Genomic DNA, 57,056 nt, shown 5'->3' on the forward strand with positions numbered 1-57,056 from the left:
TCAAAATCGGTGTAGATCAGCTTGTTCTCCAGGCTGAGGCTTTCCGAGGCTTCCCAGGCCAGATCCCAGATACCGCTGGTCGAGGTGGTCTCAAACACCGGACGCCGTGGGTCGAAACGAGCGCTGACATGATTTTTCGGACTCAGCGTCTCATTCTGCGGCGCCCGACTGTCAAAGTGGTTAACGGTCAGTTTAGTGGTGAGTTCGCGAAGCCCGGCCGGGTTGAATAATAACTTGCCGCGCAGATTGGTGGCTTCAATTTCCCGCGGATCGCCCACCGGATCGTAGGAGATTAAATTGACGAAGCTGTCGCGCCGCTGCCTATCGGCGCTGAGACGAAACGCCAGTTGATCTTCAATAATCGGCCCGGATAACATCGCGGAAGCCACGGTAGAGCTTTGATTCCCGCCGCCCGCCTTCACTGAGGATTCCCAGTCGAAGGTCGGATCTTTACTGGTCATCACCACGGCGCCTGCAATCGCGTTGCGCCCCTGGATATAGCTTTGCGGTCCGCGCCAGACCTCAACCCGCTCCATATCCCACAAGGATTGCGGCCCAAACGCCAGCTCGTTGTAGGTCAGGGAACGCCCGTCCAGCGAAAGATTCAACCGCGGCCGGGTGCCATTCAGGAAAGCATTCGCCCCGTTTGCCGGGCCTGAGCCGTCGATACCGCGAATCGTCGGCAGATCGTTGCCGATACCGGTATCGACAACGTTGGCGGTCATTTTTAAGAGATCCGAGACCTGTGACGCGCCCGGCATCGCATTAATACGCGCGTCATCAAATACCTCGACGCTGCCGCTGGTATCGTAGAGCGTCCGGGCCACTTTCTCTCCGGTGACCACAATCGTATCCGATTGAGAATTATCGTCACGCCGAGATATTTCTTCTGCGGCCATGACGTCTCCGGCGGCAAATACATATAAGCCAAATATTGCGTAAGGAACAGGGTATTTCAGCGCCGTACTACGGCGCTGGTATTTTAAAAATATCTGTTGTGCTTTATCACTCTTTAGTTCGCTCATTGTTTTCTCCTTTCCCAAAATGCGTACTAAATTTGTTTATTGTTAGATTGAGCGACAAAGAACACATTGCTTTATATTGGCAGCCTGACGGCCTTATTATGGGTGACTTGCTTTCTCATCAGACGCACTCAGCCCGCCTGAAAAAATCCCACCTAAACGGAAGGCATTCGCAACAGCAGAATAAGTAAATAAACGCCGCCGATAATCCCGGTCATTAGGCCAACGGGAAGGGTTAATGCCAGCGGCTGAATTTGCGTAAGCATATCGGCGCCCAGTAGCAGGCAACTTCCAGCCAGCCCGGCGCTGAAAACCGGCAATCCCGGCGCTCTGGTTAAGCGTAACGCCAGCTGCGGCGCAATCAGGGCAATAAACGCGATTGGCCCTGTCGCGCTGGTGGCCACCGCGGCCAGCGTGACGGCGCAGAACGTTACCGTTCTTCGCGTCCGCTCAACGCGCACCCCAAGCTGGCTGGCAATATCATCGCCCATCGCCATGATATTTATCGCTCTGGCGTGCAGAACAATGGCCGGAAGCAGCACCAGAAGGCTTAACGCCACCGGCGCCACGTGATACCAGTTGCGTCCCTGCGTGGTACCGGCCAGCCAGAGCGTGGCGGTCACGGCATTGTCGATATCGCCTTTCACCAGCAGCAGCGCATTAAGCGCGCTGAGTACCGCTCCGACGCCGATCCCCATCAGCACCAGTCGCTGGCCCTTCACCACGCCATAATGGCGCGCCAGATAATAGACCAGCAGCGCGGTGGCGAACCCGCCGGCCATGGCAGAAAGCACAATGGCGACCGGGTTTCCGTCAAACAAAATGATCTGAATAATCGCCCCGGTCGCTGCGCCGGTGGTAAAACCGATCACGTCCGGGGAACCCAGCACATTTTTCGATACCGACTGAAAGAGCGCGCCGGAAACGCCTAACGCAAAGCCAACCAGAATGGCGGTCAGGACGCGGGGCAAACGGATCATCCTGACAATATGCTGCGCCGTCGGATCGCCTTCTCCCCACAGCGCCTGGAAGGCCGACTCCACGGGAAGCATAAAACGCCCGACCAGCAAGGCATACAGGCCCGTCACCCCAAGCAACAGCGCCAGGGCGGCGCACACCCATCCGGCCCTCTGACTCATACGCGCGCCCCCTGCCAGCGTTTAACCAGCAGCACGAAGAACGGTCCGCCGATTAACGCTGCCATAATGCCAACGCCAATCTCGCCGGGATAACCAATCATCCGCCCGAGAATATCCGCGCTGAGTACCAGTATTGCAGAGAACATCATCGCCCACGGCAGCAGCAGACGGTGTCCCGAGCCGACAAAAGCCCGTGCAAAATGGGGCGCGGTGAGGCCGACAAAGCCGATCGGTCCGGCCGCTGCCGTGGCCGCCCCCGCCAGAATGACGATGATCGCAGCAGAGCTCCCAGCGAGCACATGCGGATTAATGCCAAGCGCGCGTCCAGTGTCCAGTCCCAGCGCCGCCACGTCCAGCATTCGCCCTCCCGCCAGCGCCAGAATAATGCCGACACATGCAAGTACCGAGACCGGCAGCAGCACGTCATACCCCCGTCCCTGCAACGCGCCCGTCACCCAGTGACGAAACCTGTCGAAAGCGTCGGCGTCGCTGTTCAGAATAACCAGTTGCGTCAGACTCAGCAGAACGATAGTCAGCGCCGCGCCGGCCAGCACGATACGAATCGGATTGGCGTGGTTCAGGCCGCCCATCATAAATACCAGAATACTGATAACCCCGGCGCCGGCCACACCGAATACCATATAACTGCTGACGCTGGTGACATTTAAAAAGGCAATCGACAGCACAATCGCCAGCGTGGCGCCCGCGTTAACGCCTAACAGACCGGGGTCCGCCAGTGGATTGCGGGTCAGCGTCTGCATTATCACCCCGGCTCCGCCAAGCGCCGCGCCAACCACCATCGCCAGCAGCGTGCGCGGCAGGCGTAAATGCCAGACCAGCAGATGCGCGCCGTTTTGCGGATCGAACTGCGTCAACGCCTGCCAGATCACCGCAGTCGGGATCGTCCGCGAACCAAACCAGAGGCTGGAAAAACCCAGCATTAGCAGAATAAGAAAACCACCGCCCAGCCCTGCACTTCGCATCCCACGTCCCGGACGCTGCGCAAACATCTCAGCGCGCCTCCGGCGTGGCCGCAGCGGGCGGCGTTTCAACGGCAAAACGCTCGGCGATCGCCTTAACCATTTCGCTGGCGCTGTAGAAATCGACGCGAAAAGCGTGAGGCCCCAGGCTGTAGACCTGACGGGCACGGGAAGAAGGCAAACGCTGTAACAGAGGATCGTTGATAAATTCGTCTATGCGCACATCGCTGGCGCTCAGCAAAAAGGTTGTTTCGGCTTTCAGTTGGGTCAGGTTTTCATATTCAACCCAGATAAAATCGCCCGAGCGGGTGAGATGACTTTGCCATGCGGGATCGGGCGCTTCAAGGGTGAATCCCAGCGATTGCAACAGCCGCGCGTGAACGCTTTCCGGTGTCGCCACGGGATTGACAGTGCCCGGCCCATTGAAATTGATAATATTGGTTTGCCCTTCCGGCAGGCGGATCCGCGTTCTGGTGCTGGCGATCAGCGCATCAAAACCGGCTATACGCACGGCGGCCTGTTGCTCCAGCCCCAGCGCGTCGCCCAACTGGCGCGACAGATCCTGCCAGGTCTGATTGCCGTAGTTGACCACGATAACCGGCGCAATGGCCTGTAAATCCGCCAGTTGGGCCCGCGCGGAATCCGCGCCATTGATTGATACCACAATTAAATCCGGCGCTGCGGCCCACGCCTGTTCCAGATCGACGCTGCCCGCCGGCCACACCTTCACGACCTTTTTGGCTTTTGCGACGTCCTGCCACTGGCCGAAGAACTGACCGTTCACCGCTGTGGCGCTGGCGACAACCGGCGCATCAATCGCCAGCAGGGTTCCGGTGACGCTGACGGCGGTCGATAATATGCGTTTGGGCTGCTGAGGAATCGACGTGACCGTGTCATCGGCATTATGAAACGTTCTCGGCCATCCCTGCGCAGCGCATTGCCCCGCAAACATGACCAGCCCGAGCGCCCACATGACGCTCTTAAACCAATGACGTTGTTTTTCCCTACAAACGTTCATTTTTTGCCTGCTCCCTCTGCCACTCTTCCGATCGGCGCGTTCAGCCCTTTGGTCAGCAATTAACCCATCGTAAACCATCACATCATAGCCTTTCTTTTGAATAAACATCAATATTAAGAATAATAATTATCATTTTCATTCGTATTTCTGTGCGATATATTCAGGGCGCTTCCGTTGGCTTAATCAGGAAAGATATCCAATGAAATCATTGACTCCAATGCAGGCGGCTTCCTGGGTCGGCAGGCAATCGCCCCAGGCGCTGGGCGGCGTTGCCGCTCACTTATACGCCGAATTTGACGGATTTATTCATGACAGCGCGCGCTTCCGGCAGGCCATAAACGCGCTGTATGCCCGCCACCCCATGCTGCGATTGCGCATCAGCGATGAGGGGCAGCAGTACGTAGTGGCGGAGCATCCTCCGACGGGTCTTGATGATTACCGCCACTGCACCGGCGAAGACATCCAGACCCGGCTGGCGGAGAAACGTCAGCGCATGGAGAACCAGCAACTGCTGCGCGACCGGGGCGTGCCGTGTGAAATCAGCCTCTCATTGCTGCCGGAAGGGAAAAGCCGGCTGCATATCGATCTGGACATGATCGCCGCTGATGCCGGGTCATTTCGCATCGTTATGGAGGATCTGGCGCGTTTTTATGCCTCGCCGCCCGACGATATTATTCCGCGACATGAGGTGGCATGGTTTCACTATCTGGACCAGCGTCTTCACGATCCGCAGTTGCAGACGCTCAGAACGCGCGACCGTCTCTGGTGGCAGGCGCAATTACCGACGCTTCCCCCTGCTCCGCGTCTTTTTTCAACGGAACATCGCTGCCAAAGCCGCCGATTAGCCCTGTCACTTGACCGCGAAACCAGCCTCGCCCTTAACGCCTGCGCACGTCAGCATCATCTGACGCTCAGCGCGCTGGGATATCACTCACCACGGGAATATATATGCAGAAAGTTATCGCAGCCATAAGAGAGAAAACACGTCTGGATATATAGGGGAAAATCCAGCTACCGGGCGGGTAAACCCAGCGCCCTACGGGACCTGTGTCATGGAAGACCGCATCTACGGTTTGAAATGAAGATAGAGATTTGTGAATGACGAAAACGGGTAAACAGGTAAAAGGCCCCGACCCAAAACGCAATATTTAAAATAGCTTTGAGAGAAATGAAAGTCTGAGGTTGCCTTTATAGGATAATATTAATAATGGCTATTTTGATGTTGAAAAGTCATGGACAGCGATATTACAACCATAGTTTGAAAATGGAATCGACATGAGTCAATTCAACTACTTTATCTCTTTTGATTACCGGGACGATAATTGGTAACTGGTAATTGGTAATTGGTAATTGGTAATTGAGTTTTATCAAGGATGAATTAAAATATAAACACCCGACATTCAGCAATGAAGAGCCTGTACATCAATTTGTATAATTGCCTGATTTTGATATGTTCAATCCAACATCAAAAGCAGGTTGCTTTATGAACGAAAAACAGTTGCAGGCTTGGGCTAACGAACCGGCCAAAAATCTCAAAATCCCTGGCGATCTCAGCCAGTTCGATCGTCTGCTGAAGAAAATCAGCGTTGAGGCAGCTCTCACCGTCCGGGCTACGATAAAAATTAGCCCAAATCGGGAGCCAACTCCCGCAACGGCTATTCTACAAAGACCGTTTTTCGGCGGGAATGGTGAGGATTTTATCTGCAAAACGATGGTTAAATAGAGATAAAAGCGCGATAAATCGCGCTCTTAAGTGCTCTGGCTATGGTTATCAAAGGTTATATTGAGCTAGTCAATCGTCAGTGCCGCACAATATACATCGTGCGGCTATAAGCCACATCTTCCGGGTTGGTTATCGGATACCCTTTCAGCCACGGTTTAATCAGGCGCCCGTTGGTGTACTGATAAATTGGCGCGATAGGTGCTTTCGCCATAATGATTTTTTCCGCCGCATTGTACGCATCATTACGCGCTTTTTCCGAGGTTTCCTGCGCCGCCTGGGCAAGGATTTTGTCATAGGCCGGATCGTTGAAACGAGAAATATTGCCGCTGTGCGTCGAGGTCAGCAGCGACAGGAAAGTGGACGGCTCGTTATAGTCCCCTACCCACGATGCACGAATCACATCGAAGTTGCCGGTGTTACGGCTATCGATATAGGTTTTCCACTCCTGATTTTGCAACGCCACTTCGACGCCCAGATTTTTCTTCCACATTGACGCCACCGCGATAGCGATTTTCTGGTGGTTTTCCGAAGTGTTATACAACAGCGTCAGCTTCAGCGGACGGTTCGGACCATATCCCGCCGCCTGCAGCAGCGCTTTCGCCTGAGCGTTCAGCTCCGCCTGACTCATGCTCTCAAATTGCATCGGCTGTGGCGTGAATCCGGCGGTAACATCCGGCGTAAAGCGCCATGCCGGTTTCTCACCGGTACCCAGAATTTTCTCCGCCATCAAACGACGGTCAATGGTCATACTCAGCGCCAGCCGCACACGTTCATCGGCGGTTGGCCCCTTCCGGGTATTAAACGCGTAATAATAGGTGCCCAGTTGCGGCGGGGTATAGACCTGGCCCGGGATATCCTTCAGCAATTTGTGATACAGGTTTTTCGGGAACGATTCGGTAATATCAATATCGCCAGCCAGATAGCGTTTGGTAGCCGCCGACTCCTGATTGATCGGCACAAAAGTGACCTGCTGAATCACCGTCTTGCCGTTATCCCAGTAGTGCCTATTGGGAACCACCACCAGCTTTTCATTGACTACGCGATCTTTTAATACATACGCGCCGTTACCAATCAGATTTCCCGGACGCGTCCAGTTGTCGCCGCTCTCCACGTTGGCTTTCTGCACCGGGTAAAAAGCAAAACTGGCCGTCAGCTTGCTGAACCATGGCAACGGTTTGTCCAGCTGAACGCGCAAAGTCCGCGCATCCACGGCCGTGACGCCGAGACTCTCTGGCGCGGCCTTACCGTCAATAATATTTTGCGCATTGATAATACCGGCCAGCGCAGCAAACCACGCAAACGGTGAGGTCGTTTTAGGGTCCACCAGACGTCGCCAGCTATAGACAAAATCTTCCGCCGTCACCGGCGTCCCGTCGGACCAGCGGGCGTTATCGCGCAGGGTAAAAGTCCAGACACGGTTATCATTGCTCTGCCAGCGCGTCGCCACGCCAGGGATAAGGTTGCCGCGCGCATCCTGATTGACTAATCCTTCAAAAAGATCGCGGATCACCTGAATTTCTGGCAGACCGACGGCTTTGGCGGGATCTAAGGTGGCGGGCTCGTCTTTAATGTGCCGCACCAGCACCTGTTTTTCCGCTAATACGGTGCCGGGAGGGACATCTGCCGCCCAGGCGAGAGAAGAGACGCTGGCTAACCACAACGCACCACATGTCAAGGTGACAGGATACTTCATAAGATCCCCTTTAAAATAAAAAAGCTGAGCTGGCAGTGGGATAATTATTTGTTTTATCACCTGAAATTGCAAACGGCTTGTGAAAGAAAATTGACATATATATGCATTTCGTTATCACCGGAAACCATTTGATTCCAGAACGGTTTTACACAACACTACTGAAAAATAACCGGATAACAGGATGCCCTATGCCCACTTCTCGCCCGCGTCCCCAGCGCGGTGATTTTCCGCCCGGCACGCAACGCTATGGTCAGTCTCACCTCGGCGCGCCGCTGCTATGGTTCCCTGCGCCGCAGGCCGATAGCCGCAGCGGTTTGATTCTTGCCGGTACCCACGGCGACGAAAATTCATCGATCGTCACCCTCTCCTGCGCGTTACGCACATTAAAACCGGAACTGCGCCGTCATCACGTTGTGCTGGCGGTAAACCCTGACGGTTGCCAGTTGGGGCTGCGCGCCAACGCGCGCGGTATCGACCTGAACCGAAATTTTCCCGCGGCGAACTGGAAGGAAGGCGAAACGGTCTATCGCTGGAACAGCGCGGCGGAGCAACGCGATGTGGTACTGTCCACCGGCGAAAAACCCGCTTCAGAACCAGAAGTCCATGCGCTGTGCCAGCTGATCCATCAGATCCATCCCGCCTGGGTGGTTTCATTTCATGACCCGCTGACCTGCATTGAAGATCCCGGCTATAGCATACTGGGGCGCTGGCTGGCCGACGCATTTAGTCTCCCGCTGGTGGGCAGCGTCGGCTATGAAACCCCCGGCTCCTTTGGCAGTTGGTGCGCGGATATCGGCCTGCCCTGCATTACCGCCGAGTTCCCCCCGATATCTTCTGACGAGGCAACGGATAAATACCTTCAGGCAATGACGGAACTGCTACGCTGGCACGATCAAAGATGAAGCACCCCGGGGCTGAAACGCAGCGCCGGTTCAACGTCCACCGCCAGCCAGGTCGGGCCATCCAGATCGGCAAAACGGGCCAGCGGCGCCAGCGGTAGCGCCGCGTTAATGGCCCGTGACGTGCACAACATGCAGCCCAGCATCCGCGCAAACCCCTGACGTTCCGCCTCCTCCGCCAGCAGCAGCGCTTCCGTTAGCCCCCCGGTCTTATCGAGTTTGATATTCACCATCTCGTAGCGGCCGCGCAATCCTGCCAGGCTCTCGCGGGTATGACAACTCTCATCGGCGCAAATGGGCAACGGATGGATAAAATTCTCCAGCGCTGCATCCGCCTCCGCCGGAAGCGGCTGTTCCAGCATTGCGACGCCAATATCCGCCAGCAGTTGACAGCGCTCAGCCAGACCATCGCTATGCCAGGCCTCGTTGGCATCGACAATCAGCGTCGCTTCCGGCACCGCTTCGCGAATGGCGATCATCCGCTCACTGATCAAATGGTCATCAAGCTTCACTTTCAGCAAGGTGGCCCCTTTTTGCCACAGCGCGGCGGCACTGGCCGCCATCTGTTCTGGCGTGCCGATCACCACCGTTTGCGCTGTGACCACCCGGTCGGGCAGCGTCACATCCAACAGTTGCGCAATACTTTTACCCGCGCTACGCGCCTGCCAGTCCCACAGCGCACAATCCACGGCATTGCGGGCCGCGCCTGGCGGCAGTAAATGCTGAATCTGCTCACGGGAAGCACCACGTTCAAGCTGTTCTCCAATTGCGACAATCTGCGCCATCACCGACGCGATACTCTCGCCGTAACGCGGGTAAGGCGTGCATTCTCCAACCCCCTTCACGCCGTTTTCTTCGATTTCCACCACCACCACTTTTGCCTCGCTGCGGCTGCCGCGGGAAATCACAAAAGGGGTATGTAACGGCCAGGATTCTTCGTACACTCGCAAATTTCGCATTCCCTGAACCTCGCAGCTAAAATTAAAAGGATTTGCCGTGCTGATGAATGATGTCATACACTAGCCGCGACGTTAACTATATGTAAACAGGAAGATAACCATGTCACAAACCGTGCATTTCCAGGGTAACCCCGTTTCTGTTCAGGGCACCATTCCGCAGGCGGGCGCGAAAGCGCAGCCGTTTACGCTGGTCGCCAAAGATCTCTCCGACGTCGCGCTCAGCCAGTTCGCCGGCAAACGTAAAGTGCTGAATATTTTCCCAAGTATCGATACTGGCGTTTGCGCGACATCGGTACGTAAATTTAACCAACTGGCGTCTGAACTGAACAACACCGTGGTGCTGTGCATTTCCGCCGACCTGCCGTTCGCCCAGTCCCGCTTCTGCGGCGCGGAAAACCTCAACAACGTTGTGACGCTGTCCACGCTACGTGGCGCCCAGTTCCTGACCGACTACGGCGTCGCCATCTCCGCCGGCCCGCTGTCCGGCCTGGCCGCGCGTGCCGTCGTGGTGATCGATGAAAATGACCAGGTTGTTTATAGCCAGCTGGTAAACGAAATCACCGAAGAGCCAGACTACGACGCAGCCCTGGCCGCGCTGAAAGCGTGATATTGCTGGCAGGCCACGTAAGCCCTCGTTGAGCGGGGGCTTTTTTATTTCCGCGCCGCATGGCGGGAGATAAAACGCGCGATCGCCGGGCCGGTCAGCAAAATCGTAAACAGCCGTAAAGTCTGCATTGCCATAATAAACGATATATCCGCCCGTGTGCCGGCGGCAATAATCGCCACCGTGTCCAGCCCGCCGGGACTGGTCGCCAGCCAGGCGGTCATGAAATCCAGCGGCATAACCTGCGTTAGCCCAAAAGCCATCAGCCCGCACAGCAAGATCAGGCCGATAATCGATGCCAGGATCTGCGGCAGCGTTTTGAGCGCCAGCAGGAAAATCTGTTTATTAAACTTTAGACCAACGCTCCAGCCTATGGCGCAATAAGCCAGCGCCAGCAGCCATTCCGGCAGTTCGAGCTGCAGCCAGCCTTCTCCCTGCACCAGCGCGCCGATCAGCATCGGGAACAGCATCGCGCCGGACGGAAACCGCAGCCGCAAACCCAGCCACCCTGCCGCCGCAGTCAGCAACAGCGTGAGCGGCAGTTGCCAGCTTATCGGTGGAAACCAGATAATCTCCTGCGTCATCATCTGCGCGTCACCACCGAGGGCGACACGCACCACCAGCGCCGCGGCACCGGCGACAAACAGTACCCGCAGATACTGCATCAACGCCACCAGCCTCACATCGGCGCCATACTCCTGGGCCATGATTACCATCGCCGAGGCGCCGCCCGGTGAACTGCCCCAGGCGCCGGTTGCGCCAGGTAACGCGCTGTAACGCACCAGCAGCCATCCCGCCAGCGCGCTGATAGCGAGTGTAGAAAAGAGGATCAGCAGCACCAGCGCCCAGTTTGCCAGCAGGACGCCGAAAATGGAGGCCGTCAGGCTGCGGGCGATCATGCAACCAATAATCGCCTGAGCGGCAATAAAAAAAGGACGAGGAACAAGAATCTTTGCGCCGCGAAGACTCAGGCTAATCCCGGCAATCATCGGCCCCAGCAGCAGCGCGGCGGGAAGATGAAACCAGAACAGCACAAACGAGATCGCGCCAGATAACGCCAGGAGTTCCATCCATTGAAAAAAACGACTACGCGGAATCCACATGCGTACTCCCTGAGAAAAAAGGTGAAGATCCGAGTATATACCCAATAAATTGCAAAACGAATAACGAAATACTAATTAACATACTGATTTAAATATCATTTCATCATTGCGATTTCACTATTTCAGGCTAATTGAGTCTATACATCAGATTGCTGACAAAGACCGTTCTTTTAGAATTGCTCAGCGGCGCTTCGCTTACATAAGCCTACGCGGAATGCATAACATATTGATATTGTTTTTTATTGTCGGGTAAGGCGTGTTCCGCCACCCGACAATAAAACCGGCTGAACAGGCCACCGGTTGCAGTAATGCCGTTCACTTAAGCAAATCATCGGTGTTGTCTTTTGTTTTATTTGCCTGTGGCAATCGCATTATCGGTAGTTCTGGCAAGCATGACGCCGTTTTCACCCATTCAGATTCCGTGGTCCGTTCCGTTCACGATAAATTCGCGGATATTCGTTATATCCACAGCGTGTGAACGGGCAGGGGGACGTTTCGCCCGTCCCCCTGCACCCCCGGCATGGCGCTGAAAACCTGCCGCTGCGCGGTCCGCTCCACTCCGGCTTCATCTGGCGGACCGGCTGAGACGCGGCATCCTTGCCGCGACTCAGCCTCTGGCCGCCGTCCTGGATGTACGCCTGCGTTCCCGCCAGATTTCCTTGATGCGCCCCCCACCCCCATGCGGTGAGTCCGTTATTCGTCAGGGGCTTTTCAGAGGCTGAAAGTCATAAAAAAGTTATATCCTTTATATTTCAGCCCGTAGTATCAGCTCAGTTAGTGAATCAACCGAATCAGATTTTCGTTTAAACCACCGATTGACAGAACCACTCAGCCAGCCATAAACGCAACTGAGAGCCCTTAACTGACAAGCATTACACCGGTTGCAGGCGTTATTCGTCGCCTTTCTTCTGGCTCAGGCCATATTCGCGCAGTTTATTGGCGATTGCGGTATGTGAGACGCCAAGGCGCCTGGCCAGTTTCCGCGTACTGGGATAGCTGCGATAAAGCTGCGTGAGCACCGAACGCTCAAAACGGCGGGTAATATCGTCCAGCGAGCCTTCCATCGCCTCTTCACCGACAGCCAATGAAGACACTTCGTGATCCGGCAGCAGGATATCCTGAGGACGCAGTTCAAAACCATCCAGCTGCGTCAGCGCACGATAGACCGCATTCTTCAACTGGCGCACGTTTCCCGGCCAACTGTAACGGGTCAGCATACTATTCAAATCAGCAGAAAGCTTCGGCCGCGGGATCCCCTGCTCATCGGCAAAGCGCGCCACGAAAAGTTCGGTCAGCGGCATAATATCCTGCGGACAATCGCGCAGCGGCGGCAGATACAGTGTCAAAACATTCAGGCGATAATAGAGATCCTCGCGAAACGCGCCCTTTTGCACCAGTTCCACCAGGTTCTTTTGAGTGGCGCAAATTACCCGCACATCGACATGAACTTCATGATCTTCCCCCACCCGACGGAAAGTCCCATCGTTGAGGAAACGCAGCAATTTGGTTTGCATTCGCGGCGACATTTCGCCAATTTCATCCAACAGCACCGAGCCGCCGTTAGCCTGCTCAAAAAAGCCCTTTTTCCCCTGAATCGCGTCGCCAAACAGTTCGCTTTCCACCACATCTTCCGGGATAGAGCCGCAGTTCAGCGCCAGATAGGGTTTATCCGCTCGCGGGCTGGCCAGATGGCAGGCGTGGGCCAGCAAATCTTTACCGGTGCCGGTATCGCCCACGATCAGCAGCGGCGCGCTCAGCATCGCCAGCTTGCGGGCCTGTTCGACAACGTGGCGCATTTTCGGGCTAACGGCGAGGATCTGACTAAAAGCGCTGGTATCCTGTATGGTCATCGTTTGCAGTTGACGCCCCATACGAACCGTCGAACGCAACATCACAACCGCGCCAGTCAGTACCCGTTCGCCCTGTTCGCCATCCAGATAGACCGGCGTGATTTCCAGCAGGAAGTTCTGGCCGTTGACCACCACATGTTCGGCGTGGGATTCCTGGGGCGTGTTTTCCAGCCAGCGATGCAGATTAAACTCGGTAATGAGTTGCGCGACAGGGTAGTTATGCAGTTTCTCCTGGCTCAGGCCAAATAGCTGGCAACTGGCCGGGTTAGCCAGCTCGACTTTCCCTTTGGTGTTCAGGGATAACACCGGTTCCGGCATCGCTACCAGCAGCGCGCTGAGCGCCAGGTGTTCACGCTCAGACGGCATCCACGGAACGGTACGTACGTCTGTTACACCCGCAATATGGCGGATCTCCGCCATCAGGCGGCTGAAGTGAGTAAACTCCAGCTCGGCGAAATTGAGATAAATCCGGCCTACGGGGTCAATATCAATGCCGCGCAGATCAATGCCGCGCAGCACCAGCAAATCGAGTAATTCACGGGTCAGACCAAGACGGTCTTCACAAAAGACTTCAAGACGCATAAGCGTTTTCACCCTACAAAGGCCAATGACGGATGAATAATAGGACAGTTATCTGCTGACGGGAAGATGGCTGTCAACAATTATTGACAGCATGGTGGAAAAATAACGTTTATGCCGTAAAGTTATACGCTCAGAAGTGACGTAACGTCAGGATCGCTCCCCGGTGACGCGTCGCTGGTCGGGGACGTGCGGAAAACCGTTATTTCTCCGGACTGTTTTTGTTCTTCTGTAATGTCTCTTTCAGTTGACTGATCAGCTCGCGACGAAAATCCCCCAGACGCGGTTTATCGTCAGCGATCCACGGCAGCGGACGACAGAGTTCCATCGCTTTAATCCCCAGCCGCGCGGTCAGTAGCCCGGCGCCAATGCCTTGCGCCGCACGCGCTGACAGCCTTGCCGCCAGATCCTGCGACATCCAGTCCATCCCCACTTCCCGCACCAGTTCGCTGGCCCCGGCAAACGCGATATTCAGCAGCACCAGACGGAACAGGCGCAGACGGCTGTAATAGCCCAGCTCAATACCGTACAGAGTGGCGATACGGTTGATCAGGCGTAAATTACGCCAGGCGATAAACGCCATATCCACCAGCGCCAGTGGGCTGACGGCAATCATCAGCGTTGATTCCGCCGCCGAGCGGCTGATTTCACGCCGTGCCTGAGCATCGAGTACCGGCTGCACGATCTGCGCATACAGGCTGACCACCTCACGATCGTTTTGCGTTTCGTGGATCGCCGCATACCAGCGCTGCAGCGCCGGATGCGATTGATCCAGGCCTGCCTGCTGCGCCAGCTTCTCGCAAAATCCCCGCCCTTTACCAACCGCGTGGCTGTGCATCAAATCCCGCGCCTCGTCGCGCTCGTAAGCCCGCTGACGTAACCGCCACAGACGCCGCCATTCGGTCGCCACTGAACCCACGCCAGCGCCGATAATCAACGCCCCGGCGGCACAGCCGCCGAGCGCAATCCAGTCCTCGGTTTGCCAGGCGTTCATCGTCCACTGTATGCCCTGCGCCACTACGCTGACGCCGAAGATCGCCAGCCCGGCGCTGACCATTTTTCGCCACAGGCTGCGCTTAGGCCGCAGTACCGACTCCACCACCGCTTCCGCCGCGCCCTCTTCTTCTTCCAGCGAATCAACCCGCGCAGGGGCGAACTTCTCAGCCTCATCCCCGGCAAAGGCGCGAGCGGACTTCAGGATTTGCGCCTTTTCCTCCTCCAGCGGGCCATCGAAATCGATACGCGGTTTTAACGGTTCGGTCATCGCAGTTTATCTCCAAGTAAAAATTCCAGCGCCGCGTCGAGTCGAATATGCGGCAGCGGTTTATCAACGTCCATGACCTGCGGGCGAAAGTTCTCAAACTGAAAACCCTGCTGTTCCCAGAATGCCTGCCCCGGCAGGCGCGCAGGCACTTCGCCTGGATAGACGGTTAACGGCTGACCGTCGCTCAGCCTGTGGCCCCGCAGCGCGGGGATCTTTTCGCCATTCACCTCAATAAGCCCGCTCTGCGTCGCCTGGATCGACGCCAGCCCCAGGCAATCCATGCTGATCCCTTCAAACGCCGCGTTTTGCCAGGCGTCCTGAATCAGCTGTTGCAGCAGCGATACCAGATTACTGTGCTGATCGACGGTAACGTGATCCGCTTTGGTGGCGGCAAACAGCAGCTTGTCGATCACCGGCGAGAACAGGCGGCGAAACAGCGTGCGTTGCCCATAGTGAAAACTTTGCATCAGTTGCGTCAGCGCCAGACGCATATCGTTAAACGCCTGTGGCCCGCTGTTAAGCGGTTGCAGGCAGTCCACCAGCACAATTTGCCGGTCAAAGCGCAGGAAATGCTCTTTGTAGAAACCCTTGACCACTTTCTCGCAGTAGTATTTAAACCGCTCGCGCAGCATTCCGGCATTGGTATGTTTGTCCGCCTGGGCAAGCTTAGCTTCACCGCCGGCATCAACATCCGGCCAGGGGAAGAACTGCAGCGCCGGCGCGCCGGCCATTTCACCAGGCAGCACAAAACGCCCCGGCTGAATAAAATGCAGCCCTTCACGCTTGCAGGCGTGCAAATAGTCGGTCCATGCTGCGGCGATCTTTGCCAGCCGGGTTTCATCCGCGGGCGCCAGCGGGTCCAGCCCTTCACAAAGCTGCCGCCAGCGCGCCGACCATTCCGCTCTCTGCCCCTGCAACAGTCCGGTCATCTGCCGTGACCAGGTAAGATAGTCCTGAGCCAGCATCGGCAGATCCAGCAGCCATTCGCCGGGATAATCAACAATCTCCAGATACAGGGTTGACGTATCCTTAAAGTGACGTAATAACGAGTCGTTAGAGCGGTAGCGTAGCGCCAGGCGAATTTCGCTAACGCCGCGGGTAGGCGTCGGCCAGGTCGGTGGTTGACCATATAGCTGCGCCAACCCTTCATCATATGTGAAGCGCGGAATGCCGAAATCCCGCTGCGGCACGCGCTTGACGCCCAGCAACCGCTCTTCTCTGGCGGCGCTAAGCAGCGGTAAACGCGCACCGCCGTGAATATTCAGCAACTGATTGACCAGCGCGGTAATAAAGGCGGTCTTACCGCTGCGGCTAAGGCCGGTGACGGCCAGACGAAGATGCCGATCAACCCCACGATTAACCAGCGCATTGAGTTCATTTTTGAGTCGCTTCATCGCCATCCTGTTGTGCCTGAAGACCGGGGGGAAATAATATGAGGGTATATTGTTAATCAATGAATGACATCCCCCCATAACGGAGGGCTGAGGATGCATGCTGATGCTTTTCGACATCTCTCTTTGACTGAGGCCCCGCGTTAACGGCTTAAGTGTAGCAACTTGCGTAGCATTTTATCATCCTGCTATTCAGGCTGTGACGTATTCATAACGTATGCCATCCGCGACGTTTGGAAAACCGCTGAGCCGCCCGGCTAAGCAACGGTTCCAGAACCAGCATCAGCAGCATTTTCAACGGTCGACGGGCAACGGATTTTACCGCCCAGCCAGCGACACCTGCCGGGCCATAGCGCAGCGCGGTCAGCAAAATCAGCTTACCCGCGATTTTCAGGCCGGGTTGCACTTTTTGCCCCGCCTGCTGCCATTTCACATTCATTGTTAATCTCCGTTACGGTTACAACTGGCGAAAACGGCTGCGCAGTGAAAAGGTGTCGGAAGTGATATAGCGCTCCATTTCACGCAAACGCCGTTCGCCGTCCGCCAGATCTTTATCCACCGCCGCTAACAGTTCGCCGCTACTCGGTGTTTTGTCACCATTCAGTTCGCTTTCCGGCATCGGATCCAGCGCAAACGAGAGAATGATGTAGGCCACCACCACAAACAGGAACAGACCAAAAATCATTGCCAGTACGGTAATCAGACGCACCAGTTTTACCGGCACGTCAAGGTACTGCGCGATACCGGCGCAAACCCCTTTCACCATGCCATGCTGCTGAACGCGCCACAGTTTTTTACTCAAATCCAGTCCGCCCATTATTTTTCTCTCCAGTTCGGGTGCTCAGCATCAAGAATCGCCTCCAGCGCCTGAATACGCTCGCGCATACGCTTCGCGTCATCGGTGAGTTGCAGCAGGCGCTGCTGTTCGTTCTGCGATAAGCTACCGCTGGCGGTACGGTTGTTGTAATGCAACCAGAGCCAGACCGGCAAAACAAACAGCACAAACAACGTCAAAGGGATGGCGAGAAAAAGCATGCTCATGTGAACTCCTTGCAGATGGCGACGGCACATCTCGGTGCCGCCCGAATACGATTACTGGTTATTTTGCTTCATTTTGGCTTTCAGCGCCGCCAGCTGCTCGCTGATTTCATCGTCCGCTTTCAGGTCGGCGAACTGCTGATCCAGGGATTTCTGCTTACCAAATCGCTGGCTCTCCGCTTCGGCTTCCATATGATCGATACGACGCTCAAATGACTCAAAACGCGCCATCGCTTCGTCAATCTTGCCGCTGTCCAGTTGACGGCGAACATCGCGGGACGAGCTTGCGGCCTGATGACGCAGCATCAGCGCCTGCTGACGGGCACGGGTTTCGCTGAGTTTGTTTTCCAGCTCGCCAATCTCTTTTTTCATCCGCGCCAGGGTTTCATCAACCAACTGCGCTTCATTTTCCAGGCTGGCGATAATCTCGGTCAGCTTCTGCTTTTCGATCAGCGCCGCCCGGGCCAGATCCTCTTTCTCTTTACGCAGCGCCAGCTCGGCTTTCTCCTGCCACTCCGCCTGCTGGGAGACGGCCTGTTCAATACGACGGCTCAGCTGTTTCTTTTCCGCCAGCGCCCGCGCAGAAGTCGAACGGACTTCAACCAGCGTGTCTTCCATCTCCTGAATCATCAGGCGAACCAGCTTCTGCGGATCTTCTGCCTTCTCCAGCAGGGAGTTGATGTTGGCGTTCACGATGTCGGCAAAACGAGAAAAAATACCCATAATTTCAATCCTCATAGTTCTGGTGTCAGGCATCGGCCTGTGTGATCATTAATACAAATACCGTGCCATTTTTTATCTTGTTGATTTTAAAAGATGTGGTTGTTATCCATCCAATGCATTGCTAAAGTAACCTGGTGAATCACACTACAAAATGGCGAAATTCATCATGGCGGATTACAAGGATAACCTGCTCGGCGAGGCCAACAGCTTTCTTGAAGTGCTGGAACAGGTTTCAAGGCTGGCCCCGCTGGATAAACCGGTGCTGGTGATCGGCGAGCGCGGCACCGGCAAAGAGCTGATCGCCAGCCGCCTGCATTTCCTCTCCTCCCGCTGGCAGGGGCCGTTTATCTCGCTGAACTGCGCGGCGCTCAATGAAAACCTGCTGGATTCCGAACTGTTCGGCCACGAGGCCGGGGCGTTTACCGGGGCCAGTAAACGCCACCCCGGCCGTTTCGAGCGCGCCGATGGCGGCACGCTGTTTCTTGATGAGCTGGCGACTGCGCCAATGCTGGTGCAGGAAAAACTCCTGCGGGTGATCGAGTATGGCGAACTGGAGCGCGTCGGCGGCAGCCAGCCGCTGCAGGTGAACGTCCGCCTGATTTGCGCGACCAACGCCGACCTGCCGCACATGGTGGAAGAAGGTCTGTTTCGCGCCGACCTCCTCGACAGACTGGCATTTGATGTGGTGCAACTGCCGCCGCTGCGCGAGCGTCAAAGCGATATCATGCTGCTCGCCACTCAGTTTGCCATCCAGATGTGCCGCGAACTCGGGTTGCCGCTGTTTCCCGGCTTCAGCGAACGCGCCGTCGAGACGCTGCAAAACTACCGCTGGCCGGGGAATATCCGGGAACTGAAAAACGTCGTTGAGCGTTCGGTTTACCGCCACGGTAGCAGCGACAGCGAGCTGGATAATATTATTATTAACCCTTTCCGCCAGCAGCATTCTGCGCCGGACTCTGCGGCAGACAAGACGCCCGGACCAACGCTGCCGCTCAATTTGCGCGCTTTTCAGCAGGAGCAAGAAAAAAGCCTGCTTGAGATGAGCCTGGCGCAGGCGAAATACAATCAAAAGCAGGCGGCAGAGTTACTCGGCCTGACCTACCATCAGCTGCGGGCATTGCTGAAAAAGCATCAGATTTGAGCCGTACGCGGGCGGGATTGCATTCGCTTTAATTCCTCATTCCGCCTTTCCCCCAGTTCAACCAACACGCCTAACTGGAGAAAGCGCCAGGAAAAAGTTACCATGTGGCAAATATCGGAGCGCTTATCCGTGAGATAAGCGCCATGCTTAATACGAATAGCACCCGCAGACCGTGCTGCATATACATCAATAAACATCCTCTTTAATGAAGCCCTCGCATGTCTGATGACAACGTTGCGCATTTCTCCGCATGGTGGGATGCCAAACGCACGGCGATTTAAGAGGTATACTCGAAGTCAGAATCAGTATGAATTTGAATCAGTCTGCCACATCACCCATGCAGCCATCGCTTATTTTCTCTTCATAAGCCATTAAGGTGGTGGTAAATGTTATTTAATATTAATAAGATAGAGTCTTGCTCTATAATCAAAACGAAACTATGCGCCTGACATTGTCTTCTCTCCTGGCAGCAGCATCTCTGCTGTGTGGGCATGCTTTTGCCGCGCCCACACAGCCTGCTCACGCCGATATTCGCGATAGCGGCTTTGTGTATTGCGTGAGCGGCCAGGTCAACACCTTCAACCCGCAAAAGGTCAGCAGCGGGCTGATTGTCGACACCCTGGCCGCCCAGCTCTACGACCGACTGCTTGATGTCGACCCCTATACCTACCGGCTGGTCCCTGAGCTGGCAGAAAGCTGGGAAGTCCTGGATAACGGCGCAACCTACCGCTTCCACCTGCGCCCCAACGTACCATTCCAGACCACCGCGTGGTTCAAACCGACCCGTAGTTTTAATGCCGATGACGTCATTTTTACCTTTGGCCGCATTTTTAACCGCGACCATCCATGGCATAACGTCAACGGCAGCAGTTTCCCCTATTTTGATAGCTTACAGTTCTCCGACAGCGTGGAAAGCGTGCGCAAGCTGGATAATCTGACCGTTGAGTTCCGCCTCAAGCACCCGGACGCGTCGTTCTTATGGCATCTGGCGACCCACTATGCCTCGGTGATGTCCGCAGAATATGCCGCAAAGCTGGCGAAGGACGATCGCCAGGAACTGATTGATCGTCAACCGGTCGGCACCGGTCCGTTCCAGCTAGAAGAGTATCGTAGCGGTCAGTATATCCGCCTGCAGCGACATCCGGGCTACTGGCGTGGTAAACCGCTGATGCCGCAGGTGGTCGTCGATCTCGGCTCCGGCGGCACCGGGCGTTTATCCAAACTGCTCACCGGCGAATGCGACGTACTGGCCTGGCCCGCCGCCAGCCAGCTCTCTATATTGCGTGACGATCCGCGTCTGCGCCTGACGCTGCGCCCGGGGATGAATATCGCCTGGCTGGCATTTAATACTGCTAAGCCGCCGCTGGATAACCCGGAAGTTCGTCACGCGCTGGCGCTGGCCATCAATAATCAGCGGCTGATGCAGTCGATCTACTACGGAACGGCGGAAACGGCAGCGTCAATATTGCCCCGCGCCTCCTGGGCTTACGATAATGAAGCGAAGATCACCGAATATAATCCAGCGGAGGCCCGCGCCCGCCTCAACGCGTTGGGACTGGAAAATTTGACGCTTAAACTGTGGGTGCCGACCAGTTCACAGGCCTGGAACCCCAGTCCGCTGAAAACCGCGGAGCTGATCCAGGCGGATATGGCGCAAATTGGCGTGAAGGTGATCATTGTGCCGGTTGAAGGCCGTTTCCAGGAGGCCAGATTGATGGATATGAACCACGATTTAACGCTTTCCGGCTGGGCGACTGACAGTAACGATCCGGATAGTTTTTTCCGTCCGTTGCTGAGCTGCGCGGCGATTGCCTCGCAAACCAACTACGCTCACTGGTGTAATCGTGAATTTGACGAGGTGCTGCAAAAAGCGCTGACGTCGCAGCAACTGGCCTCGCGCATTGAGGCTTATAAAGAGGCGCAGCACATCCTGGCGAAGGAGCTGCCGGTGCTGCCTTTAGCCTCTTCTCTGCGTTTGCAGGCCTATCGTTATGATATGAAAGGCCTTGTGCTGAGTCCGTTCGGCAACGCCTCTTTTGCCGGTGTCTCGCGGGAAAAAGAGAATGAGGTGAAAAAACCATGATTATTTTTACCCTGCGCCGCCTGCTTCTGCTGCTGATTACCCTCTTTCTGCTGACCTTTGTTGGTTTCAGCCTGAGCTACTTTACCCCTCACGCGCCGCTGCAGGGCGCCTCGCTATGGAACGCCTGGCTGTTCTGGTTTGAAGGCATACTGCGATGGGATTTCGGCGTCTCCAGCATCAATGGGGAACCCATCGCCAGGCAGCTTAAGGAAGTGTTCCCGGCGACCATGGAGCTCTGTATCCTTGCTTTCGGCTTTGCCCTGATCATCGGTATTCCCGTCGGCATGCTGGCGGGCATTATGCGCAATAAATGGCCGGATACCCTGATCAGCGCCCTGGCGCTGCTGGGCTTCTCCATTCCGGTATTCTGGCTGGCGCTGCTGCTGACCCTGTTCTTCTCCCTCACGCTAGGCTGGTTTCCTGTCTCAGGGCGCTTCGACCTGCTGTATGAAGTTAAATCAGTCACCGGTTTTGCACTGATCGACGCCTGGCTTTCCCATTCGCCCTGGCGCCATGAAATGATCGTCAGCGCCGTGCGCCATATGGTGCTGCCGGTGCTCACCCTCGCGGTCGCGCCGACGACGGAAGTGATCCGTCTGATGCGTATCAGCACCAGTGAGGTGTACGACACCAACTACGTGAAGGCCGCCGCCACCCGCGGCATATCACGGCGAGCGATTTTGCACCGCCACGTGCTGCATAACGCCCTGCCACCGGTGATCCCCCGGCTGGGGCTGCAGTTTTCAACCATGCTGACGCTGGCGATGATTACCGAAATGGTCTTTAGCTGGCCGGGGCTGGGACGCTGGCTCATTAACGCCATTCGTCAACAGGACTACGCCGCGATTTCGGCGGGTGTGATGGTCATCGGCTCGCTGGTGATTATTGTGAATGTGATATCAGATATTCTGGGAGCTATGGCTAACCCACTGAAACATAAGGAGTGGTATGCCCTTCGATAGCGTTTATCTGGAGAAGCGCCCGCCGAGTGCGCTGCGCACCGTATGGCGAAAATTTTACGGCGATACGACCGCCATGATCGGCCTGTACGGCTGCGCGGCGCTGGTGTTGCTGTGCGTTTTCGGCGGATGGTTCGCCCCCTATGGCATCGACCAGCAGTTTCTTGGCTATCAACTGCTGCCGCCATCCTGGTCGCGGTACGGCGAAGTGTCGTTCTTCCTCGGCACTGACGATCTTGGCCGCGATGTCCTCAGCCGCCTGCTGAGCGGCGCGGCGCCAACGGTCGGCGGCGCATTTGTGGTGACGCTCGGCGCAACCTTGCTGGGGTTGGCGCTTGGTGTGTTTGCCGGTTCCACGCACGGGCTACGTTCGGCCGTGATGAACCATATTCTTGATACCCTGCTGTCGCTACCGTCCCTGCTGCTGGCGATTATCGTCGTCGCCTTCGCCGGGCCACACCTGAGCCACGCGATGTTCGCCGTCTGGCTGGCACTGTTGCCGCGCATGGTGCGCTCGGTTTACAGCATGGTACACGACGAGCTGGAAAAAGAGTACGTGATCGCTGCCCGCCTCGACGGGGCGTCAACGCTGAATATCTTATGGTTTGCAGTGCTGCCGAATATCGCCTCCGGCCTGGTCACGGAGATCACCCGCGCCCTGTCAATGGCGATACTGGATATCGCCGCGCTGGGGTTCCTCGACCTCGGCGCCCAGCTCCCCTCCCCGGAGTGGGGAGCGATGCTCGGTGACGCGCTGGAGCTGATTTACGTCGCGCCGTGGACGGTGATGCTGCCGGGTTCGGCAATCATGATAAGCGTCCTGCTGGTTAATCTGCTGGGCGACGGGATCCGCCGCGCAATCATCGCCGGGGTGGAATAATGCCATTACTCGACATCCGTAATTTAACCATTGAATTCAAGACCAACGAAGGCTGGGTTAAAGCCGTCGATCGCGTCAGTCTGACCCTTGCGGAGGGGGAAATTCGCGGCCTGGTTGGCGAATCCGGCTCCGGTAAGAGCTTAATCGCCAAAGCCATTTGCGGCGTGACCAAAGATAACTGGCGGGTCACCGCCGACCGTATGCGCTTCGACGACATCGACCTGCTGCGCCTCTCCGGTCGCGAGCGGCGTAAGCTGGTCGGCCACAACGTGTCGATGATTTTTCAGGAGCCGCAGTCCTGCCTCGATCCTTCTGAACGTATCGGCCAGCAACTGATGCAGAACATCCCTGGCTGGACGTTTAAAGGACGCTGGTGGCAACGTCTGGGCTGGCGCAAACGGCGCGCTATCGAGCTCTTACACCGCGTAGGGATCAAAGATCATAAAGACGTGATGCGCAGCTTTCCTTATGAACTGACGGACGGAGAGTGCCAGAAGGTGATGATCGCCATCGCGCTGGCCAACCAGCCGCGACTGCTGATCGCCGATGAACCCACCAACGCCATGGAAGCCACAACCCAGGCGCAAATCATTCGCCTGCTGACCCGGCTCAACCAAAATAACAACACCACTATTTTGCTGATCAGTCACGATATGCAGATGCTCAGTAAATGGGCGGATAAAATTAACGTCATGTACTGCGGGCAGACGGTGGAGAGCGCGCCGAGCGAAGAGCTGGTGACCATCCCCCATCACCCGTATACCCAGGCGCTGATTCGGGCGATCCCCGATTTCGGCAGCGCCATGCCGCATAAAAGCCGCCTCAACACACTGCCCGGGGCTATACCGCTGCTCGAACAGTTGCCTATCGGCTGCCGTCTCGGCCCGCGATGCCCCTATGCCCAGCGTGAATGCATCGAGACGCCCCGGCTGGTTGGCGCCCGCAACCACCTCTACGCCTGTCATTTCCCGCTGAACATGGAGAAAGAGTGAAATGGTCGAAACATTGCTTGAAGTCCGCAATCTGAGTAAGACCTTTCGCTATCGTACCGGCTGGTTTCACCGGCAAACGGTGGAAGCGGTCAAGCCGTTGAGCTTTACGCTGCGCGAGCGCCAGACGCTGGCGATTATTGGTGAAAACGGTTCCGGGAAATCAACCCTGGCGAAAATGCTCGCCGGAATGGTTGAACCCAGCACTGGCGAACTGTTGATTGATGATCATCTGCTGGAATTCGGCGATTACTCTTTCCGCAGTCAGAAAATCCGCATGATCTTCCAGGATCCGTCGACCTCGTTTAATCCCCGGCAGCGGATTTCACAGATCCTTGATTTCCCGTTACGCCTGAATACGTCCCTTGAACCCGAGGCGCGACAGAAGCAGATTATCGATACGCTACGTATGGTCGGCCTGCTGCCGGACCATGTCAGCTACTATCCGCATATGCTGGCTCCGGGACAAAAACAGCGTCTCGGCCTGGCGAGAGCGCTGATCCTGCGCCCGAAAGTGATTGTCTGCGACGAGGCGCTGGCGTCGCTGGATATGTCGATGCGTTCGCAGTTGATTAACCTGATGCTGGAATTGCAGGAGAAACAAGGGATCGCCTACATTTACGTTACCCAGCATCTGGGCATGATGAAACACATCAGCGATCAGGTGCTGGTGATGCACCAGGGGGAAGTCGTCGAGCGCGGCAGCACTGCCGATGTGCTGGCTTCCCCACTACACGATCTGACGAAACGCCTTATCGCCGGACATTTCGGCGAGGCGCTGACTGCCGATGCCTGGCGCAAAGACGGCAAGTAAAGCGGAGATTTTTACCGCCATCGACATCCGCGCCGCCAGAAACCTGCGACATCAGACACTGGTGACGGGGAGACGGCATAGCCGTTGCCCGCGATGCCGTGAGGATTGACAGAAAAATATCGTGACACAAGGGGTCGTCAGTGGGATATAATTCCCGGCTAAATTTGAGCTATTCTGAAATAACAACGCCAACCAAAGAGTTGTTAAAGTAACAATAAGCAATAACGATAAGGATTAAAAGCTATGGGTTTTCTTTCCGGTAAGCGCATTCTGATCACTGGCGTTGCCAGTAAACTGTCCATCGCCTACGGTATCGCGCAAGCCATGCACCGTGAAGGGGCTGAACTGGCGTTCACCTATCAGAACGAAAAACTGAAAGGCCGGGTGGAAGAATTCGCTACCGCGCTGGGCTCAAATATCGTACTGCCGTGCGATGTGGCTGAAGATGCCAGCATTGAGTCTCTGTTCACTGAACTGAGCAAAGTATGGCCGAAATTTGATGGTTTCGTACACTCCATCGGTTTTGCTCCGGCTGATCAACTGGACGGCGACTACGTCAACGCCGTCACTCGTGACGGTTTTAAAATTGCCCATGACATCAGCGCCTACAGCTTTGTCGCGATGGCCAAAGCCTGCCGCGGTATGCTGAACCCCGGTTCCGCCCTGCTGACGCTCTCCTATCTGGGCGCAGAGCGCGCAATTCCTAACTACAACGTGATGGGTCTGGCGAAAGCCTCTCTCGAAGCGAACGTCCGTTATATGGCTAACGCAATGGGTCCGGAAGGCGTGCGCGTTAACGCCATCTCCGCCGGTCCTATCCGTACTCTGGCGGCGTCCGGTATTAAAGATTTCCGCAAAATGCTGGCGCACTGCGAAGCGGTCACCCCGATCCGCCGCACCGTCACCACCGAAGACGTGGGTAACAGCGCGGCATTCCTCTGCTCCGATCTGTCTGCCGGTATCTCCGGTGAAGTCGTCCACGTTGACGGTGGTTTCAGCATCGCCGCGATGAACGAACTGGAACTGAAATAAGTTCCTTGCCCTCCTCACGATCGTGAGGAGGGTTCCTGCCCCCCTTCTCAATCACGCTTTCTCCTTCCGTTATTCCAATCTGCTATTTGTTAGCACGTATCAATATTTTCTCCCGTATCGGGGTTACGCCAGGATAGTTCAGCATAGCATGACCGCGAAACGGCGGTTTGCCACATACCGAACAAGGAACGCCCATGGAGCAACGCCGCATTTACGGCAAAAACCACTGGTATCATGAGACTCAGGCTACGATCTGCCCGGTGGATGTATTGCCGCTCGTCCCTGAAGCCGCTGATGTCGAAGATCGTTTTCTGCTCGACCTGGTGCTGCCCGACGATCTGCGACAGGCGCATGCACGCTGGCTCACGCCTGCCCGTCAACTGGCCGATGCCCTCTTCCCGGCATCAGTTAACGACGATCGTCTGCCTACATTTAATGCCTACGACCGGCTGAGTACCGCGCTGACCGCCGCCCAGGTTTATGGTGTGCAGCGTCTGTGTAATCATTACGCCGCCCGCCTGGCGCCGCTTCCCGGCCCGGACTCTTCCCGTGAGAGCAACCGCCGCCTGGCGCAGATGACGCAATATGCCCGCCAGCTCGCCAGTTCTCCCTGGGTGATTAACGCGCAGGCTCGTCGTCAGTTAGATGAAGTCGGGCTGAGCCGTGACGACATCATTCTTATCAATCAGATTATCGGCTTTGTCGGCTTTCAGGCCCGCGCTATCGCCGCATTGCAGGCGGCTCAGGGTTATCCGGTACGCTGGCTCCCCGGCATGTCGCAGCAGGAATATGCGCCGGAAGAAAGCTTTATCTCTGGCGACGTAGACTGGGAACCAGGGATCGACGATTATGGTTTAGGCTACGAAAATGATGAGTATCTGTCGTTATTAGCAAAATGGCAGAATCATCCGGGCCTGTCCGACCTGGCGCCGCTACTGGCAATCCAGGGCCCGCCACTTGATGTACTGGAACAGCTTCTGGCTCATCTTAGCGAAGCGCAACCGTTCGCCGCGCAGGCGGCGCTGGTATCCGCGCGCATTAATGGCAGCATTAGCTGTTTTAACGCCTGGGCCGCACGATGTCCGGATTTAGCCCCTCTGACGGCGGCTTTACGTGGTAATGAGCCTGACATTCATCGGTGGGGGAAAAACCACCCCATTGAGTATCAAATTTTACACTCCGCCCGGCTTTTAACCCGTGCACCCGACCGCTTCAGTACCGATCGGTTAACGCTCCTGATCGAACAGGGGCTTTCCCGCACCGCCGCTATCGATCTTCTCGTCTGGTGTGGACTGTGCGGCTGGATGAATCGTCTGAAAATCGCCCTCGGCAACGTCCCTCCTCAGACGTAAAATGCTGAAACATCGCTTGCTGCGGCAGGCATATTCGCGTAAAAATGTCAGCCGCTCTTTTAGCCACGAAAATACGACATTATGTTTCAGGACAACCCGCTGCTAGCGCAGCTTAAACAGCAACTGCATTCCCAGACGCCGCGTGTTGAAGGCGTCGTTAAGGGGACGGAAAAAGGGTTCGGCTTTCTCGAAGTCGACGCCCAAAAAAGCTATTTCATTCCGCCGCCGCAAATGAAAAAAGTGATGCATGGCGATCGTATTATCGCCGTGGTCAATACGGAAAAAGAACGCGAAAGCGCTGAGCCGGAAGAGCTGGTTGAGCCGTTTCTGACGCGTTTTGTCGGCAAAGTTCATAAGAAAGATGATCGTCTTTCCATCGTTCCTGATCATCCGCTGCTGAAAGACGCCATTCCCTGCCGGGCCGTTCGCGGCATAGAGCATGATTTTAAAGAGGGTGACTGGGCCGTAGCCGAAATGCGCCGTCATCCGCTGAAAGGCGACCGCGGTTTCTATGCCGAACTCACCCAGTACATCACCTATGGGGATGACCATTTCGTGCCATGGTGGGTCACTCTGGCGCGTCATCATCTGGAAAAAGAGGCGCCGGGCGGCGTCGCAACTGAAATGCTTGATGAAGGTCTGGAACGCCGCGATTTAACCGCGCTGGCTTTCGTGACCATCGACAGCGCAAGCACTGAAGATATGGATGATGCCCTGTACGCAGAGCAGACCGCTGACGGTAAACTGCACCTGACCGTCGCTATCGCCGATCCGACCGCCTGGATCGCGGCAGGCAGCAAGCTGGACAATACGGCGAAAACCCGCGCCTTTACCAACTACCTGCCGGGCTTCAATATTCCGATGCTGCCACGCGAGCTGTCTGACGATCTCTGCTCCCTGCTCGCCAACGAAGTCCGTCCGGTTCTGGCCTGTCGCATGATTCTGGCTGATGATGGCGCTATCGAAGACGATATTGAGTTCTTCGCCGCCACCATCGAGTCCAAAGCGAAACTGGCCTACGATGAGGTTTCCGACTGGCTGGAAAACCACGGTAGCTGGCAGCCGGAGAGTGAAACCATCGCGCAGCAAATTAAACTGCTGCAGGATGTCTGCCTGCGGCGTAGCGAATGGCGCCAGAACCACGCGCTGGTGTTCAAAGATCGCCCGGATTATCGCTTTGTACTGGGAGAAAAAGGCGAAGTGCTGGACATCGTCGCCGAACCGCGCCGTATCGCTAATCGTATTGTGGAAGAATCGATGATTGCCGCCAACATTTGTGCGGCCCGCGTCCTGCGCGATAAACTCGGCTTCGGCATTTATAACGTTCACACCGGGTTCGATCCAGCAAACACCGAGCAATTAGCGGCATTGCTGAAGACGCACGATGTGCACGTTGATCCAGAGGAAGTATTAACGCTGCAGGGCTTCTGCAAACTGCGTCGCGAGCTCGACGCTCAGCCGTCCGGTTTCCTCGACAGCCGTATTCGCCGCTTCCAGTCATTCGCGGAAATTAGCACCGAGCCGGGTCCGCACTTTGGCCTGGGCCTTGATGCTTACGCAACCTGGACCTCCCCGATCCGTAAGTATGGCGATATGATCAATCACCGTTTGCTGAAAGCGATTATCAAAGGGGAAGCCATCGCCCGTCCGCAGGATGACGTTACGGTACAAATGGCGGAACGCCGTCGCCTCAACCGCATGGCGGAGCGCGATGTCGGTGACTGGCTGTACGCCCGCTATCTGAGCCCTAAAGCCGGAACCGATACCCGTTTTGCCGCTGAAATTGTTGATATCAGCCGCGGCGGCATGCGCGTGCGTCTGGTTGATAATGGCGCGGTCGCCTTTATTCCGGCGCCATTCCTGCACGCCGTACGCGATGAACTGGTTTGCAGCCCGGAAAACGGCACCGTGCAAATTAAAGGCGAAATCGTCTATAAGGTAACCGACGTTATCGACGTTACGATTGCTGAAGTTCGCATGGAAACCCGTAGCGTGATTGCACGCCCCGCGGCCTGATAAACGGCCCTCTACGGCTCCCGCATGTGGAGCCGTATTTCTACCTTTTCCCTGTTTTTTCTGGGTATTGCCTGCAACGCTGCGCAGATAAGTGAGTTGTACGTTTTTTTCACTTCTCTTTTTCTTCTATTTTTAGCATCATTGATTTTATTCACATTTATTATCAGGATAACGCCATGTCAGAACTGAATACCCGCCTGCTCGCCCAACGTATCGATACCGTGCTGGATATTCTGGTTGCCGGGGATTATCACTCCGCTATCCATAACCTGGAAATTCTGAAAGCTGAGCTGCAGGCGCTTTCCAGCGACGAACAGGAAGAGAAATCCGGTCAGCCTAAAGCGCCGTGGGAAATTTAATAATTTCCTCGTTACCACCGGCCGCATAAGACCACTCGTTAGCCCAAATAGCCCTTAACCGTGATGTTGCTATGAACGCCAGACAACAAAGTATTTTGCAAATGGTCATCGATAAAGGCCGCATCAGCGTGGCCGATCTCGCGAAGATGACCGGTGTCTCTGAAGTCACCATCCGCCAGGATCTGAATTTATTAGAACAGCAGAGCTATCTGCGTCGTACCCACGGCTTCGCTGTTCCACTGGATAGCGAAGATGTGGAAACCCGGATGATGACCCATTTCGCCATCAAACGTGAACTGGCCGCATGGGCTGCTACGCTTGTCTCCTCTGGTGAGACGGTATTTATCGAGAACGGTAGCGGTAACGCTCTGCTTGCGCGTACGCTTGCCGATCGCGGTGATGTTACTATCATTACCGTCAGTAGCTATATCGCGCATCTGCTGAAAGCGTCTCCCGGGGAAGTCATTCTGCTTGGCGGAATTTATCAAAAACGCAGTGAAAGTATGGTTGGCCCGTTGACACGGCACTGTATCCAGCAGGTCCATTTTAGTAAGGCTTTTATCGGTATTGACGGCTGGCAGGCTGAAACCGGATTTACCGGACGGGATATGATGCGAGCCGATGTGGTCAATGCGGTGCTGGAAAAGGGCTGTGAAGCCATTGTGCTTAGCGACAGTTCGAAGTTCAATGTTGTTCACCCCTATCCACTCGGCCCTGTCGGGCGATTTAATCGCCTTATTACCGATAATAATCTTAGCGATGCCGTTCGCAATCAATTAATCGAATGCGGATTAGCCGTCGATATCGTCGACCATCCCTGATTCCCCTTTTTTGCTATTACGCACGACGCTTTGCCGGACAATGTCCGGCCTGAGTTTCGTCTGAGACTTTTCCGACGCCTCAATTCAGAGTTTTTACCTGCCTGAAAAATTTATAGAAAGTAGAATTAATATTAGCGATATAACAGGAAGTGACTATCACCTGCGTGATTAAAGTAACACCTGCGCAACGAAAGTGACATGGAATACCCCCTGGGCTGGAGTAACACGCTATGCTTAAAGGAAGTTGTATCCATGAATAGATTATTCAGGAGAAAAAAATGATGACTTCAATGAACAAAAAAATGACCGCTGTAGTGCTGGCCGTCACGGTTGCAATGTCTCTGAGCGCTTGTTCTCACTGGTCTAAACGCGACCGCAACACCGCAATCGGTGCGGGTGCCGGCGCTATCGGCGGCGCGGTATTAACGGACGGCAGCACCCTGGGTACGCTGGGCGGCGCGGCAGTCGGCGGGATTATCGGCCACCAGGTGGGTAAATAATATTTACCACGCACTATAAAATTAATTTACAGCCGCTGGCTGATACCCCCGGCAAAAAATTAAGGCCACGATAAATATCGCGGCCTTAATAATTAATTAACCGCCAGCCAGCTTAACTTTCATACCTTTAGCTTCCAGCAACGATTTCAGCAAATCGCGCTTATCGCCCTGAATCTCTATTACGCCATCCTTCACCGACCCACCGCAGCCGCATTTCTTTTTCAGTTCGGCGGCTAGTTTAGCCAGCGCATCATCATTTTCATCAATTCCGCTAATCAGGCATACGCCTTTACCCTTGCGGCCGCTGGTCTGGCGCTGGATGCGCACAATACCGTCTCCTTTCGGACGCGTCTGTACCTGTTTGGGCTCATCAATACGGCCACCATCCGTTGAATACACCAGACGGCTACTGGAATCGCTCATCATGCCCCCTTGTTTAGCGATGCGTTGATGCTGCGCAGCGTGGCAGCCGGATCGGCAGACTGGGTTACCGGACGGCCAATCACCATATAATCGACGCCAGCCGCCTGCGCCTGTTCCGGCGTCATAATTCGCCGCTGGTCGCCGGCATCGCTGCCCAGAGGACGAATGCCGGGCGTCACCAGCTTAAACGCCTGGCCACGTTCTTGTTTGAAACGCACCGCCTCCTGCGCCGAGCAGACGACACCATCCAGACCGCAGCGTTGGGTCAGCGCCGCCAGCTTCGCAGCGTAATCTGCCGGAGAAAGGGAGATTCCCAGCGCCTGTAGATCGCTGGCTTCCATGCTGGTTAACACGGTTACCGCAATCAGCAGCGGCGCGTCACTGCCAAAGGGCAGTAGTGCTTCTCGTGCAGCGGTCATCATGCGCGCGCCGCCAGAGGCGTGAACGTTAACCATCCAGACGCCCAGATCCGCTGCCGCAGCGACCGCACGCGCCGTGGTATTCGGGATATCATGAAACTTGAGATCGAGGAAAACGTCAAACCCACGCTGGTGCAGGTCGCGGACAAACTGCGGCCCGAGCAGAGTAAACATCTCTTTGCCAACCTTCAGACGACAGTCGCGCGGGTCGATACGGTCGACAAACGCCAGCGCTTTATCACGGTTATCATAATCGAGAGCAACGACGACGGGCGAAGATGTGACAACGCGGGAAAAAGATGTAGCAGTAGACGTCATGACCGGACCTTAATTGTTGATAAGCGCCACTGCGGCGCAAGAAAGGTAAACGGCCAGCATTTTACCTGCGATAAAGCGAAAATAACAGGCTGCATTTCCCTCCCTGCCTGGCGATTTGATTACCGGGAGCGGAGGTAACGACGGTCATAACTAATAAGTATGTTGTAACTAAAACGCAGATTTTTTTTAACCTACTGCCCGTCAAGGCCACGAATCGGTTTAATAGTTGACCATGAGCGGCACGACGGGCAGTGCCAGTACAGGGTATGGGAGGTAAAACCGCATTTCTGGCAGCGGTAGCGCGGCTTGCTGCGCACCTGTTCCCCAACCATATGACGCAGAACGCCGAGGCTCTCCTTCGCCCGCCCCTCTTCGGCCTCATTAATATGGTAGTCAATTAGCTTGTGGAAAACGCGCATCGTCGGATGGCGCTCCAGTTGACGGGTAACATAGTTTTGCGCGGGCTCGATTCCTTCCCGTTGTTCGAGAATTTGCGCCAGCATAAGGTCGGCGCTCGCCCCGACATTTTCTTCAGCGCAGCGACGCAAAAACGCCTCCCATTCGCTGGCTTTCCCCAACTGCTGATAACAGGTTTGCAGCATTTCCAGCGTTTCAACGACCAGCTCTTTATCCTGTTCGATAACACGCTCCAGGCTCTCTACCGCTTTCGCGTAGTCGCCCTTTTCCATCCATACCCGGCCCATCATGATAGAAACCCGCGCGGCGGAACGGTCCGCCGCCGCACCTTTTTTCAGCAACGCCATCGCCTTATCCAGATCGTTGCTCGCCATTTGCTGAAGCGCCAGTTCGCACCAAAAATTCGCGATTTCGCCGCGATGTTTCTCTTTCCCCAGCTTTACCAGACGCTCGGCTACCTCAATAGCGGATTGCCAGTCGCTGGTCGCCTGATAGATTTGCAGCAGTTGCTGCAAGGCACCGAGACGAAAATCCGTTTCATCCACCAGTTGCTTGAACATGCCCTCCGCCCGGTCGTAGAGCCCGGCGGCCATATAATCACGCCCGAGCTGTTGTACGGCGAGCAGACGCTGGTCATACGTCAGCGCGGCGCTTTCCATCAGGCTTTGGTGAATGCGAATAGCCCGGTCAACCTCGCCGCGCGAGCGGAACAGATTACCGAGCGTGAGATGTGCTTCGACGGTGCCCGTATCCTCTTTCAGCATATCAAGGAAGAGATCGACAGCTTTATCCTGCTGATTGCTCAGCAGGAAGTTTACCCCTGTCACGTAGTCACGCGACAGACGGCTCGCATCGTCCTGTTTGGACTGTTGTGCACTTCTGCGCCCCATATACCAGCCATAAGCAGCGGCAACAGGCAAAAGCAGAAACAACAACTCCAGCATAAAGGGTTATTCCTTTACCACAGGAACACCCGCTTCAGCAGGCGCAACGCTGGCAGGCGCGATCTGGTGCTCCAGACGCTTAATCTTACGCTCTGCGCGCGCCAGCGAGACGCGAACGCGCAGCCAAAAAAGGCCGCAAATCAGCCAGCCGATAGCAAAACCGGCGGCAAAAAGCACGGCCAGCAGCGTCGAAATACGGAATTCACCCTGCGCGAGCAAATAGTTGAACGTGACCAGTTGATCATTCTGGGCCCCCAGCGTCACTGAAATGACGAAGATGGCTAATACCAGTAAGAAAATAAGTAAATATTTCACATGACTTCCCGTTATGTGGGTTGCGCGAAAAAAACCGCGTTCAGCCCTATAAAGTATCATTTTCGCCGCAGCGGTGAAATGGAAAAGCATGATACCAGTACAGGATATGCCGCCTTGTACTGGTAATAGCAACATTATTCCTGTGCTGCGACCCTTTTTTTAATATCCCGTGCTTCTTCACCCGGCGGCAAAAGCGAGCCGCAAAACCGCTGGGCGAGCCAGGTCGCCAGCGTCACCAACAGCCAGGAAATCAGCGTCGCAACGATCAGATCCTGTGGCCAGTGCATCCCCAGCGCCAGTCGGCTCCCCATCACCAGCGTGGCCCACACCAGCAGCAGTCCCATGGTTGCCCAACGACGACGCGGCCACAGCAATCCGACGCCGAGCAGCGCCCAACTGGCGGCAAACATCGTGTGACCAGAAGGGAAAGCAAAACCGGTCTCTTTTTGCCAGTGTTTACGCAGGAATGCCGGTATTCTCTGCTCTTGCGCCAGTTGCGCATGCACCAGTTTAGCGCGTTCTTTGCGTTTCAACGCGTAGAATTGATCCACCGGCACCTGCCGCGTCTGTTCCAGCCAGATGACAAAAGGCCGGGGTTCCTGCACCTGGTCTTTGATCCACGACTTCATTCCTTGCCCAATTAAAATCGCCGCAGCAAGGATCAGAAACAGCATAATCGCCGCCCGCAGGCGAAAACGCAGGCACCACAGGAACCAGAGACATAAAATAACATGCGTAATAACGCCCCAGGGTTGCGTCACTGTTTCAGTCACCCAATACAGGGGCTTCATCACCCCTTCCGGTAATCCGGGATGCCATGTCCAGCCGGAAACCCAGACCACCGCGGGCATAACTAATAACACCACCGCCGCAGCGGCGGTTCGTCGGGCAATTAACAGCATCTCGTCTCCTTATCATTGACCTCAATATCATAACGGAAAGTCGCGCGTTTGTGCGCTTTGCGCCCAACTGAGCGCACGCAATTAGGCGAACGTCACGCCATTGTGGCAAAATGATGGCAAACAGAAGCACAGTCAGGTGCTGATAAAATCTGGAGAATCACATGCAGCTTAAACGTGTGGCAGAAGCCAAACTGCCAACGCCATGGGGAGATTTCCTCATGGTGGGTTTTGAAGAACTGGCAACCGGACAGGATCACGTCGCGCTGGTATTCGGCGATATTTCGGGGCAATCCCCGGTTCTGGCTCGCGTACATTCTGAATGTTTAACCGGCGATGCTCTTTTTAGTCTGCGCTGTGATTGCGGGTTTCAACTGGAAGCCGCGTTGTCGCATATTGCCGAAGAAGGGCGCGGTATTCTGCTGTATCACCGTCAGGAAGGGCGCAATATTGGTCTGCTGAATAAAATCCGCGCTTATGCTCTGCAGGATCAAGGCTATGACACGGTTGAAGCCAACCATCAGTTGGGTTTTGCCGCCGATGAGCGTGACTTCACGCTGTGTGCGGATATGTTTAAGTTGCTCAATGTCGATCAGGTTCGTCTGTTAACCAACAACCCGAAGAAGGTCGAGATCCTGAGCGAAGCGGGAATCAATATTGTGGAACGCGTACCGCTGATTGTGGGCCGCAATCCGAAAAATGCCCACTATCTGGATACCAAAGCCGCCAAAATGGGGCACCTTCTGGGCAAATAAAGCCGTTAAGAATACGGGCCAGCATTTGCTGGCCCTTTTGTTTAAAACATCTGGTTTACAGCATATTGCGAATCACATAATGCAATATGCCATCGTTCTGGTAGTACGTCAGCTCAGTGGCGGTATCAATGCGGCAGCGACAGTCAATGATTTCTTGCTTACCGTCCGTCCGCGTCAGCGTTACCGGCACTGTTGTCCCCGGCTGTAAAGCCTGCAGGTTACCGATATCAATCCTTTCCTCTCCGCTTAAGCCCAGCGTCTTACGCGTAACGCCTTGCGGGAATTCCAGCGGCAATATTCCCATTCCAATCAGGTTAGAGCGATGGATACGTTCGAAAGACTCAGCGATGACAACCCTGACGCCAAGCAAGCGCGGCCCTTTTGCCGCCCAGTCGCGGCTGGAACCGGAACCGTACTCTTTCCCGGCGATCACCGCCAGCGGCGTCCCCTCTTCCTTGTACAACATTGCGGCATCGTAAATAGCAATCGGCTCACTATCCGGAAGATGGCGCGTCATCCCGCCCTCCACACCTGGTACCATTTCGTTACGAATACGAATATTGGCGAACGTACCGCGCATCATCACCTCGTGATTCCCGCGACGGGAACCGTAGGAGTTAAAATCAGTACGTTCAACACCATGGTTTAGCAAATAACGCCCGGCGGGACTCTCGGCTTTGATACTGCCTGCCGGAGAGATATGGTCAGTGGTAACCGAGTCCCCCAGCATCGCCAGAATACGCGCGCCATGAATATCTTCCACCGGTTTGGGTTCAGCCGCCATCTCATCAAAGAAGGGTGACAGGCGAATATAGGTTGAATCGTCTTGCCAGTCGTAAGTGTCCGACCGTTCTACTTTTATCGCCTTCCACTCGGCGGTGCCTTCAAACACCTCCGCATACTCTTTACGGAACATCTGCGTCGACACTTGCTCCACCGCGCGGGCGACCTCCTCGCCACTCGGCCAGATATCTTTCAGATACACCGGTTGCCCGTCTTTACCCCGTCCCAACGGCTCACGAGTCAGATCAAGGTTCATGTTCCCCGCCAGAGCATAGGCCACCACCAACGGCGGCGAAGCCAGCCAGTTGGTTTTCACCAGCGGGTGAATTCGCCCTTCGAAGTTACGGTTACCCGAAAGGACCGCGCCGACAGTCAGATCCCCCTGCCTGATGGCGCGCTCAATCGGATCCGGTAGCGGTCCGGAGTTACCAATACAGGTAGTACAACCATAGCCCACCAGATTAAAACCCAGTTCATCAAGATAAGGCGTCAGTTTCGCGTGGGCCAGATAGTCGGAAACCACTTTCGACCCCGGCGCCAGCGACGCTTTTACCCACGGCTGCGGTTTCAGGCCCAGTTCGACGGCATTTTTGGCCAGCAAACCGGCGGCCATCAGTACGCTGGGGTTTGACGTATTGGTACAGGAGGTAATCGCGGCAATAACCACCGCCCCATCCGGCAATGAATATTGCTGTCCGTTCAGCGTATAGTCGATCGGTCGTTTATCTTTTTGCGCATGGTTAACCTCCAGTTCTGTACTGGCAGCAAACGCCTTTGGCACGTCCCCGAGGGCGACCCGATCTTGTGGCCGTTTCGGACCAGCCAGACTGGCTTCTACGGTTGCCATATCCAGCGCCAGTGTGCTGGTAAAGACGGGTTCATCCCCGGGCAGACGCCACATTCCCTGCGCTTTCGCATAGGCTTCGACCAGCGCCACCTGCTCTTCGCTGCGCCCGGTCAGGCGCATGTAGTCAAGCGTTACAGCATCAACGGGAAAGAAACCGCAGGTCGCACCGTATTCCGGTGACATATTGGCAATTGTCGCGCGATCCGCGAGGGGAAGTGAGTCGAGGCCATCACCATAGAATTCAACAAATTTACCCACTACGCCGTGTTTGCGCAGCATCTGAGTCACGGTAAGCACCAGGTCCGTCGCGGTAATCCCCTCTCGCAGCTTACCGCTCAGCTTGAAGCCAACGACATCCGGGATCAGCATCGAAACCGGCTGCCCCAGCATCGCGGCTTCCGCTTCAATACCGCCGACGCCCCAGCCCAGCACACCAAGGCCGTTAATCATGGTAGTGTGCGAATCGGTGCCGACCAGCGTGTCCGGAAAGGCTACCCATTCCCCCTCTTGCTGTTCGCTCCATACGGCGCGACCAAGATACTCAAGGTTAACCTGGTGGCAAATCCCGGTCCCCGGCGGCACGACGCTAAAGCGACTGAATGCCTGCTGTCCCCAGCGTAAAAAGACATAACGCTCATGGTTCCGCGCCATCTCAAGGCGGACGTTTTCTGCAAAGGCATCATCATCGCCAAAGCGATCTACGGTGACCGAATGGTCAATGACCAGATCGACGGGGGAAAGCGGGTTCACTTTGGCGGTGTCGCCTCCCAGGCGTTTTACCGCTTCACGCATTGCCGCCAGATCCACGACGGCGGGGACGCCCGTAAAATCCTGCATCAGTACTCGCGCCGGACGGTAGGCGATTTCTCGGTCGGCATGGGCCTGTTTCAACCATCCGGCAAGGGCGTGAATATCTTCGGCGGTCACTGAATCACCATCCTGCCAGCGCAGAAGGTTTTCCAGAAGTACTTTAAGCGATTTGGGCAAACGCGACAGATCGCCCAGTTCTTTGGCAGCCAGCGGTAAGCTGTAGTAGTGCCAGGTTTTACCTTTAACCTGTAACGAATCCTTGCTGGCTGCGCGTAGGGTTGACGACATAGCTCCTCCTTTACCTTAGGGATAGTATCTCCTGCTGCTCCTCAGGGTTATTATTAAAGATAACACATCTTTTGCGTAACATTTTGATAACACCCCAAATTGCTAAAAGAGGAAAAAAGTATGATGCCAGGAAAGTTGAATAATATGCGTGAAAATAATGAGAGAATTTGAAAGAGGCTAATTGTGCTAACAAAGGTATTGTATTAGTACGCGAGTACGATAAAAAACTGATCGCCGTTATTCTGGCGATCAGTTCAGGAGAGTAGATTGACGGAAAAACTCTTCAAAAGAAAAATCATATACGCCTTATTACCGCCGTATTATCAGATGGGAATAATTCGCAAATCTTTTTTGTCATAAAAATGACACAGATCTTTTAACAGGTAATGTGCTCTAGTTTAGAAACCAAATGTTGCAGACAACCAGAGCAATGATGCTCCAGAACATCGCAAGCCCAAGGATAACGGCGCTCCAGGCCTTACTTCTTAAAACCGGATCTATCTCGATCTTGTCACGCTCCTGTGACATCGCTAACTTCATATAATCGATATCACTAATCATTCTTCCACCACCAATTGCTAAAAATAACTTAGTACAGATAAATCTTAATTATAGATTTTGTATTAATCCAGTGAATTTACTTTTCGACAGATATCTTTCATCATTATTTTGATCGAAACAGGTATATTCGCAAATATGTTATGGGGAGTTAGCGAAACTGTGATTCAAACGAGGTTAAATTATTCGCTTCCAGGCCATTATTAAATTTGGCATCCCCTGGAGGATGCCATTATTTTTTACAGGGTTATTTTTCCGGTAACTTAATATCTTTGAACATGGCTTCAATATCTTCATTTGAGCGCAGGGCAACGGCCGTATCGACCACATCTCTGGTTAAATGCGGCGCAAATCGTTGAATAAAATCATACATATAGCTTCTTAAGAAGGTACTGCGACGAAACCCTATCTTTGTGGTGCTGTGGCTAAAAATGCCGTGGGCGTCAAGCTTAACCAAATCGGGATCAGACACAGGATCCACCGCCATGCTGGCTATCACCCCTACCCCGAGCCCTAGTCGGACGTAGGTTTTAATCACGTCGGCGTCCGTCGCGGTGAAAACAATGCGCGGCGTGAGTCCGGCACGGTTAAACGCCGTATCCAGTTCGGAGCGCCCGGTAAACCCAAAAGTGTAGGTCACCAGCGGATACTGGGCCAGCTCTTCTATTGAAACCGACCCCTGAGAGGCCAGCGGATGCTCTGGTGTGACAACGATCGATCGGTTCCAGTGATAGCACGGCAACATAACCAAATCATCATAGAGATGGAGCGCTTCAGTCGCGATGGCAAAGTCAGCATTGCCCTTTGAAACAGCTTCGGCGATTTGTGTCGGTGAGCCCTGATGCATGTGCAACGAGACGCGAGGATAGCGTTCAATAAAGCCTTTGATGACGCCCGGTAGCGCATAACGGGCTTGCGTATGCGTGGTTGCAACATACAGTGAACCTTTGTCAGGCCAGGTATGCTCGCCCGCCACCGACTTTATCGCCTCCACCTTCGACAAGACTTCACGCGCGATGCGTATGATCTCCTGCCCTGCTGGCGTGACCTGAGTCAAGTGTTTACCACTGCGAGCAAAAATCTGAACGCCCAGTTCATCTTCCAGCATGCGGACCTGTTTGCTGATGCCGGGCTGTGAGGTATACAAACCTTCAGCAGTAGAGGAAACATTCAGATTATGGTTAACAACCTCAACGATGTAGCGGAGTTGCTGTAGTTTCATGGCTGATATCCAAATAGCGCGTAAAATGAACCCGCTTAATACATTTTACGTTCAGGTCACTTCCTGGCCGGCGCACTTGTCTGGCCATCCCTGCGATTCGCCATATGGCGTCACAACGCATCCTGAAGACGGTGATGTATAAGACGATTTGATAATAAAGAAACGGTTAACTATAACCACTATATCATTTATATCTACAGTGTATAGATACCAACGAAAAATAATAAGCTGGTTATAAGAGGAGATAAAGCGCAACAAAATGCGCAAGCGCCATACCGCACGATTAAAAAGGGCCGCAATGCGGCCCTCACTACCAGTGATAAAGGTTATTTCTTCGCTTCAGTCCATTGCCCGTCAATATAGAAAGCGGACCAGCCGGTCGCTTTGCCGTCTTTCTCCGAAGCGACATATTGCTGCTTCGTCTTACGGCTAAAGCGCACCATCGTTTTATTACCCTGCGGATCTTTCTGCGGCGCATCGGCCAGATAACGCAGTTTCTCCGCCAGACGATCGCGGAAACGATACAGTTCTTCCACCAGCGGCGCACGGGTTTCGCGTGATTTAGGGAAAGTGCTGGCAGCCAGGAAGACGCCCGCCGCACCATCACGCAGAACGAAGTAGGCGTCTGATTTCTCGCAGGGAAGTTCCGGCAGTGGAACCGGATCTTCTTTCGGCGGGGCCACCTCGCCATTACGCAGGATTTTACGCGTGTTTTTACATTCATCGTTAGTACAGGCCATGTACTTACCAAAACGCCCCATCTTCAGGTGCATTTCGGAACCACATTTTTCACACTCAACGATCGGACCATCATAGCCCTTGATGCGGAATTCGCCCTCTTCAATCTCGTAACCATCACAGGTCGGGTTATTGCCGCAGACATGCAGCTTACGCTTCGGATCGATAAGGTAACTGTCCATCGCAGTGCCGCACTTTTTACAGCGACGTTTGGCGCGTAACGCATTGGTTTCCGCGTCATCGCCTTCCAGCACGTTAAGGACTTCGTTTTCCGGTACCAGATTAATGGTGGTTTTACAGCGCTCTTTCGGCGACAACGCATACCCTGAACAGCCGAGGAACACCCCGGTGCTGGCGGTGCGAATCCCCATCTTGCGCCCGCAGGTTGGACAATCGATGCTGGTCAGTACCATCGGGTTTGGCTGCATGCCCCCCACTTCCGGATCTTTCTCCGCGGTTTCCAGTTGCGCAGTGAAGTCGCCAAAGAAGTGGTCGAGCACCTGTTTCCATTCAGCCTGATGATTGGCCACCTGGTCGAGTCGGTCTTCCATTTGTGCGGTAAAATCGTAGTTCATCAAATCGCGGAAGTTTTCTTCCAGACGATCGGTGACAATTTCTCCCATTTTTTCCGCATAGAAACGACGGTTTTCCACTCGTACATAACCGCGGTCCTGGATAGTCGAAATAATCGAGGCATAGGTGGACGGACGACCAATCCCACGTTTTTCCAGCTCTTTCACCAGCGACGCTTCACTAAAACGCGCGGGCGGCTTAGTAAAGTGCTGCGCGGGCGTCAGCTCAACCAGACTGAGGCGGTCACCTTTGTTTACCACAGGTAAGGTACGATCTTCATCGCCTTTACGCAGAGCTGGCATTACTTTCGTCCAGCCGTCAAAGCGCAGCGTACGACCGCGCGCTTTCAGTTTGAAATCCCCGGCTTTTACCGTCAGCGTGGTGGAGTCATACTGCGCAGGCGTCATCTGACAAGCGACGAACTGACGCCAGATCAACTGATACAGTTTCTGCGCGTCAGATTCCATATCTTTCAGCGTTTCGGCCAGCACATTGACATCGGAAGGACGGATCGCCTCGTGCGCCTCCTGCGAGTTTTCTTTGCTGGCGTACTGGTTAGCGCTCGCCGGAAGATATTTTTTACCGAATTTATCATCGATATAGTCGCGCACCATATTCAGCGCGTCCTGGCTGAGGTTCGTCGAATCGGTACGCATATAGGTAATATAGCCCGCTTCGTAGAGACGCTGCGCCATCATCATGGTTTTCTTCACGCCGAATCCCAGACGCGTGCTGGCGGCCTGCTGCAGCGTCGAGGTGATAAAGGGCGCGCCAGGCTTGCTGCTGGTCGGCTTATCTTCACGCTCCAGCACGCTGTAGCTGGCGTTTTCAAGCAGCGCGACCGCCGCCATAGTTTCATCACGGCTAACCGGGCGGAACGGTTTATCACCGTTATGCGTCACCTGCAGTTGTAATGCCTCGCCGCCCGGCGTCGTGGTACTGGCGTCAACCTCCCAGAACTCTTCCGGAACGAATGCTTTAATTTCGCGCTCGCGTTCCACCACCAGACGTACGGCAACGGACTGGACGCGGCCGGCAGACAAACCACGGGCAATTTTTTTCCACAGCAGTGGAGAAACCATATAGCCCACCACGCGATCCATAAAACGACGCGCCTGCTGAGCATTAACCCGGTCGATATTCAGTTCACCAGGCTTTTCGAAGGCCTGACGAATGGCATTTTTGGTGATCTCGTTGAACACCACGCGGCTATAGCGCTGTTCATCACCACCGATAACTTCCCGCAGGTGCCATGCAATCGCTTCCCCTTCGCGGTCAAGGTCGGTTGCGAGGTAGATGTGGTCAGCTTTTTCCGCCAACTGTTTGAGTTCTGAAACGACCTTTTCTTTACCCGGAAGTATTTCATAGTGCGCATTCCAGTCATGCCACGGGTCCACGCCCATACGATTAACCAGAGCGCCACGTTCATCCTTCTTAGGCTTTTTAGCCCCTTTGGTGGAGGTAGAGTCGGCGCTCTTTTTGGAAGCTGAGCCACTGGTCGGCAAATCGCGGATATGACCGACGCTGGATTTAACCACGTAGTCACTACCCAGATACTTATTGATCGTTTTGGCTTTTGCCGGGGACTCAACGATAACGAGAGCTTTACCCATATTCACCTTTACCTAATTTGATTCATCCAGAATACATCGCACATTGATTCACCATCCACGGGAAACACGTCACAACAAATGTTGCGTCGTTATCGATGGATATCAACCCTTTGCACCGGTTTCACATCCATAAAACCAGTTAGCTGAGTTAGCTGGCTTTTTCTGGCCTGGCGACATAGCACGAATAATTTTTGGCCGAATGTCAAGCAAATCTGTTACCAGATCGCTGAAAGCGTCACACTGTACCTGATAAAATTCGTTACGCAACTTTATTAGCATGCAAAAGCAAATCCCGCCACTAAACTGATGTTTATTAAGCGCCTGCGAATACCCTTGTAAGCACAGTGGAATATTTGCCCCGCGCCGCCGCGCGGCGTAGACTAACCGGTAAGAATCACAGGAGGTATTTATGCAAGGTACAACCCAACCAATCGATCGCCAGACGCTGCTGGAAAAAGCCAACACGCTTATTCGCGAACATGAAGATACGTTAGCCGGGATCGAGGCCACCGATGTCGTTCAGCGTAACGGCGTACTGGTATTCAGCGGCGAGTTCTATCTTGATGAACAGGGGCTGCCCACGGCGAAAAGTACGGCGGTATTTAATATGTTCAAATACCTTGCGCACCAGTTGTCCGATAAGTATCACCTGGCGGATTAAAAATGGCTTACCGGCCAGATATGGCAACGCGAGGTTTTAGCCTCGCGTCTTCTTTGTTTTTGTTTACATGAGCGGGGTTACATCAGCGGCTTTTGCCCACGCTGCCACCAGCGCAGCAGTAGCTTGTCGGCGCTTTCCGCCGCGCTGCCGGTAAAACGATCGAGCATTTTCTTACGCTGTTGGTAGCGCACGCTGATAACCTCATGTTTTTCCATCAGCCCCAGCAGCAGTTCATCACTGGTTTCCACCGCGTCCACAAGGCCCTTTTCAAGCGCCTGAACGCCGTACCAGTGTTCGCCAGTGGCCACCTGTTCAATATCCAGCGTTGGCCGCATTTGATGAACAAAGTCTTTAAATAACCGATGGGTATCATTCAGATCTTCACGGAATTTCTGCCGCCCTTCTTCCGTATTTTCACCCAGCATCGTCAGGGTGCGCTTGTATTGACCGGCGGTATGCAGCTCAATATCAATATCTTTGTTCTTCAGGAAGCGATTAATGTTCGGGATCTGCGCCACAACACCAATCGAGCCAAGAATCGCAAACGGCGCGGCGACAATTCGGTTCGCCACGCAGGCCATCATATAACCTCCGCTGGCCGCCACCTTATCTACCGCTACCGTCAACGGGATCTGTTTGTCACGCAAGCGTTGCAGTTGCGAAGCGGCAAGGCCATAACCGTGGACCACGCCGCCGGGACTTTCGAGGCGAATCACGACCTGGTCACGCGCTTTTACCGCCGCCAGAACAGCGGTGATCTCTTCCCGCAGGCTGCTGACTTCATGGGCATCCATGCTGCCTTTAAAATCCAGCACCCAAACCCGCGATTTCGCGTCTGGCTCCGCGGTACCCAGCTTTGCCCGGGCCTTTGCGGCCTTTGCTTCCTGCTTGTGCTTTTTCTTTTGCACTTTATGCCACCGCTTCTGCTGCGGGCCATCAAGCAACGAAACCGCCAGATCTTCCTTCATATCCTTATACTGCTCGCTAAGATTGGTCACCCGGAGCTCCCCGCGCTGCTTCTTGCGCTGAGTCAGGTTAACAATAATGGCGACGATAACCGCAATTGCGACGACAATCGTCGCGATTTTTGCCAAAAACAGGCCGTATTGAGCAAGTAACTCCACGTTTTCACCTTGTGTAAACCACTGACGTTGACGCACAGTGTACATCAGCCGTCCGCGATAAGTCTTTGTGCTTTGTGTTACGCGTGAGGCGCAATCCTGTTTTTTCAGCGACGATAAAATCGTTGCAAGATATTAATTCTCTGACGTGTTTCCGTTTCGCCGATTGCAATAGCGAGCGCTTTAGGGCATAAAGCGCAAAAGTGAGAGACCTAATAGCAAGCGCGATCGTCAGCCGATCGCTTGAGAGGAGTCGCCGTGCATTATCAACCGCAACGTCACCTGTTACAGGACCGCATCATCCTTGTTACCGGCGCCAGCGACGGCATTGGCCGTGAAGCCGCGCTGACCTATTCCCGCTATAGCGCCAGCGTCATCCTGGTCGGTCGTAATGAAGAGAAGTTGCGCGGCGTCGCCCACGAGATTCAGCAGGCGGGCGGGATCCCTGCCCAGTGGTTTGTTCTGGACCTGTTAACCTGCACGCCACAGGCGTGCCAGCAACTGGCGCAGAAGATAGCCATCCACTACCCGCGCCTTGACGGCGTGCTGCACAACGCCGGTATGCTCGGCGATGTTTGCCCCATGGACCAACAAAAACCCGAAGTATGGCAAGAAGTTATGCAGGTGAACGTTAACGCCACCTTTATGCTCACTCAGGCGCTGCTTCCTTTATTACTTAAATCTGAATCAGGTTCGCTGGTTTTTACCTCTTCCAGCGTTGGCCGCCAGGGACGAGCCAACTGGGGGGCCTACGCAGCATCTAAATTTGCCACCGAAGGCATGATGCAGGTGCTGGCCGAAGAGTACCAAAGCCGCCATCTGCGGGTTAACTGTATTAATCCTGGCGGTACCCGTACTAAAATGCGTGCCAATGCTTTCCCAACGGAAGATCCGCAAAAATTGAAAACGCCCGCCGATATCATGCCTGTTTATCTGTGGCTGATGGGCGACGACAGCCGTCGCAAGACGGGAATGACTTTTGATGCCCAGCCGGGGCGCAAACCAGGAATCGCACGATGAGTGATGAACGCTACCGCGAACGCCAGCAGCGGTTAAAAGATAAGGTTGACGCCCGCGTGGCGGCGGCCCAGGAAGAGCGCGGCATTATCATTGTCTTTACCGGCAACGGTAAAGGCAAAACCACCGCGGCGTTTGGCACAGTGACCCGCGCCGTCGGGCACGGTAAAAAGGCCGGCGTCGTGCAGTTTATTAAAGGCATCTGGCCGAACGGCGAACGCAATTTGCTCGAACCGCACGGCGTCGAATTCCAGGTAATGGCCACCGGGTTTACCTGGAATACCCAGGATCGCGCAAGCGACACCGCAGCCTGCCTCGCCGTCTGGGAGCATGGTCGCAGAATGCTGGCCGATGAAAGTCTGGATCTCGTTTTGCTCGACGAACTGACCTACATGGTCGCGTATGACTATCTCCCGCTGGACGAGGTGATGACCGCATTGCGCAATCGCCCGGCGCATCAAACGGTAATTATTACCGGTCGCGGTTGCCATCGTGAGATTATCGAACTGGCGGACACCGTCAGCGAGTTACGCCCGGTTAAGCATGCTTTTGACGCCGGAATTAAGGCGCAGATAGGGATCGACTACTAAGTGCACCTTCCGAAGTGTCGATCGCCTGAAGAAGATCTTCATATATCTGTCTGACGTGATGGAAGTCGCCCTATCCCTGGCCTGCATCCATTATGCCAGTTGGCTGACAAATAACCCGGATGCGCTGACCGCATCGATAGCAATTTTACCCAGTTTGCTACGAATCGCGTCAGCCAGCCCGATGGTTGAAAACCCCGTGCAGGAAAACGCGATGACCTCCGCGCCCTCCTTGTACAACATATCGGCGCAGGCCAGCGCACTGGCACGCCCCTCAGGCGTCAGCAAGTCCGTCGTATTGGTCACGCCTTCTGGCCTGGCATAGCGCACCTTTTCCCCCAGCAGGGCACGAAATGGCGCAGGTGCCCCAACACCAATTCCCATCACCGCCACCGGACGCTTCAGCATCGCCGCAATGCTGGCGGAGGCGCTGCCAGCACTTATAACAGGGACACTCACCGCGGCACGCAACTGTGCGAGACCCGGATCGGCCGCACAGCTCAAAAACAGCGCGGTACAGCCTTGCGCCTGTAATGTCTGGCCTGACGCAACAATTTTCGGTATCGCCAGCGCTTCGCTATCGGCATCGAAAATACCGCGTCGTTGATCCGCAATACAGCGACTGATACTCGCAATACCGTACTCTTGCTGAATCAGGCGACCATGTTCCTCAACAAAATGCCGATCGTCATGGGTCAGTACCCGAATAATGCCTAACATCAGCAACCTCCGTCAGTAAAAGCGATGACCGGGAACCAGTACAACTGCTGGCTCATTGGCTTTAAACAGCAACGCCGGGTTGCTGCCCCCCAGTTGCGCACTGCCGTTCTGCACGGAGATCCAGTTTCCTTCCGGCAGGCCAATCACTTCCAGGTGTGGATCAACCACCAACAGCTCGCGTATGCGCTGCTCGCGGGTTTCCCCCTGGTGACCAGCGGGCAGTGCGTTGGTAAAGTGCGGATTGATTTGCAGTGGCACCAGATTGAGCGCATCGAAGCCGCCCGGATCGGTGATTGGCATATCGTTGGTGGTGCGAATCGTCGGGCAGGCCAGATTCGCACCGGCGCTCCAGCCTACGTACAACGCCCCCGTATTGACGGCCTGACGTACAGGATCGATCAGCCCGTATTCACGGCATTTTTTCAGTAGATTAAAGGTATTTCCCCCGCCCACCATCACGATATCCGCCGCAGCAAGGGCCGCCTTCGGATCGTCCACGGTATGAATCCCGGTGATCTCCAGAGACAGCTCCGCCAGCGCCAGTCGCACTTTATCGGTATAAGCATCCCAGCTCTGAGTGACCCCCGCGAAGGGGATAAACACCACCTTACGACGCCCGCCCAGTTGCGCTTTCAGCACAGGAAGTGCGTATTCCAGATAGCCCGTTCCCGGCAGCACCGAATTACTCAACAGCACTAAATTCATGATTTGGGATGCATTCATTTCATTCTCCATACAGTAGGTTACTCAGCAGATCGGCCAGCAGTTTATTCGACAACACCACCGGCAGCGCCACGTGACGGGCGCAAATCTCCTGATGCCACTCGGTGAACCCCATGCAATCAGTGAGGATCACCTCCGCGCCCTGCGCTTCCAGCGAACGGGCGGCGGTGGACAATTCCTCTTCGCTAGCGGTATAAGGTGAGGCAACGGCAAAAACCGGGGGCCGTTGCGCACCCCGCCACTTTTCCCGTTCACTGGCGACTTGAGACGCCAGCGGCACCAGAATACCGGCACGGCGCTCGCCCACCAGCGCATTGAGCGTCGGAGGCAGAATCTGGTCTGGTTCCATCAGCCATGCTTTTTTGCTGTGCAGCCCGTGAAATTCGCCGGTACAGAGGAGAGCGATAAGTTCGCAGCCTTGCGCCTCCAGATCGTCAATCTTCTGCTGCAGCGCTTCACCCACTGCCGGTTTCCCCATTACCACTGCACGACCGTCCAGCAGGCGTGAGGTAAGCAACGCATCACCCGGTTGCGGTGCGAAGCGCGCAGCAATCGCTGCGTCGTCCAGCCCGTCAAGCACCCCGGCATGCAGGCACGCCACATGAGCAGGCAGTGCGGCGTCGAGGATCGGCGTGATATCCCTACGCGGCGCCTGACCGATGGTCAGCGTACCGATTTTGCGTATTGCCATGTCACACTCCCGGCTGACGTTTTTGCAGGTGCGCCAGTGAACCGTACAGATCCAGCAGGCGCTGATACTCCGCTTTATCAAAGAAGTGGCAGGTGCCGCGGGTAAACTCTTTCGCCACTTCTACTGCATATTTGCAGACCAGTGCGATATCCGTTTCATGGCTTGCGCCAGTACCGCAGCCCGGCACGGTGCTGACGGCCGTGATCGCGACGCCAACCACCGGTGCAGTGGTGGCAATGGATGGCTGTAAAATACTGTTGATGTGGTATACACCGTTACCGTACGGCGTAATATCCTGAGTGGTGATCGGGAACGTGACCGGTAACTGCCCGGTGGTCATCTCCATCACCCGCAATAGATCGTCTGAGACGCGCAAAACATAGCCCGATTTCACCGTCGGAGAAATGGCGAAGCCTTTGTGATTGATGACGCGGTTGCCTTTAGTAGTATCGATAGAGAGCACCGCATCCATCTCGTCGGAAACTTCCTGTTCGTTCATATCTTCGGTTTCCACCGGAGAATCCATAAAATCGACCGGTTCGTGTGGACGTGTCGGCGCATCAGGGCAGATATGGGTGCTCACAATCACATCGCCTGGCAGGCTATCGCCCTGACGCTGCATCTCAGCCAACTTGAGCGCACTGGCAATCGCCGCCACCGCGCCATCAGCATCCGAAACCAGGCCGATACGGCCCGGACGTGCGCCAATACCGCCGAGACGCCCTACGATTCCCAGTGTCGGCGCACTGCCGCCGCTACGTTTCCCCTCGGTGCCCGGGATAACGATGTTTACGAAATCAGTACTGCCTTTCGGACCGCTGACCGCTTTCACGCTGACGTCGATGCCAGGGTATTCCGCCAGCAGTTTCTTCACCTTTTCGCCGCTGGCATACGCGCTGTCGAGTAATTCAAAAACCTGAATGGTCTGTTTTAAGCTCATACTATTTTCCTTTGTATTACGTGATTACTTTTTGCCGCCCGGCAGGACTGAGTTAAAGAAACTGAACAGTGCATCACCGGCGATAAGCCCCGCCGCCAGCACCTCGATTTTTTGACGAACCGGTTCGCCGCCTACCCGCAGTACAATAGCGCGAATGGAGATACCGATGATCACCGCCCAACCCGCCAGCGGATTATTGATTAACAGCCCGGTCGCCAGCAGGACGCCCATCTGGCGACCGGGTCCGCCAATCAACTGAATGATCGCGCCAGGGATGGCCCAGATCAGCATTGATTTGGCGATATCCAGCGATACGCCCGCCTTAATGGCTGCGACGTACACTTTCGCTACCGGCGGCACCAGCCCCTGAGAGAAGTAGTCGCGGAAGATAAACAGCACGACCGGCATCGCCACCACAAAGGCCAGAATCGCGGCAATCAACTGCTGGCGACGGCCTTCCAGTTCAAAGCGGGTGTGCTGACCTTTACCGCGCAGGATCCAGCCTGCCTTCAGGTCGTATCCCATGTCGGCAAACGCCGGCCCGGTTGCAGCGGAGAAGCCGCACAGCATCGCCAGCGCTTCCGGTGGAAAACCAATCAAAATGCCGATAATCAGCGTGATTAGCGCCACGGCGAAAGCCGGGAACCAGCCGGAGTGCATGGCAGCAAGACCCACAATCATTTCATGCAGGAAGGCAGCAAATGCGGCGTAAAGCATAAAAGCGATCAGCCACGGCAGCGTGAGGTGCGCGTACAGGCCGCTACCCAGCGCAATAAGCACCGAAATGGCGATAAATCCGAAAGCGCCCAGGCGGATGGTTTTACCGATCTGCTCGTTCTGCGCATGATCCAGCAGGTCGCTACTGCTCTTGCTCTGCGCTTTACTGGTATTACTCTGACGGATCAATTTGACAATCTGGAACAGCGCCACCAGACCCGCCCCTACCATCACCCCATGAGGGATATAGAGTTTGTTGATATCAATCCCAAACAGCGGATCGGAATAGCCACGTAGCAGAAAGCCCAGGCCCAGCATACCCAACGCCCAGATATTGCCGATAAACGCGGTGCCAAGCGCCGCCATCGGGAATTTAAACCACGAGCCAATGGCGCCAATCACGATACCAGTACTCAACAACACAGCCTGCTTGCCGCCTCGATCGCCCGCTTTGATGGATTCTGCAGCAGCAATCCCCGGCGGCCATGCCCCTTCAGCCGGAAAGATACGCGTGTTGAACAAGCGGTACAGCAGCCAGGCATCCAGTAGCATCGCCAGCGCCACGCCGAAGAACATCGGCATCACCATCTCTTCATGACCAAATAGCCAGGGAATGGAAATAGGCAGCAGCAGCGAGTTTGCCGCGCCAAAGGTCGCGGCGGAGGTGGCGCTCTGCGCAAGGTTCTGAATATGGATAGAGCGAAAACGGGCAAAACACTGAAGCGGGATGCGGGCAATAATCATTGCCACCATCGCGCCAATAATCGAGGTGTTGGGTGTCACCCCAAGTGTGGTGAGCAACTGCACGCCGATTACCGCGCCAAAGATGCTGAGCAACAGCAGTAGCAGCAGGGTCGACGGCGCTAAAGCGCGGGGATGCGACTCGCTCTTATCTGCAGGTGTTTTTAAATGGTCGATCTGACTCACGGTGTTCTCCTGGCATTGGCAAAAGAAAAATCAAAGTGAATGGGCGACCAGCGTATCGCCCGTTTTTCTGGCAATGGTTATGGCCGTTTCTTTCAGTAACGTTGCGATGCGTTGCAACTCTTCAGGGCTGGCAAGATGCTGAGGAAACGACAGGCAGAACGCCACGGCTTCGTGTGTGGCCGGGTCGCCTACCGCGCAGCTGACAGAGGCTGTATCGGCAACGGATTCGTTGACCGCTGTTGCATACCCGGCATCACGGGCGCGGGCGACAGCAGCCACCAGCAGACTAAGATCCTGGTTTGATCCGCTGAGTTGCGACACCACCTGTGGGCTGGCAAAAAAGTCATGCAGTTGGATATCGGAGAAGCGCGACAGCAACGCGCGTCCGGTCGATGTCCCCCAGGCAGGCGAGCGGGAACCCGGCCAGGTTACGACAGGCAGCGCCTGACGACCGTGGATCACCCGTAGCACCAGAATTTCTTGATTATCGAGCATTGAGATATAGCCGGTGTAGCCAGTACGTTCACACAGACTGCGCAGGGCGATATCGACATGATCGCTCAGGGACATTTGACGACTGACCAGATGCGAGGCTGACATAATCAGCGGCCCCGGCAGAAATGTTCCCTGCACAGGGTCCTTTTCCAGATATCCATAAGACTCAAGCTGACTCATCACCCGCGAAGCGGTACTTTTTGGCATCTTCAGATGCGTAATCACATCGCTGATCCGGATCCCGCTTTGCAGATCCACCATCAGTTTCAGGATGTTGGCCGTGGTTTCTAAAATCGACATCAGCAAGTCCCATAAAATGGTACAATGGTTTCATTAAACGGATTCATTAAATGGTTTAGCAAAATCAATGCCAATCTGTAATCAATTGAATTATCGTAAAATGAAGGGGGAGGATAAAAATAAGGCTTCATTATATTGCTCTATTTTGGTGCAAACTACGCTGAGACTTCACAAATTGCACAAAATTAATGCAGCCTGATAACGCGATTCTCCTCATGTCGCGTATTAGAGAGTCGCCTTTATACTGGCCGCGCCATTTGAAGATCCGGTTGCATTGATACCCTGCGTCTGAGCAACATGAGACACATGTCATGCCCGGTCTCCGTCGTCTGCTGAATAATGGCAATTCTTTCGTGTGGCGTACGCCGTCGACGTCGCTCAGGGCCTGATTATGTTAAGAGAGGTGAAGTGTCTGGTGATCTATGGGGCCAGTCCAGGAGGGTTTGAGCCTCACGCAAGAAAAGAGAAAGTGAACATATCGCGCTAACAAAAAAGCGGGGCGGGAGACGGCGCAATCCTTCATTTATCATGAGGCACATTCACCAGCGGACTGCGCGTTGCCCATTGAGAGTGACATACTCAAACAGGCGTTTATATTACAGGATGCGTTCCGGCGAACCGCCGGAACTGAAATAATTAACCGTTACTGCTATTACGACTGCTGGATCGACGAGTATTATTGCTTACTTTACTGTGACGCTTAACTGCGCGGCGGATCTGGTTCGCTTTCATACGGCGACGATCTTTTTCGACAGCCACTTTTGAGGCGGTTTCCGGCGTTAACGCCACCAGTTCACGCAGATAGTTCGTTTGCGCCAGATCCAGCTCGGTATACCCCCCGCGCGGCAGGCCTTTTGGCAACGGAATATCGCCATAGCGCACGCGGATCAGGCGGCTCACCTGCACGCCAACGGCTTCCCACAGGCGGCGAACTTCACGGTTACGGCCTTCGGTCAGCGTCACGTTGTACCACTGGTTAATCCCTTCACCGCCGGTGAATTTAATGGTTTTAAACGCCGCCGGTCCGTCTTCCAGCTGCACGCCGCGGGACAACTGACGAAGTTTGTCCTCATCAATCTGACCAAAGACGCGCACCGCATATTCACGTTCAACTTCGCGGCTCGGATGCATCAGGCGGTTCGCCAGTTCACCGTCCGTCGTGAACAACAGCAGGCCGCAGGTATTGACGTCGAGACGACCAACGGCAATCCAGCGCGCACCGCGCAGCTTTGGCAAACGATCGAACACCGTCGGGCGCCCTTCCGGGTCATTACGGGTACAGAGTTCACCTTCAGGCTTGTAATAAGCCAGCACACGACAAATCTGTTCCGCAGACTCCTTCACCGAAACCAGGTGACCGTCAATGCGAATTTTTAAACCGGGAACAATTTCAACGCGATCGCCGAGGGTGGCGATTTTGCCATCGACGCTGACGCGGCCAGCGTCGATTTTGGCTTCAATTTCACGGCGGGAGCCGTGGCCGGCCCGGGCCAGCACTTTTTGTAGTTTCTCGCTCATTGAGCTTCCTTAAGGTGTCGCCTTCCCAGGCGTCGGGATATCATGTATAAATCTATATAAATCAATGTGTTAGCACATTTCATTGAAAGCTATTATACGCACTTTTCACCAGTTTGTAACCCAGTTTGTTGTGCAGTACGTTGGTAATAAATAGTTTAGCTCTAACGCGAGTTTTGGGCATGAAAAAGGGGAATGGAGACTCTCAAAAAATGTGGCGTCACTAGTGGAGCTATCAACTTATGTCGAAATAGTGAGCTACAAAATGCAGAAAAAATGAAGATTGCCACTGACAATGCAGGATTTAGGAAAACGCTGAATAGAAATTCATAACAGAATGATAATCTGCTCGCTCCAGTTCAGGAGTTGACGATGAAAAAAATAATACTTTTCGTTCTTGTATTAGCAAGTGTCTCCAGTTTATCTGGGTGTATCATGCCTTGGTGGGGACCCGGCGGTGGCGGCGGAGGTCCAATGCAAGGACCTGGTGGTGGCGGTGGATTTGGTGGTGGTGGAGGTCATGGCCCAGGCTGAATCTAAACCACAGGCATAAAAAAGCCGGGCGGTTTTACCCGTCCGGTTTATAAGCTTTAGTTACCACTAGCAGAAGTTGCCCCCTGTATATCAATAACGAGTTGATTAGTTTGTTGTTGTAGTTTACTCGTCACTTCCAGGTCGATAAACTGCCCCATTCTGCTGTAATCAGGTTTAACATCAATTACGTTCATCACCTGTGCAGGGAGAACGGTGATATTAGGCGCAGAATAGGATGCAGGCTGGTAGCTTTGAGGGATGGCACTGTTCCCCGTAATAAGAGGAACGTTAGGAGAATACCCACCATCTCCTTTAAACCCTCTTCCTACATTTCTAGGGTCAAATCCGAATACATCACTTACCCATGAAGCAGCACTATCAGCAGAGCCGGACACCATGCCATTTACACTATCAATCACACTGGCATCGCCAGATTTAAAGACTGAGGGAAATTCTTTCTGTAACCATCCCATAAATTTGGAATAGCCATCTGTAATTTGGGTAGCAAACATGGTGATATTCTTAATCAGGTTGCCTGTTTCACTCCCTAACTCTTTAAAAGCAGGTCCTAATTTCTGAATAGAGTTAACAAAATCATCGCTGTTACCGAATGCCTGAGTAAATCCAACCATCATTTGACGAAGGTTCGAATCCATAGCAGCCCCACCTAAACTCATAGTGCGTGCTAATTCCTTCGCTGCATCCTGCTGCTCTATAGTCAGCAATCCCCCTGTTTTCTTTAACTCTTCAAAATTATTAGAAAGTTCTGCGCTGTTATTAGCCCAGAGTTTAGTATAATACATGGCATCATCATATAATGACTCAATTTTATTACTCATCTGCTCAGGAGTGAGGCCTTTTTTCTGATACCCGTTAACAATACGATTCATAAAATCAGCGGGAGATGTGGAATATTGTTTGATTTCTTCTTTACTCATTCCAAGGTCAGTCATTATGGTATCAATTGCAGAGTTGCCGCCCTTCCATTTTCCAGACTTTTTATCAAATGTGCTGTCTTGTCCAGATTGGTTAAGCTTTTCAGTCAAATCTTTCATACCATCTACCAATTTTTGACGTCCTGTCACACCATCAGACCCACTATCAATCCCGTTCTTCTGTGCATACCTCTGCATGGCGAGGATGGTATTCGGGTCTACGTTAACACTTTTAGCGGATGCTGATAGCTCATTAACATCTCTTGCCTGTTCTGTAACAGCACTTCTGATACGTTCCCCCAGGTATCCGGCAGCTAATACACCACCACCTGCCATCCCAGCACTAGCCAGAGCGCCTGTGCCAGCCCCTAGGAAGCCCCCAGACATAAACCCTTTCCCTACACCTGCTAACTTCCCTCCAGTGCTTATAGAGGCTGTCTGAGTGGCTTGTGTGACACTACGCCTTGCGGCCGCAGCACGCCTAACTAGGGCTATCTCTTCCTTGATCAATTGATTCATACGAGCCTGACTAATTACCCCCTGCTCATATTGTTGTGTAATGTTATGGACAGTCTTAACAGCCTTATATTGCTCATCTACAGTGCGGCCTGTAATACCATTAAGGGCTAATGCTGCACTACGCCTCTTAATATCTGCTGTATCAGCCATTTTAAGAGCTTGTGCTTGTGCTCTTGCAGCGCCATTTGCATTCCCTTTTCCTGATACTCCAGGAGTTTTAACAGGAGATGTCCCGGCAACGCCATTAATAATCTTTTGTTGAGCCTGTGCAGCCGCTACAGCTTGCTTAACTTGTTTTTTTAAATTCTTCTGATCAAGACCAATCTTTAATACAGGCTTTTGATTCTCAATAAAATCTTTAATACTTTTCACTGAGTCTTTAGCTTTTTTAAGAGTGTCTTTTGAAACGCTAAACTCGACAACGTTGACTATTTTAGAGACCTTAATTTCCATCATAAGCTTATTCCTCTTTACTATCTGCTAACAATACACACAGAGTTTGTTCAATGCTCCAGCCATATCTAAATCTCATTGTGTTGAATGTGTTCACGTTTAAATTAAACTGTCTACATAGTTCACTAACATTAATTAATTTCTCAGCATCACTTCCTTTTAAATTAATGCCAGCACTTTTCATTATAAATTTCATACTCTCATCCCCTTAAAACAAGAAAAGCCCATAGGAGCGGGGCCGATTTGCTTTCGGTTGTCTCCCTCACCCCTATAGGCTTATATTTATATAGCTTCTATTAAGACTGAGTAATCAGAGTAGAGAAGCCAAATCCGTGGTTAACTGGAAGTGTGCTGTGTTCAGTCACAATATCCAGAGCGTCTCCACGTTCACGCAGCATTTGCCAGGTGTAATACTCACTTGCACTCTGATTCATCAGGTCAAAACGTGTAGAAGCAGGGCCATACACATTCTGATAAACGTTAGCACCTTCACTAAATACAGGAATTGCAATTGCTGAATTATCAGGAATAAACTGTGAAAGCAGTGGGTCACTCACTTTAACGATATCAATATTAGTCCCTGGAATAGAGAAGAATGATACGTTAGGGAGCAGTTCACGACGCTGGAATACGACGTTTGCCGGGTCTTGTGGCAATACATACTGGAATGCAGTAGCAAACTGTGCAGAATAACGCAGAGCATTATAGAATGCAGGAGTTGCAAACACTACAACACGTTCAATCTTACTCATCAGGCCATCAGCTTTCTCGTTAGTTGCATCAATAATTTCATCAAACAATTCAAACGGATTCACAGTGGTAGAAGTGAGGTCAATCACTTTAGTCATTCGAGTTGCATCGAAAGTCGTGCTCCAGTCAATCAGCTGGTCGTCAGTGTAAGGAGTAGTTACAGTGCCAGCAAACAGAGCCTGTGCAAATGCTTTCTCACGTGTGCGGTAATATGCAATAGCGTGACGGCTTACATAATCACTCGATACATCCAGCAGGGTTTGTTCTAATTCAGTGCCAAATTTACGTTTACCCTGAATATCGCTAACTTTCACCATATCTTCACGATGGAAGAACGGGATCTCGATCAGGCGGTCAGTCCCAAACTCACGGTTGGTGACATCATGCTCAGAGCTATAACGGCTCTTAGGAGTGTTAAGCAGAGATTCGTTAGTGGTGACGATATCTGAGATTACAATCTTAGGAGTATCGCTAAATAACTGCTCGGAATAGTAGATCACTCAGGGGGAACTCAGTCCGGTTTATGCGATCTGATCAATCGCTGAATATCCCAAATCACCAACCGGACTGAGCGATGCCGATCATAGCACCAATACCC

The 57,056-nt window shown here is 54.2% G+C and carries 54 protein-coding genes and 1 pseudogene (1 of these 55 running past the window's edge); 21 read left to right on the top strand and 34 right to left on the bottom strand.

All coding sequences use genetic code 11. The annotated features are described in order from the left end of the window. The 4 genes from ABK821_RS06085 to fepB all read right to left on the bottom strand — a co-directional run. Window positions 1-1,025, bottom strand: the 5' end (the start) of a protein-coding gene (locus tag ABK821_RS06085; protein WP_343178500.1) for a TonB-dependent receptor domain-containing protein. The gene continues 1,072 nt to the left of window position 1, outside the view; 1,025 of the gene's 2,097 nt are visible here — the first part of the coding sequence; the start codon lies at window positions 1,023-1,025; its stop codon lies off the left edge, out of view. A gap of 152 nt (window positions 1,026-1,177) precedes the next feature. Beyond that, window positions 1,178-2,161, bottom strand: a complete 984-nt coding sequence (locus ABK821_RS06090) for an iron chelate uptake ABC transporter family permease subunit (RefSeq protein ID WP_343178499.1) — start codon at window positions 2,159-2,161, stop codon at window positions 1,178-1,180. Next, window positions 2,158-3,171, bottom strand: a complete 1,014-nt coding sequence (locus ABK821_RS06095) for an iron ABC transporter permease (RefSeq protein ID WP_343178498.1) — start codon at window positions 3,169-3,171, stop codon at window positions 2,158-2,160. The genes ABK821_RS06090 and ABK821_RS06095 overlap by 4 nt, the downstream gene beginning before the upstream one ends. A 1-nt stretch (window position 3,172) precedes the next feature. Beyond that, entirely contained in the window at window positions 3,173-4,159 is a 987-nt protein-coding gene (fepB, locus tag ABK821_RS06100; RefSeq protein ID WP_343178497.1) for a Fe2+-enterobactin ABC transporter substrate-binding protein, read from the bottom strand. A 199-nt stretch (window positions 4,160-4,358) separates the two neighbouring features. Between fepB and ABK821_RS06105 the strand changes: the two genes are divergently transcribed. The 3 genes and pseudogenes from ABK821_RS06105 to ABK821_RS06115 all read left to right on the top strand — a co-directional run bounded on the left by ABK821_RS06105 (window position 4,359) and on the right by ABK821_RS06115 (window position 5,882). Next, entirely contained in the window at window positions 4,359-5,132 is a 774-nt protein-coding gene (locus ABK821_RS06105; RefSeq protein WP_260607829.1) for a condensation domain-containing protein, read from the top strand. Between the two features lie 224 nt (window positions 5,133-5,356). Beyond that, window positions 5,357-5,416, top strand: a pseudogene (locus ABK821_RS06110) (colicin E3-like toxin immunity protein); the annotation flags it as partial. A gap of 226 nt (window positions 5,417-5,642) precedes the next feature. After that, window positions 5,643-5,882, top strand: coding sequence for a hypothetical protein (locus ABK821_RS06115; RefSeq protein WP_343178535.1), 240 nt, complete (start codon window positions 5,643-5,645; stop codon window positions 5,880-5,882). Window positions 5,883-5,958: 76 nt separating this feature from the next. Here ABK821_RS06115 and ABK821_RS06120 read toward each other — a convergent pair whose 3' ends face one another. Further along, window positions 5,959-7,575 (bottom strand): ABC transporter substrate-binding protein, encoded by a 1,617-nt coding sequence (locus ABK821_RS06120; RefSeq protein WP_142502052.1) that lies wholly within the window; start codon window positions 7,573-7,575, stop codon window positions 5,959-5,961. A 188-nt stretch (window positions 7,576-7,763) separates the two neighbouring features. Between ABK821_RS06120 and mpaA the strand changes: the two genes are divergently transcribed. Then, a complete protein-coding gene (gene mpaA, locus ABK821_RS06125) occupies window positions 7,764-8,477 on the top strand; it encodes a murein tripeptide amidase MpaA (RefSeq protein WP_138362699.1) in 714 nt (237 codons plus the stop codon). Here the strand turns inward: mpaA and ycjG are convergent. Further along, complete coding sequence (gene ycjG, locus ABK821_RS06130; RefSeq protein ID WP_142502053.1) at window positions 8,468-9,433, bottom strand: L-Ala-D/L-Glu epimerase; 966 nt, start codon at window positions 9,431-9,433, stop codon at window positions 8,468-8,470. The two genes, mpaA and ycjG, sit on opposite strands and share 10 nt — an antisense overlap. Window positions 9,434-9,533: 100 nt before the next feature. Between ycjG and tpx the strand changes: the two genes are divergently transcribed. After that, a complete protein-coding gene (gene tpx, locus ABK821_RS06135; RefSeq protein WP_138362697.1) occupies window positions 9,534-10,040 on the top strand; it encodes a thiol peroxidase in 507 nt (168 codons plus the stop codon). A gap of 44 nt (window positions 10,041-10,084) precedes the next feature. On the opposite strand, the gene ABK821_RS06140 is transcribed toward tpx, so the two are convergent. The 8 genes from ABK821_RS06140 to pspA form a co-directional block, all read right to left on the bottom strand. Next, on the bottom strand, window positions 10,085-11,140 hold the full coding sequence (locus tag ABK821_RS06140) for an AbrB family transcriptional regulator (RefSeq protein WP_171034936.1): 1,056 nt from the start codon (window positions 11,138-11,140) through the stop codon (window positions 10,085-10,087). 890 nt (window positions 11,141-12,030) lie between these two features. After that, complete coding sequence (gene tyrR, locus ABK821_RS06145) at window positions 12,031-13,572, bottom strand: transcriptional regulator TyrR (protein ID WP_308563935.1); 1,542 nt, start codon at window positions 13,570-13,572, stop codon at window positions 12,031-12,033. Between the two features lie 199 nt (window positions 13,573-13,771). Further along, window positions 13,772-14,833 carry a YcjF family protein gene (locus tag ABK821_RS06150; protein WP_308563934.1) on the bottom strand — a complete coding sequence of 354 codons (1,062 nt, stop codon included), beginning with the start codon at window positions 14,831-14,833 and terminating at the stop codon, window positions 13,772-13,774. Then, on the bottom strand, window positions 14,830-16,227 hold the full coding sequence (locus ABK821_RS06155) for a YcjX family protein (protein WP_395033856.1): 1,398 nt from the start codon (window positions 16,225-16,227) through the stop codon (window positions 14,830-14,832). The genes ABK821_RS06150 and ABK821_RS06155 overlap by 4 nt, the downstream gene beginning before the upstream one ends. 205 nt (window positions 16,228-16,432) lie before the next feature. Continuing rightward, the gene (pspD, locus tag ABK821_RS06160) at window positions 16,433-16,663 is read right to left on the bottom strand and encodes a phage shock protein PspD (RefSeq protein ID WP_395033857.1); all 231 of its coding nucleotides are present in this window, start codon (window positions 16,661-16,663) and stop codon (window positions 16,433-16,435) included. Window positions 16,664-16,681: 18 nt separating this feature from the next. Beyond that, window positions 16,682-17,041: an envelope stress response membrane protein PspC gene (gene pspC / locus ABK821_RS06165; protein WP_395033859.1), complete on the bottom strand. Its 360-nt coding sequence runs from the start codon at window positions 17,039-17,041 to the stop codon at window positions 16,682-16,684. Then, the gene (gene pspB / locus ABK821_RS06170) at window positions 17,041-17,265 is read right to left on the bottom strand and encodes an envelope stress response membrane protein PspB (protein ID WP_004101459.1); all 225 of its coding nucleotides are present in this window, start codon (window positions 17,263-17,265) and stop codon (window positions 17,041-17,043) included. The genes pspC and pspB overlap by 1 nt, the downstream gene beginning before the upstream one ends. A gap of 51 nt (window positions 17,266-17,316) precedes the next feature. Then, window positions 17,317-17,985: a phage shock protein PspA gene (gene pspA, locus ABK821_RS06175; RefSeq protein WP_138362690.1), complete on the bottom strand. Its 669-nt coding sequence runs from the start codon at window positions 17,983-17,985 to the stop codon at window positions 17,317-17,319. A 151-nt stretch (window positions 17,986-18,136) separates the two neighbouring features. Between pspA and pspF the strand changes: the two genes are divergently transcribed. The 12 genes from pspF to osmB all read left to right on the top strand — a co-directional run bounded on the left by pspF (window position 18,137) and on the right by osmB (window position 30,931). Continuing rightward, window positions 18,137-19,126: a phage shock protein operon transcriptional activator gene (gene pspF, locus ABK821_RS06180; RefSeq protein ID WP_171034935.1), complete on the top strand. Its 990-nt coding sequence runs from the start codon at window positions 18,137-18,139 to the stop codon at window positions 19,124-19,126. Between the two features lie 439 nt (window positions 19,127-19,565). Next, window positions 19,566-21,209 (top strand): ABC transporter substrate-binding protein SapA, encoded by a 1,644-nt coding sequence (gene sapA, locus ABK821_RS06185; RefSeq protein ID WP_343178913.1) that lies wholly within the window; start codon window positions 19,566-19,568, stop codon window positions 21,207-21,209. After that, window positions 21,206-22,171: a putrescine export ABC transporter permease SapB gene (gene sapB / locus ABK821_RS06190; RefSeq protein ID WP_138362688.1), complete on the top strand. Its 966-nt coding sequence runs from the start codon at window positions 21,206-21,208 to the stop codon at window positions 22,169-22,171. The genes sapA and sapB overlap by 4 nt, the downstream gene beginning before the upstream one ends. Then, window positions 22,158-23,048 carry a putrescine export ABC transporter permease SapC gene (sapC, locus tag ABK821_RS06195; protein ID WP_138362687.1) on the top strand — a complete coding sequence of 297 codons (891 nt, stop codon included), beginning with the start codon at window positions 22,158-22,160 and terminating at the stop codon, window positions 23,046-23,048. Before sapB ends, sapC begins: the two co-directional genes overlap by 14 nt. Beyond that, on the top strand, window positions 23,048-24,040 hold the full coding sequence (sapD, locus tag ABK821_RS06200; protein ID WP_138362686.1) for a putrescine export ABC transporter ATP-binding protein SapD: 993 nt from the start codon (window positions 23,048-23,050) through the stop codon (window positions 24,038-24,040). Before sapC ends, sapD begins: the two co-directional genes overlap by 1 nt. 1 nt (window position 24,041) lies before the next feature. Beyond that, on the top strand, window positions 24,042-24,851 hold the full coding sequence (gene sapF / locus ABK821_RS06205) for a putrescine export ABC transporter ATP-binding protein SapF (protein WP_138362685.1): 810 nt from the start codon (window positions 24,042-24,044) through the stop codon (window positions 24,849-24,851). A 243-nt stretch (window positions 24,852-25,094) separates the two neighbouring features. Further along, on the top strand, window positions 25,095-25,883 hold the full coding sequence (gene fabI, locus ABK821_RS06210) for an enoyl-ACP reductase FabI (RefSeq protein WP_138362684.1): 789 nt from the start codon (window positions 25,095-25,097) through the stop codon (window positions 25,881-25,883). Between the two features lie 194 nt (window positions 25,884-26,077). Further along, window positions 26,078-27,235, top strand: a complete 1,158-nt coding sequence (locus tag ABK821_RS06215) for a CMD domain-containing protein (RefSeq protein ID WP_343178912.1) — start codon at window positions 26,078-26,080, stop codon at window positions 27,233-27,235. 81 nt (window positions 27,236-27,316) lie between these two features. Then, on the top strand, window positions 27,317-29,251 hold the full coding sequence (locus ABK821_RS06220) for an exoribonuclease II (protein ID WP_343178911.1): 1,935 nt from the start codon (window positions 27,317-27,319) through the stop codon (window positions 29,249-29,251). Window positions 29,252-29,427: 176 nt separating this feature from the next. Continuing rightward, a complete protein-coding gene (locus ABK821_RS06225; RefSeq protein ID WP_138362681.1) occupies window positions 29,428-29,610 on the top strand; it encodes a hypothetical protein in 183 nt (60 codons plus the stop codon). A 71-nt stretch (window positions 29,611-29,681) separates the two neighbouring features. Further along, window positions 29,682-30,431, top strand: coding sequence for a DNA-binding transcriptional regulator YciT (locus tag ABK821_RS06230; protein ID WP_138362680.1), 750 nt, complete (start codon window positions 29,682-29,684; stop codon window positions 30,429-30,431). A 278-nt stretch (window positions 30,432-30,709) separates the two neighbouring features. Next, window positions 30,710-30,931, top strand: a complete 222-nt coding sequence (gene osmB, locus ABK821_RS06235; protein WP_138362679.1) for an osmotically-inducible lipoprotein OsmB — start codon at window positions 30,710-30,712, stop codon at window positions 30,929-30,931. 96 nt (window positions 30,932-31,027) lie between these two features. On the opposite strand, the gene yciH is transcribed toward osmB, so the two are convergent. The 5 genes from yciH to pgpB form a co-directional block, all read right to left on the bottom strand. After that, window positions 31,028-31,354 carry a stress response translation initiation inhibitor YciH gene (gene yciH / locus ABK821_RS06240; protein ID WP_142502059.1) on the bottom strand — a complete coding sequence of 109 codons (327 nt, stop codon included), beginning with the start codon at window positions 31,352-31,354 and terminating at the stop codon, window positions 31,028-31,030. Beyond that, entirely contained in the window at window positions 31,354-32,091 is a 738-nt protein-coding gene (pyrF, locus tag ABK821_RS06245; protein WP_138362678.1) for an orotidine-5'-phosphate decarboxylase, read from the bottom strand. The genes yciH and pyrF overlap by 1 nt, the downstream gene beginning before the upstream one ends. Before the next feature lie 191 nt (window positions 32,092-32,282). Beyond that, window positions 32,283-33,452 (bottom strand): lipopolysaccharide assembly protein LapB, encoded by a 1,170-nt coding sequence (gene lapB, locus ABK821_RS06250; RefSeq protein ID WP_138362677.1) that lies wholly within the window; start codon window positions 33,450-33,452, stop codon window positions 32,283-32,285. Between the two features lie 6 nt (window positions 33,453-33,458). Then, window positions 33,459-33,767 (bottom strand): LapA family protein, encoded by a 309-nt coding sequence (locus ABK821_RS06255; protein WP_142502060.1) that lies wholly within the window; start codon window positions 33,765-33,767, stop codon window positions 33,459-33,461. Between the two features lie 134 nt (window positions 33,768-33,901). Beyond that, window positions 33,902-34,669, bottom strand: a complete 768-nt coding sequence (pgpB, locus tag ABK821_RS06260) for a phosphatidylglycerophosphatase B (RefSeq protein WP_142502061.1) — start codon at window positions 34,667-34,669, stop codon at window positions 33,902-33,904. Between the two features lie 161 nt (window positions 34,670-34,830). Here pgpB and ribA point away from each other — a divergent pair, with 161 nt between their 5' ends. Next, window positions 34,831-35,421, top strand: coding sequence for a GTP cyclohydrolase II (ribA, locus tag ABK821_RS06265; protein ID WP_138362674.1), 591 nt, complete (start codon window positions 34,831-34,833; stop codon window positions 35,419-35,421). Window positions 35,422-35,476: 55 nt separating this feature from the next. Here ribA and acnA read toward each other — a convergent pair whose 3' ends face one another. The 4 genes from acnA to topA form a co-directional block, all read right to left on the bottom strand. Beyond that, complete coding sequence (acnA, locus tag ABK821_RS06270) at window positions 35,477-38,149, bottom strand: aconitate hydratase AcnA (RefSeq protein ID WP_138362673.1); 2,673 nt, start codon at window positions 38,147-38,149, stop codon at window positions 35,477-35,479. Between the two features lie 393 nt (window positions 38,150-38,542). After that, window positions 38,543-38,710 carry a YmiA family putative membrane protein gene (locus ABK821_RS06275; protein ID WP_343178910.1) on the bottom strand — a complete coding sequence of 56 codons (168 nt, stop codon included), beginning with the start codon at window positions 38,708-38,710 and terminating at the stop codon, window positions 38,543-38,545. Window positions 38,711-38,954: 244 nt separating this feature from the next. Continuing rightward, on the bottom strand, window positions 38,955-39,929 hold the full coding sequence (gene cysB / locus ABK821_RS06280) for an HTH-type transcriptional regulator CysB (protein WP_138362671.1): 975 nt from the start codon (window positions 39,927-39,929) through the stop codon (window positions 38,955-38,957). Window positions 39,930-40,255: 326 nt separating this feature from the next. After that, window positions 40,256-42,853, bottom strand: coding sequence for a type I DNA topoisomerase (topA, locus tag ABK821_RS06285; RefSeq protein ID WP_138362670.1), 2,598 nt, complete (start codon window positions 42,851-42,853; stop codon window positions 40,256-40,258). Between the two features lie 409 nt (window positions 42,854-43,262). Here topA and ABK821_RS06290 point away from each other — a divergent pair, with 409 nt between their 5' ends. Next, a complete protein-coding gene (locus ABK821_RS06290) occupies window positions 43,263-43,514 on the top strand; it encodes a YciN family protein (protein WP_138362669.1) in 252 nt (83 codons plus the stop codon). Window positions 43,515-43,591: 77 nt separating this feature from the next. On the opposite strand, the gene sohB is transcribed toward ABK821_RS06290, so the two are convergent. Further along, window positions 43,592-44,638 carry a protease SohB gene (gene sohB / locus ABK821_RS06295; protein WP_138362668.1) on the bottom strand — a complete coding sequence of 349 codons (1,047 nt, stop codon included), beginning with the start codon at window positions 44,636-44,638 and terminating at the stop codon, window positions 43,592-43,594. 255 nt (window positions 44,639-44,893) lie between these two features. On the opposite strand from sohB, the gene ABK821_RS06300 reads away from it, so the two are divergent. Both ABK821_RS06300 and cobO read left to right on the top strand, forming a co-directional pair. Beyond that, window positions 44,894-45,655: a YciK family oxidoreductase gene (locus ABK821_RS06300; protein ID WP_142502064.1), complete on the top strand. Its 762-nt coding sequence runs from the start codon at window positions 44,894-44,896 to the stop codon at window positions 45,653-45,655. Continuing rightward, a complete protein-coding gene (gene cobO / locus ABK821_RS06305) occupies window positions 45,652-46,242 on the top strand; it encodes a cob(I)yrinic acid a,c-diamide adenosyltransferase (RefSeq protein WP_138362666.1) in 591 nt (196 codons plus the stop codon). The genes ABK821_RS06300 and cobO overlap by 4 nt, the downstream gene beginning before the upstream one ends. A 90-nt stretch (window positions 46,243-46,332) precedes the next feature. Here the strand turns inward: cobO and ABK821_RS06310 are convergent, their stop codons facing one another. The 10 genes from ABK821_RS06310 to ABK821_RS06355 form a co-directional block, all read right to left on the bottom strand. Beyond that, window positions 46,333-46,959, bottom strand: a complete 627-nt coding sequence (locus ABK821_RS06310) for an aspartate/glutamate racemase family protein (protein ID WP_138362665.1) — start codon at window positions 46,957-46,959, stop codon at window positions 46,333-46,335. 12 nt (window positions 46,960-46,971) lie between these two features. Next, window positions 46,972-47,664, bottom strand: coding sequence for a dipeptidase PepE (gene pepE / locus ABK821_RS06315; RefSeq protein ID WP_142502422.1), 693 nt, complete (start codon window positions 47,662-47,664; stop codon window positions 46,972-46,974). A 19-nt stretch (window positions 47,665-47,683) separates the two neighbouring features. Then, window positions 47,684-48,373, bottom strand: a complete 690-nt coding sequence (locus ABK821_RS06320; protein WP_138362664.1) for an AroM family protein — start codon at window positions 48,371-48,373, stop codon at window positions 47,684-47,686. A gap of 1 nt (window position 48,374) precedes the next feature. Continuing rightward, a complete protein-coding gene (locus ABK821_RS06325) occupies window positions 48,375-49,313 on the bottom strand; it encodes a DUF1177 domain-containing protein (RefSeq protein WP_138362663.1) in 939 nt (312 codons plus the stop codon). Between the two features lie 24 nt (window positions 49,314-49,337). After that, entirely contained in the window at window positions 49,338-50,882 is a 1,545-nt protein-coding gene (locus ABK821_RS06330) for an OPT/YSL family transporter (protein WP_241675662.1), read from the bottom strand. Window positions 50,883-50,987: 105 nt separating this feature from the next. Further along, the gene (locus ABK821_RS06335) at window positions 50,988-51,752 is read right to left on the bottom strand and encodes an IclR family transcriptional regulator C-terminal domain-containing protein (protein ID WP_343178909.1); all 765 of its coding nucleotides are present in this window, start codon (window positions 51,750-51,752) and stop codon (window positions 50,988-50,990) included. A gap of 636 nt (window positions 51,753-52,388) precedes the next feature. Next, window positions 52,389-53,270, bottom strand: coding sequence for a 23S rRNA pseudouridine(2605) synthase RluB (gene rluB, locus ABK821_RS06340; protein ID WP_138362661.1), 882 nt, complete (start codon window positions 53,268-53,270; stop codon window positions 52,389-52,391). A 587-nt stretch (window positions 53,271-53,857) separates the two neighbouring features. Continuing rightward, a complete protein-coding gene (locus ABK821_RS06345) occupies window positions 53,858-55,711 on the bottom strand; it encodes a hypothetical protein (protein WP_343178908.1) in 1,854 nt (617 codons plus the stop codon). Window positions 55,712-55,715: 4 nt separating this feature from the next. After that, entirely contained in the window at window positions 55,716-55,904 is a 189-nt protein-coding gene (locus tag ABK821_RS06350; protein WP_343178907.1) for a hypothetical protein, read from the bottom strand. Window positions 55,905-56,004: 100 nt separating this feature from the next. Next, window positions 56,005-56,958, bottom strand: a complete 954-nt coding sequence (locus tag ABK821_RS06355; RefSeq protein ID WP_395033862.1) for a major capsid protein — start codon at window positions 56,956-56,958, stop codon at window positions 56,005-56,007. Window positions 56,959-57,056: the final 98 nt, after the last annotated feature.

The sequence above is a fragment of the Klebsiella sp. KE9456 genome (genome assembly GCF_043832615.1).
GTDB classification, from domain to species: domain Bacteria; phylum Pseudomonadota; class Gammaproteobacteria; order Enterobacterales; family Enterobacteriaceae; genus Klebsiella; species Klebsiella indica.

Excerpts from the sequence above, each read along its gene's own strand:
- ABK821_RS06150 (WP_308563934.1), bottom strand. The coding sequence starts at position 14,833 with ATGACCGAACCGTTAAAACCGCGTATCGATTTCGATGGCCCGCTGGAG.
- pspF (WP_171034935.1), top strand. The coding sequence starts at position 18,137 with ATGGCGAAATTCATCATGGCGGATTACAAGGATAACCTGCTCGGCGAG.
- ABK821_RS06120 (WP_142502052.1), bottom strand. The coding sequence starts at position 7,575 with ATGAAGTATCCTGTCACCTTGACATGTGGTGCGTTGTGGTTAGCCAGC.
- pspA (WP_138362690.1), bottom strand. The coding sequence starts at position 17,985 with ATGGGTATTTTTTCTCGTTTTGCCGACATCGTGAACGCCAACATCAAC.
- ABK821_RS06350 (WP_343178907.1), bottom strand. The coding sequence starts at position 55,904 with ATGAAATTTATAATGAAAAGTGCTGGCATTAATTTAAAAGGAAGTGAT.
- rluB (WP_138362661.1), bottom strand. The coding sequence starts at position 53,270 with ATGAGCGAGAAACTACAAAAAGTGCTGGCCCGGGCCGGCCACGGCTCC.
- ABK821_RS06345 (WP_343178908.1), bottom strand. The coding sequence starts at position 55,711 with ATGATGGAAATTAAGGTCTCTAAAATAGTCAACGTTGTCGAGTTTAGC.
- ABK821_RS06095 (WP_343178498.1), bottom strand. The coding sequence starts at position 3,171 with ATGTTTGCGCAGCGTCCGGGACGTGGGATGCGAAGTGCAGGGCTGGGC.
- tpx (WP_138362697.1), top strand. The coding sequence starts at position 9,534 with ATGTCACAAACCGTGCATTTCCAGGGTAACCCCGTTTCTGTTCAGGGC.
- ABK821_RS06155 (WP_395033856.1), bottom strand. The coding sequence starts at position 16,227 with ATGAAGCGACTCAAAAATGAACTCAATGCGCTGGTTAATCGTGGGGTT.
- ABK821_RS06220 (WP_343178911.1), top strand. The coding sequence starts at position 27,317 with ATGTTTCAGGACAACCCGCTGCTAGCGCAGCTTAAACAGCAACTGCAT.
- cysB (WP_138362671.1), bottom strand. The coding sequence starts at position 39,929 with ATGAAACTACAGCAACTCCGCTACATCGTTGAGGTTGTTAACCATAAT.
- osmB (WP_138362679.1), top strand. The coding sequence starts at position 30,710 with ATGATGACTTCAATGAACAAAAAAATGACCGCTGTAGTGCTGGCCGTC.
- cobO (WP_138362666.1), top strand. The coding sequence starts at position 45,652 with ATGAGTGATGAACGCTACCGCGAACGCCAGCAGCGGTTAAAAGATAAG.
- pspD (WP_395033857.1), bottom strand. The coding sequence starts at position 16,663 with ATGAATGTGAAATGGCAGCAGGCGGGGCAAAAAGTGCAACCCGGCCTG.
- ABK821_RS06310 (WP_138362665.1), bottom strand. The coding sequence starts at position 46,959 with ATGTTAGGCATTATTCGGGTACTGACCCATGACGATCGGCATTTTGTT.
- sapB (WP_138362688.1), top strand. The coding sequence starts at position 21,206 with ATGATTATTTTTACCCTGCGCCGCCTGCTTCTGCTGCTGATTACCCTC.
- ABK821_RS06230 (WP_138362680.1), top strand. The coding sequence starts at position 29,682 with ATGAACGCCAGACAACAAAGTATTTTGCAAATGGTCATCGATAAAGGC.
- ABK821_RS06290 (WP_138362669.1), top strand. The coding sequence starts at position 43,263 with ATGCAAGGTACAACCCAACCAATCGATCGCCAGACGCTGCTGGAAAAA.
- tyrR (WP_308563935.1), bottom strand. The coding sequence starts at position 13,572 with ATGCGTCTTGAAGTCTTTTGTGAAGACCGTCTTGGTCTGACCCGTGAA.
- ABK821_RS06275 (WP_343178910.1), bottom strand. The coding sequence starts at position 38,710 with ATGATTAGTGATATCGATTATATGAAGTTAGCGATGTCACAGGAGCGT.
- fabI (WP_138362684.1), top strand. The coding sequence starts at position 25,095 with ATGGGTTTTCTTTCCGGTAAGCGCATTCTGATCACTGGCGTTGCCAGT.
- pspC (WP_395033859.1), bottom strand. The coding sequence starts at position 17,041 with ATGGGCGGACTGGATTTGAGTAAAAAACTGTGGCGCGTTCAGCAGCAT.
- pepE (WP_142502422.1), bottom strand. The coding sequence starts at position 47,664 with ATGAATTTAGTGCTGTTGAGTAATTCGGTGCTGCCGGGAACGGGCTAT.
- sapF (WP_138362685.1), top strand. The coding sequence starts at position 24,042 with ATGGTCGAAACATTGCTTGAAGTCCGCAATCTGAGTAAGACCTTTCGC.
- pyrF (WP_138362678.1), bottom strand. The coding sequence starts at position 32,091 with ATGACGTCTACTGCTACATCTTTTTCCCGCGTTGTCACATCTTCGCCC.
- ribA (WP_138362674.1), top strand. The coding sequence starts at position 34,831 with ATGCAGCTTAAACGTGTGGCAGAAGCCAAACTGCCAACGCCATGGGGA.
- mpaA (WP_138362699.1), top strand. The coding sequence starts at position 7,764 with ATGCCCACTTCTCGCCCGCGTCCCCAGCGCGGTGATTTTCCGCCCGGC.
- acnA (WP_138362673.1), bottom strand. The coding sequence starts at position 38,149 with ATGTCGTCAACCCTACGCGCAGCCAGCAAGGATTCGTTACAGGTTAAA.
- ABK821_RS06140 (WP_171034936.1), bottom strand. The coding sequence starts at position 11,140 with ATGTGGATTCCGCGTAGTCGTTTTTTTCAATGGATGGAACTCCTGGCG.
- lapB (WP_138362677.1), bottom strand. The coding sequence starts at position 33,452 with ATGCTGGAGTTGTTGTTTCTGCTTTTGCCTGTTGCCGCTGCTTATGGC.
- ABK821_RS06335 (WP_343178909.1), bottom strand. The coding sequence starts at position 51,752 with ATGTCGATTTTAGAAACCACGGCCAACATCCTGAAACTGATGGTGGAT.
- ycjG (WP_142502053.1), bottom strand. The coding sequence starts at position 9,433 with ATGCGAAATTTGCGAGTGTACGAAGAATCCTGGCCGTTACATACCCCT.
- sapA (WP_343178913.1), top strand. The coding sequence starts at position 19,566 with ATGCGCCTGACATTGTCTTCTCTCCTGGCAGCAGCATCTCTGCTGTGT.
- ABK821_RS06325 (WP_138362663.1), bottom strand. The coding sequence starts at position 49,313 with ATGAGCTTAAAACAGACCATTCAGGTTTTTGAATTACTCGACAGCGCG.
- ABK821_RS06215 (WP_343178912.1), top strand. The coding sequence starts at position 26,078 with ATGGAGCAACGCCGCATTTACGGCAAAAACCACTGGTATCATGAGACT.
- topA (WP_138362670.1), bottom strand. The coding sequence starts at position 42,853 with ATGGGTAAAGCTCTCGTTATCGTTGAGTCCCCGGCAAAAGCCAAAACG.
- fepB (WP_343178497.1), bottom strand. The coding sequence starts at position 4,159 with ATGAACGTTTGTAGGGAAAAACAACGTCATTGGTTTAAGAGCGTCATG.
- ABK821_RS06115 (WP_343178535.1), top strand. The coding sequence starts at position 5,643 with ATGAACGAAAAACAGTTGCAGGCTTGGGCTAACGAACCGGCCAAAAAT.
- ABK821_RS06090 (WP_343178499.1), bottom strand. The coding sequence starts at position 2,161 with ATGAGTCAGAGGGCCGGATGGGTGTGCGCCGCCCTGGCGCTGTTGCTT.
- pspB (WP_004101459.1), bottom strand. The coding sequence starts at position 17,265 with ATGAGCATGCTTTTTCTCGCCATCCCTTTGACGTTGTTTGTGCTGTTT.
- ABK821_RS06320 (WP_138362664.1), bottom strand. The coding sequence starts at position 48,373 with ATGGCAATACGCAAAATCGGTACGCTGACCATCGGTCAGGCGCCGCGT.
- ABK821_RS06225 (WP_138362681.1), top strand. The coding sequence starts at position 29,428 with ATGTCAGAACTGAATACCCGCCTGCTCGCCCAACGTATCGATACCGTG.
- sapC (WP_138362687.1), top strand. The coding sequence starts at position 22,158 with ATGCCCTTCGATAGCGTTTATCTGGAGAAGCGCCCGCCGAGTGCGCTG.
- pgpB (WP_142502061.1), bottom strand. The coding sequence starts at position 34,669 with ATGCTGTTAATTGCCCGACGAACCGCCGCTGCGGCGGTGGTGTTATTA.
- yciH (WP_142502059.1), bottom strand. The coding sequence starts at position 31,354 with ATGAGCGATTCCAGTAGCCGTCTGGTGTATTCAACGGATGGTGGCCGT.
- ABK821_RS06105 (WP_260607829.1), top strand. The coding sequence starts at position 4,359 with ATGAAATCATTGACTCCAATGCAGGCGGCTTCCTGGGTCGGCAGGCAA.
- sapD (WP_138362686.1), top strand. The coding sequence starts at position 23,048 with ATGCCATTACTCGACATCCGTAATTTAACCATTGAATTCAAGACCAAC.